Raw genomic sequence first — 57,671 nt, forward strand, 5'->3', positions numbered from 1 at the left:
GACCGCGAGGCTAGCATACAAACTGCAACCTTTGCTGGTTCTCGACCGAGGTGGCCAGCAGCATACTTGTCGAAAGGGGAATCCGCCCCCTAGTTGAGCGCCGTTGTCGGCCGCAGCGAGCCGACCTTGGCGCCGACGCGACTTTCGACTGCGGGATGGGCGAGTTGGGCGAGCTTTGCCGCGAGCGCTTCATCGCCGCGCAGCAGCTTTGCCAGCACCGCGGCGATCGTCACCTCGGCCGCCCTGCCGGCGCCGTCATCGCATTTCAAGGCGATGCCGAGGCCAAGTTCGGGCAATGCCGCGCAATAGACGCCTTCGGCGCCGGTCTTGACGAAGATGCGGCCCGGTGCTGCCTGCATCAGCGCGACATCGGCCTTGCCGGTGCCGGCGACCAGAAACGGCTCGGCCATGCAGGCCGAAAGCAGCCGCTTCGCCGCCTTGGCGCGTTCAGGCGAAAAGCCCCTGCCCGTCGCCATGCGGGCAAAGCCCCGTGCGAAGTTCTTCAACGGCACGGCATAGGTGGGGATTGAGCAGCCGTCCGTGCCGCAATGGTCGACGTCATGCGCGGCCCCCGTCACGGACTGCATGGCGTCGCGCACCATCTCCTGCAGCGCATGGCCGGCCTTGACGTAGCCGCCATGGGCAATGCCGGCGTAGACGCAGGTGCAAAGGAAGCCGGAATGCTTGCCGGAGCAGTTGTTGTGCAGAGCGTTCGGCACGCCACCGGCGCGGGCGAGCGCGATGGTTGCGTCATGGCTCGAGGGCCAATGCGCGCCGCATTCCAGCGCGTTTCTGTCGAGGCCTGCCTTGGCGAGCATCGCCGCAGCTAGTTCGACATGGGCGGGCTCGCCCGAATGCGAGGCGCAGGCCAGCGCCAGTTCGCGGTTGCCGAAACCATAGGCGTCGGCAGCACCCGATTCGACCAGCGGCAATGCCTGGATTGCTTTCACCGCGGAGCGTGGGAACACCGGGCGCTCCGTATCGCCGATCTCCCAGACGGGCTTGCCGTCGGCGTCGAAGACCGACACCGCGCCGCGGTGCGCGCTTTCGACCACCGCGCCGCGCGTGACTTCGACCAGAACCGGATTCGTCATGCTGCCTCCCGCACGCGCGCCCATGGGGCGCGCCGCTTCAATGCGGGCCGCTTCTACCTGATCCGGTCGAGGATGGAAACGTAGTTGGCGACCGCCGCGCCGCCCATGTTGAAGATGCCGCCGAGTTTTGCGCCCGGCACCTGGATGCCGCCGGCTTCACCGACAAGCTGCATGGCGGTGAGCACATGCATCGAGACGCCGGTCGCGCCGATCGGATGGCCCTTGGCCTTCAATCCGCCGGAAGGATTGACAGGCAGGCGGCCGCCCTTGGCCGTCGTGCCGTCCAGCGCCAGCTTGGCGCCCTCGCCGGGCTTGGCCAGGCCCATCGCCTCATATTCGATCAATTCGGCAATGGTGAAGCAGTCATGCGTCTCGACGAAGGAGAGGTCGTCAAGCGTCACGCCGGCCTTCTTGAGCGCCTGCTCCCAGGCCCGCTCGCAGCCCTCGAAGGAAAGGATGTCGCGCTTCGACATCGGCAGGAAATCCTGGACGTGTTCGTTGGCCCGGAAGGTCACGGCACGGCGCATCCTGAGCGCGGTCGCGGTGTCGGTGAGCACAAGTGCGGCCGCGCCGTCCGAGACCAGCGAGCAATCTGTGCGCTTCAACGGACCGGCGACGAACGGGTTCTTCTCGCTTTCCTGGCGGCAGAACTCATAGCCGAAATCCTTGCGCATCTGGGCGTAGGGATTGTCGACGCCGTTCTTGTGGTTCTTGGCGGCGATCATGGCCAGCGCATCGGACTGGTCGCCATAGCGCTGGAAATAGGCCTGCGCGATCTTGCCGAAGACACCGGCGAAACCGGCCGGCGTGTCGCTGTCCTCCGGCAGGTAAGAGGCCTTGAGCAGGTTCTTGCCGATCTCGGGGCCAGGCGTGGTCGTCATCTGCTCGGCGCCGACCACCAGCACGATACGCGCGGCGTTGGCATCGATGGCGCGGATGCCTTGCCTGACGGCGGCCGAACCGGTGGCGCAGGCATTCTCGACGCGCGTCGCCGGCTTGAAGCGCAGCCGGTCGTCGGCCTGCAGCACCAGGCTGGCAGTGAAATCCTGCGGCGAGAAGCCGGCGTTGAAATGGCCGAGCACGATCTCGTCTACGTCGTCCGGACCAATGCCGGCATGGTCGAGCGCCTCGACGGCGACCTTGGTGATCAGACCCTCCAGCGTCTCGCCTTCGAGCTTGCCGAAGCGCGAATGCGCCCAGCCGACGATGCATGCGGTCATAACAGCCTCCATTTGCCGCGAAGCCTAGCACGTATGATCGCGGCATGAGATTCAATATTGTTCAATAGTGAACCGTTTTCCAGTCCAAAGGATAGGCCAGAGCGACACGATCGGTTGATCGTGGTGCTGATTTTTTGTTGATTGATCCGTCAATAAAAAATAATCTCACTGCGGAAACCGGATTTCCCAGATGCCGAAAATCGGAATGGAGCCAGTGCGCCGCAAGGCGCTGATCGATGCGACGATCTCGGCGATCGGCGAGCACGGCTCGCTGGACGTGACGATGTCGGAGATCGCCGGCCGCGCCGGCGTGTCGTCGGCGCTCGCGCATCACTATTTCGGCGCCAAGGACGAGCTGCTGTTCGCCACGATGCGGCACATCCTGGCCGAGCTCAACACCGATACGAGGCACGCGTTCGGCCACACCGTCACGCCGCGCCAGCGCGTCTCGGCCGTCGTCGCCGTCAGTTTCTCCGACGACCAGTTCCAGCCTCAGATCATTGCCGCCTGGCTCGCCTTCTATGTCGAGGCGCAGAAATCGTCCAACCTGCGGCGGCTGCTGCGCATTTATGCGCGGCGGCTGCATTCGAACCTGATGAGCGGCCTGACCGGTATCCTGCCAAGGGCCGAGGCCGACCGCGTGGCCGAAGCGATCGCGGCGCTGATCGACGGGCTCTACATTCGGCGCGCGCTGAAGGACGGCGTGCCCGATGCGCGGACCGCGATCGCGCTCGTCGAGGACTATCTCGAAACCAAGCTCAATGGACGGAGCCTACCTTGACCACCCGGCGACCCAATTTCCTGATCGTCATGGTCGATCAGCTCAATGGCACGTTCTTCCCGGACGGTCCGGCAGATTTCCTGCAAGTGCCGCATCTGAAGGCGCTTGCCGCGCGCTCGGCGCGTTTTGCCAACAACTACACCGCTTCGCCGCTCTGCGCGCCTGGCCGCGCCTCCTTCATGAGCGGGCAATTGCCGTCGCGCACCGGGGTCTATGACAATGCGGCCGAATTCGTCTCGTCGATTCCGACCTTCGCCCATCACCTGCGCGCCGCCGGCTATTACACCTGCCTGTCGGGCAAGATGCATTTCGTCGGGCCGGACCAACTGCACGGTTTTGAGGAGCGGCTGACTACCGATATCTATCCGGCCGATTTCGGCTGGACGCCCGACTACCGCAGGCCCGGCGAGCGCATCGACTGGTGGTATCACAATCTGGGCTCAGTCACCGGCGCGGGTGTCGCCGAAACCACCAACCAGATGGAGTATGACGACGAGGTCGTGTTCCTGGCCACGCAGAGGCTCTATCAGCTGTCGCGGGAGCAGGACGGCGCGGACCGCCGGCCCTGGTGCCTTACCGTCTCGCTGTCGCACCCCCACGATCCCTATGTCGCGCGTAAGCAGTACTGGGATCTCTACGAGAATTGCCAGGCGCTGGACCCTGAGACCGGGTTCATCAGCCATGACGAGCAGGACCCGCACTCGCAGCGGCTCTACCGCGCCAGCGACTACCCTTTTTTCGACATCACGCCCGAGCAGGTGCGCCGTTCCCGGCGCGGCTATTTCGCCAACATCTCCTACGTCGACGACAAGCTCGGCGAGCTTATGGACGTTCTCGCGCGCACCCGCATGCTCGACGACACGACCATCCTGTTCTGCTCGGATCACGGCGACATGCTGGGCGAGCGCGGCCTGTGGTTCAAGATGAGCTTCTTCGAGGGTTCGGTACGGGTGCCGCTGATGATCGCCGGCAAAGGCGTGCCGGCCGGCCTCATCGAAGCGCCGGTTTCCAATCTCGACGTGACCCCGACGCTTTGCGACCTGGCCGGCATCGACATCGCGGCAATCGCGCCCTGGACGGACGGCCAGTCGCTGGTGCCGCTTCTCGACGGCAAGCAGCGCATCGCGCCGGTGCTGATCGAGTACGCGGCCGAGGGCTCCTACGCGCCGCTGGCCGCGATCCGCGACGGCAAATACAAGTTCGTCCATTGCGAGCTCGATCCGCCGCAATTGTTCGATCTCGAAGCCGATCCGCTCGAGCGTAGCAACCTTGCCGACGATCCGGCGAACGCTGCGCTGGTCGCCACCTTCACGCAAAAGGCCCGGGCGCGCTGGGATATGGCCGCTTTCGACGCCGCGGTGCGCGAAAGCCAGGCGCGCCGCTGGGTCGTCTATCCGGCGTTGCGCAACGGCGCCTACTACCCGTGGGATTTCCAGCCGCTGCAGAAGGCATCGGAGCGCTACATGCGCAATCACATGAACCTCGACAATCTCGAGGAAAGCAAACGGTATCCGCGAGGCGAATGATGGCAGACGTTCTGGTTCCCTCCCTCGACCACCTGAAACAGGCCTATGCCGTCACCTCGGCGGCCACGCAAATGACGCCGCTGCTGGAATCTGCAGCCCTCGCCAGGGAGACCGGCGCGGCGCGCATCTTCGTCAAGCCGGAGTCACTGCAATGGGCTGGCTCCTTCAAGGTGCGCGGCGCCTATTGGCGGCTGAACCGGCTGTCGCCGGATGAAGCAAAAAAGGGGGTGGTCGCCTATTCCTCCGGCAATTTCGCGCAAGGACTGGCGGCGGCCGGCCAGGCGCTCGGCATTCCCGTCACCATCGTCATGCCGATCGACGCACCCGCCGCCAAGCGCGACGCGACCGCCGGCTATGGCGCGCGGGTGGTGCTGACGGATCATGGCGACCGCGCCCGTGAGGAGGTCGCCGCTGCCAAGGCGCGCGAGATCGCCGAAACCGAGCACCTCACCTTGCTCCATCCCTTCGACGATCCGGAGATCGTTGCCGGCCAGGCCGGCGCCGGACTGGAGGCGCTCGACCAACTTTCGGCGAAGAAAGCGCATGCCGACCTGGTGTTCTGTTCGGTCGGCGGCGGCGGGCTGATCGGCGGCGTCTCGCTGGCCTTCCACTATCTGTCTCCGAAGACCGAGATCATCGCGGTCGAGCCGGACGGTTTCAACGGGATGGGCTCATCGCTCGCGCATGGCGCGATCGAAACGATGCCGATCGGGCCGAAATCGATCTGCGACGGGCTGATGGCGCGCAAGCCTGGCGACGCGCCCTTCGCGGCGGTGAGTGCTGCCGGGGTGCGCGGCGTCACCGTCGACGACGCCTCGGTGCGGCGGGCGATGAAGATCGCCTTCGAGCAGATGAAGCTGGTGCTGGAGCCTTCGGGCGCCGCATCGCTCGCAGCACTGCGCGGCGGCAAGGTGGATGTGGCGGGCAAGACCGTCCTCGTGGTGGCTACCGGCGGCAATGTCTCGCTCGCCGATTTCATGGCGCATATGAACAATGCTTGAAGCGGATTTCGTCATCATCGGCTCCGGCTCCGCCGGCTCGGCCATGGCCTATAGGCTGTCGGAGGACGGCAAGCATTCGGTGATCGTCATCGAGTTCGGCGGCACCGATTTCGGGCCGCTGATCCAGATGCCGTCGGCGCTGTCGATCCCGCTCAACATGAGCCTCTACGACTGGGGGTTCGCCAGCGAGCCGGAACCGCATCTCGGCGGCCGCGTGCTGGCGACGCCGCGCGGCAAGGTGATTGGCGGCTCCTCCTCGATCAACGGCATGGTCTATGTGCGCGGCCATGCGCACGACTTCGACCACTGGGCCGAACAAGGTGCTGCCGGCTGGGGCTTCGCCGACGTGCTCCCCTATTTCAAGCGCATGGAGGATGCCAACGGCGGCGAGGACGGCTGGCGCGGACATGGTGGCCCGCTGCACGTGCAGCGCGGCACGCGCATGAACCCGCTTTACGGTGCCTTCGTCGAAGCAGGCCGCCAGGCTGGTTTCGAGCTGACCGACGATTACAACGGCGCCAAGCAGGAAGGCTTCGGGTCGATGGAGCAGACCATTTTCGGCGGCCGCCGCTGGTCGGCTGCGAACGCCTATCTTAAGCCGGCTCTCAAACGCAAGAATGTCAGCCTGCTCAAGGGTTTCGCCCGACGCGTGGTGATCGAGAATCAACGCGCTGTCGGCGTCGAGATCGAAGCTGACAAAAAGATTCAGGTCGTTAAGGCGCGGCGTGAGGTGATCGTCGCGGCATCGTCGATCAATTCACCGAAGATCCTGATGCTGTCCGGCATCGGCCCGGGCGCGCATCTCAAGGAAAACGGCATCCAGGTGGTCGCCGACCGGCCGGGCGTCGGCCGCAATCTGCAGGACCATCTGGAGCTCTACATCCAGCAGGAATCGACCAAGCCGATCACGCTGAACTCGGTGCTCAATCCGTTCTCCAAGGCATTGATCGGCGCGCAATGGCTGTTCTTCAAGACCGGCCTCGGCGCCACCAACCATTTCGAGGCGGCGGCCTTCGTGCGTTCGCAGGCCGGCGTCGACTATCCCGATATCCAGTACCACTTCATCCCAGCAGCGGTGCGCTATGACGGCAAGTCGGCCGCGAAGTCGCATGGCTTCCAGGCCCATGTCGGCCCGATGCGCTCGAAGTCGCGCGGTTCGGTGAGCCTGCGCTCGCCCGACCCGAAAGCCAAGCCGGTGATCCGCTTCAACTACATGTCGCATCCGGACGACTGGAGCGAGTTCCGCCATTGCATCCGGCTGACGCGCGAGATCTTTGGCCAGAAGGCCTTCGACGGGTTCCGCGGCAAGGAGATTTCGCCGGGCAGCCATGTGCAGTCGGATGATGAGCTCGACGCTTTCATCCGCGACCACGCCGAGAGCGCCTACCATCCCTGCGGCACCTGCAGGATGGGCCGCGCCGACGACCTGACCGCCGTCGTCGATCCGGAATGCCGGGTCATCGGCGTCGAGGGTCTGCGCGTTGCCGACTCCTCGATCTTCCCGCGGGTGACCAACGGCAATCTCAACGCGCCCTCGATCATGACCGGCGAGAAGGCATCCGACCACATCCTCGGCCGTACGCCGCTCGCGCCGTCCAACCAGGAACCGTGGATCAATCCGCGCTGGCAGGTGTCGGACAGATAGCGCATGATCGGGGCGGATCGCTCCGCCGCTCGAAGAGAACTGGAGAACCGCCCCATGCGCGCCCAGCCAACGGCATCGCACTACGTCAACGGCCGCTACATCGAGGACGAAGGCGGCGCGCCGCTTCCGGTGATCTATCCGGCGACAGGCGAGACGATCGCGACGCTGCATTCAGCGACGCCGAACGTGCTGGAGCTGGCAATCGAGGCCGCCCGCGCGGCGCAGCCGGCCTGGGCGCGGCTGAAGCCGGTCGAACGCGGCCGCATCCTGCGCCGTGCCGCCGACATTTTGCGCGCCCGAAACGCCGATCTGGCGCGGATCGAGACGCTCGACACCGGCAAGGCGATTCAGGAGACGCTGGTGGCCGACGCGCCTTCGGCGGCCGATTGCCTCGAATATTTCGCCGGCGCGGTCGCCGCCTTCAACGGCGAGATGATCGATCTCGGCGGACCGTTCGCCTACACGCGGCGCGAGCCGCTCGGGGTGTGCGTCGGCATCGGCGCCTGGAACTATCCGATCCAGATCGCCGGCTGGAAGTCGGCGCCGGCTTTGGCCATGGGCAACGCCATGGTGTTCAAGCCGTCGGAGAACACCCCGCTGTCGGCGCTGGCGCTGGCCGAGATCTACAGCGAGGCCGGCCTGCCCGACGGGCTGTTCAGCGTCGTGCAGGGCTATGGCGACGTCGGCGCCGGTCTCGTCGGCCACGACGTCGTGGCAAAGGTCTCGCTGACCGGCTCGGTGCCGACCGGCCGCAAGGTGCTGTCGCTTGCCGGCTCGAAGATGAAGCACGCGACGATGGAGCTCGGCGGCAAGTCGCCGCTGATCGTCTTCGACGACGCCGACCTCGAGAACGCCATCGGCGGCGCCATGCTCGGCAACTTTTACTCCACCGGTCAGATCTGCTCCAACGGCACGCGCGTCTTCGTGCAGAACGGCGTCCATGACCGCTTCGTCGAGCGGCTGGTCGAGCGCACCAAGAAGATCCGGATCGGCGATCCGCTCGACCCGGAAACGCAGATGGGGCCGCTAGTGAACAAGGCGCAGCAGGACAAGGTGATGTCCTACATCGAAGCCGGCAAGCAGGACGGCGCGAACCTCGCCTGCGGCGGCAACGTGCCGTCGCTGCAAGGTTTCGAGGGCGGCTTCTTCATCGAGCCGACGGTGTTCACCAATGTCACCGACAGCATGCGCATCGCGCGGGAAGAGATTTTCGGGCCGGTGATGAGCGTCTTGAAATTCGACAGCGAGGACGAGGTGATCGAGCGCGCCAACGATACCGAATTCGGGCTCGCGGCCGGCGTGTTCACCCGCGACCTGCCGCGCGCGCACCGGGTGATCGCCGAGCTGCAGGCCGGCACCTGCTGGATCAACGCCTACAATCTCACCCCGGTGGAAATGCCCTTCGGCGGCGTCAAGCAGTCCGGCATCGGGCGGGAGAATTCGCTTGCCGCGCTGGCGCATTATTCGCAGCTGAAGGCGGTTTATGTCGAGACGGGGGACGTAGCGAGCCCTTATTGAGCCGGCGATTGGCGAAAGCCGAGGGACAGCCAATCTCCCCCCTTGCGGGGGAGATTGGCAGCTTCACCCCTTCCCCGCAGTCCCATCCAGATACTGCGTCAGCGCATAGACCAGGTGGTAGAAGATGCTGGCGGGCACCTCGGTCGCCAGTGAGCGACCGCGCTCGTCGATGCGGTCGATCCACAGGCCGAGCGGGGCGGGGTCGATGTGCCAGCGGAACAGGCGGCCGACGCGCGCCTCGATCTCGGGCTTGAGGTCCGGCCCGCCCGACCCGTCCAGCGCGATCGCCGCCTTGATCGCCTCGGCCTGCGGCCAGCCGCGCGAGACCGTGTCGAGCGGCAGGCCCTGGCGCGAGACCGCGCCATAGGCGAGGCCGGTGGCGCGGTTGAGGCCGTTGGCGATGGCCGAGGCATAAAGTTTGCGGGCGAAGGCGGTGAGTTCGCTCTGGCCGCTGCGAGCGGCGAAATCGACCAGCAGCGAGGCCCATTCAAAGTGGTGGCCAGGCTCGGTCCATGTCCCCTTCTCGCCCGCCGCCGGCTTCCAGCCCTCATCGAAATATTCGCCCAGTGTCCAGCTTTCGGCATCGAAGAAATGGCTGCGGAAGAGGTCGATGATGCGCGCGGCCCGGCGCAGATAGGCGCGCTCGCCGGTCGCCTTGTGCCAGGCGAGGAAAGCTTCGAGCAGATGCATATGCGGGTTGGAACGCCGTTCCTCCGCGCCGTCGGAGGTTTCCAGAAAGCCGGTCATGCGGCTGTCTTCGAGATGCGCATCGAGGAAGGCAAACGTCTCCTCGCCGAGCCGCAAGGCGGCGGGATGGCCCGACATGTGGGCGTGCGCCAGCGCCAGAAGCACGCAGGAATGGTCGTAGGCGTCCTCGACCGGATCGGCGACCGAGCCGTCGATGTTGAGCGTACGCACCCAGCCACCCCGCTCGGTGCGGCCCTGACCGGCCATGAAGTCGATGCCGTGCGCAATCAGCCTGTCCGCAGGCCCGTCCCAGCCGCGCTCCTTGGCAACCGCGAAGGCGTAGATCTGGCGCGCCTGCGTGCGCATGCGCTTGGGTTTCATCAGCGCCGAGGCATCGAAGCCGAGTGCCTCGTGGAAGCCGCCATAGTGCTGGTCAACGCCCGACGTCGACCATAGCGGCAATGTCTCGTCGAACAGCCAGTGACGCACGCGTCGCTGCCAGGCGCCGCTCTCGATGACGCGGTCGGGCGCCGGCGTGAACCTCGTCTCCAGCCGGCCGGATTTCTCCAGCTGCTCGACGATCTTCTTGACGTGCTGACTGTGGCTGACCGGCGCGACGAAAGTGGCATCGGCTGTCGAAACGATCGCGACGTCCTTCATGCCTATCGCCGAAAGCAGGCGGCCGTCGCCGCGGATATAGGAGTTCTCGCAATCGATGGCGACGACGTCGCCGACGATGACGTTGCCCTGCCCGTCGGAGGGGCCGACATCCAGCAGCGACTGCCAGGAGCCGAGATCGTTCCAGCGGAAGCCGGCTGGCACCATGGCGATGTCCTTCGCACGCTCCATGATGGCGTAGTCGATCGAGGTCGAGGGGATGGCCGAGTAAAGTTCCAGCGGCATGTAGAGACCGGAAAGATCGCTGGTCGCCGCCTTGTAGGCGGCTTCCGTCGCCTGCCAGATTTCCGGCGCGAAGGCAGCGAAGGCATCGCGCATGGCGCCGGCGCGAAACAGGAAGATGCCGGTGTTCCAGTAGAAACTGCCGGCCTCGAGATAGGACTGCGCGGTGGCGAGATCGGGTTTCTCGACGAAGCGCGAGACATCGAAGACGCCGTCCCTGTCGGCCCCGACGGCGATATAGCCATAGCCGGTCTCGGGCTGGGTAGGCTTGAGGCCGAACACCACGAGCCGGCCGGCATTTGCAGCGGCAGCGCCCGCCTCGATGCTTCGCCAGAACTGACCAGGCGTCGAGATCTCGTGGTCGGACGGCACCGCCAGCACCAGTTCGTCGCCATATTCGGAGAGCGTGCGCAGGCTGGCCAGCGCCACGGCGGCCGCGGTGTTGCGGCCCGTCGGCTCGAACAGCGGCCCGCCGCCGGCAAGATCGAGACCGGCAAGGTCGGCATGGACGCGCTCGGCGTGGCGTTCCGAGGCGATCAGGAAGATCGGCGTCTCGCCTTGGGACCGCGCCGCCAGCCGGCGCAAGGTCTTGGCCAGCATCGAGCCATCGCCCGAGAAGTCGTGGAACTGCTTGGGATTGTCCTCGCGCGACAGCGGCCACAGCCGCGAACCGACGCCGCCACTCATGACGAAACTGACGATGCGCTGGCTCATGAACGACCCTGTCAAAATCCGGCTCCGATGGGTTGGACTTACGACAAAAGCCTTTAAGTCCCCCTTTAGCCGACAGCCAAATCCTATGCCATTCAGGCAAGCTTCGCGAAAGAAAGGAAATGCGACAGAAGGACTGCCATTGCCGCTTGCAGGATCGGAAAGCGGCAGCTATAAGCCCGCGGTCTGGTCACGGAGTGTAGCGCAGCCTGGTAGCGCACCTCGTTCGGGACGAGGGGGTCGCAGGTTCAAATCCTGCCACTCCGACCAGAAAAAACAAGCACTTGGCTTTTCCCGAAATTGCTACCCGCCTGAAATCAGGATTGCCGTCAATCGTCGCCGTAACTCGCGGGCAGATGGCGCTGTAGTTCCATCGCGTCGTGAAGAACGCGGCCAATTCCGATGGTGAGGGGCGTCATCCGGTAGAGCAGGAAATGGCGTAGTCGCAGGACAATGCCATGTTCGGTCCGCGCGCGGTCCCGACTGTAGCGCAGGTGATAGCTGCGGATCTTGTTTCCCAACTCCGCACGAGCGATGCTGCCTACCCGTTCGGGGTCGGCAGCAATGTCGCGCAGGGCCGCGATCAACAGCCGTTCGTAGCGGGCGCGCGCGATCTCGCCGAAATTGAGTTCCGTGTAGGCGAGTATCCGGATGATGTCTTCCTTCGCGGCCGCGGAAAGCCGGTACAGGCCCATGGCCTTACAAGCCGGTTTTCTTCGCGCGTGCGCTTGCCTGTTGTCCCAGGCCACTCATGTATTCTCCGAGGTCGTCTTCAGCAACATCCTCGAAACGACCTTGTTCGATGTCGTGAAAGCCGATGTTAGCGGCCTCCCTGAGCGCTGCGAGCTTTGCCGTCTCCCTTGCCTCGCGCTGCTCGACCAGCCGCAAGCCATCACGCAACACCTCGCTGGCGTTTTGATAGCGCCCGGTCTTCACCAATCGATCGATCACCTCTTCGAGATGTTCCGTCAGGACAACATTGCGTGTCGGCATGGCGATACCGCTCCAATTCAACAGGCATGATATAGGCACATGGCATATTATGCCAGTGGCTATACTCGGCCGGCCGGCGTCGTCGCTCGGGCGATGGGCCGAGCTGAGGAAACGGGAATCACGCAACAATACTCGACAACAGCTTCTCACTTTGACCTAATGGCGCCTGATTTCGGGATGCGCGGGACTGCAGGAGGGTGAACGAAGGTTGAGAGCATGAAGTTCACGCCGACGGCAGTTTTGCCGGCAATCACGATGCTGCTCTTCGCGGCAGCCTGCTCGTCGACCGTCGCGTCAATCAGCCCGGCGAAATACGACAAGATGACGTGCGCCGAGCTCAACAGCGCGCTTGGCGATACCGCCACCGACATCTCGCGAACCGCCATCAGCCGCGGCAAGGTCGCCAACACCAGCGTGCCGAGCTGGCTGCTTGGCGGCGAGCGCGTGAAGATGGCGGTGGCCAGTCGCGAAACCGCCCGCATCGAGCGGCTGCAGCAACAGCAACAGGCGATCGTCGCGACGCGGAAGCAAAAATGCCCCTCCGCGCAGTGAGCTGAGCCTTATCAGGCTTGCCCGGCCTCAGGCACTTATCCTGAACCGTGTCGTATCGATCGCGGCGTTCATCAGCGTCTGGGTGTAGGCTTCGCGCGGATTGTCGAAGATTTCTCGTGTCGGACCTTCCTCGACGATCTTTCCCTGCTTCATGACGATGATGTAGTCGGCCATCGCGCGCACCACCGCGAGGTCGTGGCTGATGAAGAGATAGGACAGTTCGTGGTCGGCCTGCAGCTTGCGCAGCAGCTCCACGATCTGCTTCTGAACCGACCGGTCCAGCGCCGAGGTCGGCTCGTCCAGCACCACCACTTTCGGCTTCAGGATCATGGCGCGGGCAATGGCGATGCGCTGGCGCTGGCCACCGGAGAACTCGTGCGGGTAGCGGTTGCGGGCGTTGGGGTCGAGGCCGACCTCGCGCAGCGCCTCGACGGCGCGCTGGTCACGCTGCTTGCCGGTCAGCGAGGGCTCGTGCACCAGCAGGCCTTCGGTGATCACCTGGCCGACCGTCATGCGCGGCGACAGCGAGCCAAAGGGATCCTGGAAGACGAGCTGCAATTCGCGCCGCAGCGGCCGCATCGCCTGGCGGTCCGCCTCCGAGATGTCGCGGTCGCCGAAGCGGATGACGCCATCGCTGGGGAGCAGCCTCAAGAGGGCGCGACCCAGAGTCGACTTGCCTGAGCCGGACTCGCCGACGATACCGATCGTCTGGTTGCGTTTCAGCCGGATCGAGATCCTGTCGACCGCGCGCAGCATCAGCGGCTCGCCGCCAAGGAAGCCGCCGCCGATCCTGAAGACGACCTCGACGTTGCGACCCTCGAGCAGCACCGGCGAGTTGGCGGGCGGCGCCGCCTTGGTGCCCGTCGGTTCGGCGGCGAGCAGCATCTTGGTGTAGGCGTGCTGCGGGTTGGCGAAGAGCGCTTCCGCGTCGCCCTCCTCCACCACCTCGCCCTGGCGCATGACATAGACGCGATCGGCGAAGCGGCGCACGATGCCGAGATCGTGGGTGATGAAGACGATCGCCATGCCGAGCTTGCGCTGCAGTTCGGCGAGCAGCATCAGGATCTGCGCCTGGATGGTGACGTCGAGCGCCGTTGTCGGCTCGTCGGCGATCAGGATATCGGGGTCGTTGGCCAACGCCATGGCGATCATGACGCGCTGGCGCTGGCCGCCCGACATCTCGTGCGGATAGGATTTCATCCGCCGCTCGGGGTCCGGGATATGCACCAGCCGCAAAAGCTTCAGCGCCTCTTCGCGCGCCGCCTGTCCATTCAGGCCGCGGTGCCGGCGAATTGGCTCGATGAGCTGGTTGCCGATGGTGTAGAGCGGGTCGAGCGAGGTCATCGGCTCCTGGAAGATCATGCTGATCTTGCGGCCGCGGACCTGGTTGAGCTCGCTCTTGGTCATCTCCAAAAGATTGCGGCCGCGATAGTCGACCTGGCCGGTGGCCTCGCCATTGGATGAGAGCAGGCTCATCGCCGCCATCATCGTCTGGCTCTTGCCGGAACCGGATTCGCCGACGACGGCGACCGTTTCGCCGGCATTGACCTTGATGTTGATGCCCTTGACCGCCTCTACGGTGCCGTCGAGGGTCTGGAAGCGGACGCGCAGGTCCTTGACGCTGAGGATCGTTTCGGTGGCCATGTCGGCGATCCCCATCTTTATCGATCTTTCGGGTCGAGCGCGTCGCGCAAGCCGTCGCCGACGAAGTTCAAGGCGAACAGTGTCGAGACGAGGAAGAAGGCCGGAAACAGAAGCAGCCAGTTGGCGTAGCCGATGTTCTTGGCGCCGACCGAAATCAGCACGCCCCAGCTGGTCATCGGTTCCTGAACGCCAAGGCCGAGGAAGGAGAGGAAGCTCTCCAGGATGATGACCTGCGGCACCAGCAGCGTCATGTAGATGACCACAGGCCCGAGCAGGTTGGGAATGACATGGCGCAACAGGATGCCGCGCTGGCCGACGCCCATGGCTTCCGCCGCCTGGACATATTCCTGCCTGCGGATTGACAGCGCCTGGCCGCGCACGATGCGCGCCATGTCGAGCCACAACACCGCGCCGACCGCTAAAAACATCAGCACGAAGTTGCGGCCGAAGAACACCACCAGCATGATGACGAAGAAGATGAAGGGCAGCGAATAGAGCACGTCGACGATGCGCATCATCACCTCGTCGACCCGGCCGCCGGCAAAGCCCGCGGCCGCGCCGTAGATGACGCCGATGACGCCGGCGACGACGCCGGCAAGCAGGCCGATGGCCAAGGATATGCGCCCCGCCATCAGCGTGCGCGAGAGCAGGTCGCGGCCGGTATTGTCGGTGCCGAACAAGAAATACTGCTGCCTCACGGCCGAACTCATTGTCACTTCGAGGCCGTCGGGCGACTTGTTCTCGATCCTGGTGTCGTCGAAGGCGTCGGAGCGGTCGAGATAGCGGATGTTGCGGTCGTCGATCGGCTTGGTCGAGGTGACGGTGACGGTGACGCGGTTGCCGTCCTGGTGCCATTCCTTGATGTCGGCGCGCATGCGCTTGATGGCGTCGGTGAGCGCGCCCTGGATCATCTCAGGCTTCGGATAGGCCGAAAGGCTCGGCGGCATGCGCACATAGTCGCCATAGATGGTGGTGTATTCATGCGGCGCGACCCATGGGCCGAACACACTGATGACGGCGACAAATGCCAGATAGTAGAGGCTGAACATGGCGGCGCGGTTGCGCTTCAGCCGCGCCCAGGCATTGCCCCAGGCCGAGCGGCCGACGATCGGCTCCGGTACGGCGACGGCGAGATCAGTCATAACGCACCCTCGGATCGACCACCGCGTAAAGGAGATCGACGATCAGGTTGAAGACGATGGTGAAGAGCGCGATCACCACCACGGTACCCATGACCAGCGTGTAGTCGCGGTTGAGCGCGGCATCGACGAAATAGCGGCCGACCCCAGGAATGGAGAAGATCGTCTCGACGATGATCGAGCCGGTGAGCAGCGCCGCCGCCGCCGGGCCGGTGAAGGAGACGATCGGCAGGACGGCGCCGCGAAGCGCGTGCTTCACCACCACCGACCAGTCGGATAGGCCGAGCGCCCTGGCGGTGCGGATATGGTGCGAGCGCAGGCTTTCGATCATCGAGCCGCGCATCAGGCGGGCGACTATGGCGATCTGCGGCAAGGCGAGCGTCAGCACAGGGCCGACCTTGTTGATCAAGGCGCCGTCGCCCCAGCCGCCGATCGGCAAGAGTTTCCACGAAAGCCCGAAGACGAGCTGGATGACTGGCGCGATGACGAAGGTCGGAATGGTGCTGCCGGCCGTGGCCAAAGCAATCACCGAATAGTCGCCCAGCTTGTTCTGGTTGAGCGCCGCGATCGTACCGAGCACGCTGCCGAGCAAAAGCGCGAGGATAAGAGCCGATGTGCCGATCTGGATCGAGATCGGCAGGCCCTTGGCGAAGAGCTCGGTGACCGTGAAGTCGGGCAGATTGTAGCTAGGGCCGAAACTGCCGCGCAGAAGGTTGCCGAGATAGTGGACATATTGCAACCAGAGCGGATCGTCGAGGCCGAACTGGGCTTCAAGATTGGCCCTGATTTCGGGGCTCAAGCCTCGCTCCTGGTTGAACGGGCCACCCGGCGCGACACGGATCAGGAAGAACGCCACCGTCACGATGACGAACAGCGTGGGGATGGCGGTCAACAGCCGCCGGAAGACATAACGCAGCATCGGCGCCCCGCTTCAGCCAGGGCGACAGCTCTCCAAACGAAGACCCGTAACGCTGGCATCTCTGATACTCGCACCGGGGTGAATGAAAATCCAACCCGACTTTCGGCCCGGCACGACGACAGACCGCAGCCGCCGCTCCCAAAGAAGGGAGCGGCGGTGCGGCCAAGGTTTCTTGTCAGTCCTTGGAGATGAAGCGGGACGGATGGATGTCCATCACATTGTCGTCGAAGCCATGCAGCTTCGTCGAAACGATGTCGTGGTAGCTGTAGTAGAGAAGCGGGATCTCGCCGACGTCGTCGACGAGGATGCGCTCGGCCTCGGCGAGGTCCTTCATGCGATCCTCGGGCTTGCCGCCGGCTGCGGCCGCCTTGTCCATCGCGGCCTCATAGGCCGGGCTGTTGTAGCTCGAGTAGTTGTTGCCGCTCGCCTTGCGCGAGATGCCGAGGAAGGTCTCCGGATCCTTGTAGTCGGCGATCCAGGCGGCGCGGGCGACATCGTAGTTGCCCTTCTGCTCGAGGAAGCCGTAGTGGGTCTTGGTGTCGGTGTTGAGCAGCGTAATCTCGACACCAAGCGGCTTAAGCTGCTCCTGGATGGCGACCGCCGTGTTCTTATGGTTCTCCGAGGTGTTGTAGCGGATTTCCATCTTCAGCGGATGCTCTGGCGTGTAGCCGAGCTTCTCGAGGATCTTCTTGGCAGCATCCTCACGATCGATCTGCGGCATGTCGGCGTATTTGGCCAGTGCCGGCGTGTAGCCTTCGATGCCCGGAGGCACCATCGAATAGCCGGGCAGCATCGAGTTCTGCCAGACCTTCTCGGCGAGGAAGTCGCGATCGATCGCCATCGAGATGGCGTTGCGCAGCTCGACATTGTCCCACGGCGCCTTGTCCGTCTTGATCGCATAATAGTAGGTGCCGAGATATGGCCCGACACGGACCTGGTCACCGAATTTGGTTTTGAGATCGGCGAGCTGTTCGGTCGGCAGATCACCATAACTGTCGAGCTCGCCGGCCTCGAAGCGCTTCATCGCCGACGAGCGGTCCTCGGTCGGAATGTAGTTGACCACGTCGAGCTTGACGCTCGCGACATCCCAGAACTTCGGGTTCTTGACCAATTTCATGTGGTCGTTAGGAACCCACTCCGCCAGCGTATAGGCGCCGTTGGAGACCAGCTTGCCCGGCTTGATCCAGTCGGCGCCGAGCTTGTCTATCGAGGCCTTGCTGACCGGATAGGTTGCCTGGTGGGTCAGCATTTCGAGGAAGTAGGGCGTCGGCGCCTTGAGGGTGACTTCCAAGGTGTTGGCGTCGATCGCCTTCACGCCCATATCCTCGGCCTTGCCCTTCTTGGTGTTGAAGTCCTCGGCGCCCTTCACCGGATAGAGCATGGAAGCGTATTCGGCGGCGGTGGCCGGATCTTCCAGCCGATGGAACGAATAGACGAAATCGTCCGCCGTCACCGGGGTGCCATCCGACCAGAGGCCGTCCTTGCGCAGCTTGAAGGTATAGACAGTGCCGTCGTCGGACACCGTCCAGCTTTCGGCGGCGCCCGGAATGAGGTTCGTCTTCTGGTCATGCATGACGAGGCCCTGGAACAGGTCTCGTATAATATCGGCTTCGTAGACCGTGGACGTCTTGTGCGGATCGACCGTCTCCGCCTCGGCGGCGGAGCCGCGATTATACACGGTCTCGGCGAAGGCCGGCGCGTAGAAGGCGCCGGCGGCCAAGGTCATGGTTGTGGCGAATACCGTCGCCTTCAGCAGGTTTTTCAGCATGGAGTTCTCCCTTTGGACGCGGCCCCTCAACCACGCCTTGAGCGTTGACGCCCCGGAACCGTTCAACGGGTCCCTTTTGAGCGCGCCGCCGGTCCCTTCCGGCGGCTGGTGGCAGGAGACTAGACAGAGGACTATCTTATTTCAACTGCCAGCTGCTTGACGTTGAGTGAGCGGCTCCACGCTAAAACAGCGAAATCTAAAGCTTAATCATGCAGTTCAACTTGGTGCAGCTTTCGGTTGTTCCAGCCGTTTTCTGTTTTTGTAGGCAGGTCTTGGCATTCTCCGGACCATGCTGAAGAACCGAAAATCGCGCGCCTCATGGTCTCGTTTCCGGGCTGACGCCGCAGGCACGTCGGCGATCGAATTCGCCATGCTTGCGCCGATTTTCATCCTGCTTTTGCTCGGCATGGTTGCATATGGAATCTATTTCGGCGCCAGCCACTCCGTGCAGCAGATCGCCGCCGATGCGGCGCGAACGGCCATTGCCGGTCTCAACCAGACCGAGCGGCAGGCATTGGTGACCGATTTCATCGCCCACGACGTCTCGGGCTACCCCTTCGTCGATCCCAACAAGCTGACCGTCAACGCGCAGGACAGTGTCGCCGATGGCAGCCAGTTCGTCGTCTCGGTCAGCTACGATGCGCGTAACCTGCCGATCTGGAACCTGTTTAAGACGCTGCCGCTGCCGGGCACGACGATCCAGAGTCAATCGACGATCCGCGTCGGAGGCATATGATGCCCGTCAAGGGGGGATTGATGGCGGCGACGCGACGGCTGCTCGCCGACCGGAGCGCGAATTTCGCCATCATGACGGCGCTGTGCACGCCGGTGGCGCTGGCGCTGACCGCCTTCGCAATCGACGAGGGCTCACTCTACAACGAACGCCGCGCCGTACAGTCGATCGTCGACCTTGCCGCCATCACCGCGGCCTCGAACATCACCAATGCCCAGCAGGCGGCGCTGACGACGCTTAGCGACAACGGCATCACCTCGGTCGCCGTGCAGCAACAGAGCGCGACCATCGCGCCAACCGGCACCAAAGCCGTCGTCCAGGTCGTGCCGGGGCGCTACACGGGCGACAGCAGCATTGCCGCCGGCAGCCGCTTCGAGGCGGGCAAGCTTCCCTACAATGCCGTCCAGGTGTCGTTGAAGAAGCAGGGCACGCTTTACTTCGCCGGCTCGATCATGTCGCCGCCCACCATCGGCACGACGGCGATCGCCAGCGCGCAACCGCAAGCGGCCTTTTCCGTCGGGTCGCGGCTCGCCAGCCTCAATGGCGGCATTCTCAACGCGCTTCTCGGCGGCCTTCTCGGCGGCAACATCTCGCTCAGCGTGATGGATTACAATTCGCTGGTCTCGGCCGATGTCGATGTTCTTTCGTTCACCGATGCGCTGGCGACCCAATTGCATCTGACCGGCGTCAGCTATTCGGACGTGCTCGCCTCGAAGGCAACGATCGGACAGATCGCCACCGCCATGGCCAATGTGCCGGGGCTCGATCGCACGGCCAAGATCGCCCTGCAGACCATGGCCTCCAGCGCCACCAAAACCATCAAGATTCCGCTCAGCACTCTCATCGACCTCGGCTCCGTCGGCGATCTCGGCATCGGGCAAAAGCCGGCCGGGCTTAACGTGACAGCCAGCGCGCTCAGCATGCTGACGGCCGCGGCGGCCCTGGCCAACGGCACGAACCAGGTCGCGGTCAATCTCGGCGCCACCATACCGGGGCTGGCATCGACGACGCTTGCCATCGCCATCGGCGAGCCCATGCAGAACTCGGCCTGGCTGGCGGTGGGGGAAGCAGGCACCGTGGTGCGCACGGCGCAGACGCGCATCAAGCTCAATGCCAGCGTCAAGCTGGGCAATTCCAATCTCGGGGGCGGCATCAGCCTGCTTGCAGTCAACCTACCGCTCAATGTCGAAGTCGCCTATGCCGAAGCCAAGCTGACCGATATCACCTGTCCGACCGGCCCCTCCAGCATCAAGGTCTCGATCGCCGCGCAGCCGGGCGTCGTCGCAGCCCATCTCGCCAAGAGCAGCGCCAGCGGCTTCGCCGATTTCAGCAAGCCGCAATCCTTCTCCGACGCCGAAATCGCGGATGTCAGCGTCAAGCTGCTGTTGATCAACCTCAGCCTTTTGCAGGTCAACGGACAGTCGGCATTCTCGGTCACCAACATGATGCCGACCAATCTGACCTTCAACGCCACCGACATCGCCAACAAGGCGATCAAGACGGTGTCGACGAAGAACCTGACGCAGTCGCTGACGACATCGCTGGTCAACAATCTGTCGCTTTCGATCAATGCGCTGGGGCTTGGCCTCGACGTGACCGCCCTGCTCGGCACGGTGAAGCCGGCGGTGACGACGCTGCTCAACGGTGTGACCGCGCCGGTCGACAACCTCGTCTACAACGTGCTTGGGGCACTTGGCGTCCATGTCGGCGAAGCCGATGTGCGCGTGACCGGCGCGACTTGCGGGCGCTCGGTGCTGGTCCAGTAACCGCCGTCAGAGCGGTTCAGCTTTCCTGAGAAAAGCTGAACCGCTCTGACCTCTGTTTCTGCGCAATTCCGGACGGAAAACCGCTACACACTTTTCCTGGAATTGCTTTAGGCAATCCGCGCGAGGAAACAACCGAGCGGCGGCAATTCGAGCGCTCCCTCCCGGAAAGAGCCATACGCATCGACGACAAGGTCGATCGCTTCGATCTGCCCGAACTCCGCCGGCAGCGTCCAGCCGGCCGGTTCGCCGGCGAAGTTGAAGACGCAGAGCAATCTCTCTCCACTGCCCGCGCGGACAAAGGCGAGCAGATCGCCTTCGGCATCAAGGAACCCGATCGAACCACCGGCCAGCGCCGGATGGCGCTTGCGCAGCGCCAGGATCGAGCGATAGGCGGAAAGGACGGAACCATCCTGGCCATCCTGCATGTCGACCGCACGGGCGCGATGCGCTTGCGGCACCGGCAACCAGGGCTTGCCGGTGGAGAAGCCGGCATTTTCGGCCTCCGCCTGCCAAACCATCGGAGTGCGACAGCCGTCCCTGCCCTTCACGCCCGGCCAGAAGCGGATACCGACCGGATCGCGCAGATCCTCATAGGCGAGCTCAGCCTCCTCGAGCCCTAGTTCCTCGCCCTGGTAGAGACAGATCGAGCCGCGCAGGCAAGCGAGCAGCGCTATGGAAAATTTCGCCACGGTGTCCGGGTTTCCGCCGGGCTGGGTCCAGCGGCTGACATGGCGCACGACATCATGGTTGGAGAAGGCCCAGCAGACCCAGCCGTCGGCGACGGCGTTCTCGAAAGCCTCGACGCAGCCGCGCACATGGGCGGCTGAAAATTGCGGGCCGAGCAGGTCGAATGTGTAGCACATCTGCAGTTTGTCGCCGCCGGACACATAGGCGGCGAGCGTCTGCAGGGAACGTTCCTCGTCACCCACCTCGCCGACCGCGGCGCGGTCCGGGTACTCGTCGAGCAGGGTGCGGAAGCGTTTCAGGAAATCGAGGTTTTCGGGACGCGTCTTGTCGAAAAGATGCTCCTGGAAAGCATAGGTGCTGGTCGAACCGTTGGTGCCGGCGACGCTGGACGCCAAAGGCGGGTTGTCGCGCAGCCAGCGGTCATGGACATAGTAGTTGACGGTATCCAGCCTGAAACCGTCGACACCGCGCTCCAGCCAGAAGCGCACGGTGTCCAAGAGCGCGTCCTGAACGTCCGGATTGTGGAAGTTCAAATCCGGCTGCGCGGCGAGGAAATTGTGCATGTAATATTGCCGGCGCGTGGCGTCCCATTCCCAGGACGGGCCGCCAAAGACGGAGAGCCAGTTGTTGGGCGCATTGCCGTCCGGCCTGGCGTCGGCCCAGACATACCAATCGGCCTTGGCATTGTCGCGGCTGCTCCGGCTTTCGACGAACCATTCATGCTTGTCGGAAGAATGCGAAATCACCTGGTCGATGATGAGTTTCAGGCCGAGCCGATGCGCCTCGGCCACCAGCGCGTCGAAATCCTCCAGCGTGCCGAACATCGGATCGACGTCGCGATAGTCCGACACGTCGTAGCCCATGTCGGCCATCGGCGACTTGAAGAAGGGCGACAGCCAGACCGCGTCGACGCCGAGCGAAGCGATATGGCCGAGCCGCTCGGCGATGCCCCTCAAATCGCCGCTGCCGTCGCCGCTCGTGTCCTGGAAGGAGCGCGGATAGACCTGGTAGATGACGCAGCCGCGCCACCATTCGGCCCTTTGCCCGGAATTGTCGCCAGCCATCACGAACCTTTCCTGGCGCGAGCGTTCGCCCGCTGCTCAACCATGAAACTCACGCTGCGGCCGGGCAGCGGCCGCGCCAGGTCGACCTGCTGCGTCTCGATTGCCGGACGCCATTCAAACCCTTCCCGCGCCGGCAAGGTGAAGACACATTGGCGGCGGTCGCCATTGACGACCACTGCCAGGCGCCCGCCCTCGCTATCGCCGAGCAGCATGACGAGGCGATGTCGTCCGGCGTCGTTCCAGTCGGACTCGCCGAGCGGCGCGCCGGTCTCGGTCAGCCAGGCGACGTCCGGGATTTCCGATCCGTCGGCGGGGTCGCCCGTCAGGAAGCGTGTATCCGCCAGCGTTGGAAAGGCGCGACGCAGCGTGGCCAGCGACGATGCGTATTGCTCCAGCGCCTGGTCGCGGCCGGCCCAGTCGAGCCAGGTGATGGCGTTGTCCTGCGCATAGGCATTGTTGTTGCCGTTCTGCGTGCGGCCGAACTCGTCGCCGGCGGTCAGCATGATGGTGCCGCGCGAGGCAAAGAGCGTCGCCAGCAACGCGCACTGGTCGCTGAAGCGGGTGCTGGCAATCGTGGCGTCGTCCGTCTCGCCCTCGGCGCCGTTGTTCCAGGACAAATTGTCATTGTGGCCGTCGCGGTTCTGCTCGCCATTGGCCTCGTTGTGCTTGCGCTCATAGCCGACGATGTCGGCCAGCGTCATGCCGTCATGCGCGGCGATGAAATTGACGCTGCGGCTCGTTGGCTGGCCCTCCCTGCCAAAGACATCGGAGGAACCGGCAAGCCGGGTGGCCAAAGCGCCGATCGCGCCGGTATCGCCGCGCCAGAAACGCCTGACATCGTCGCGGTAGCGGTCGTTCCACTCCAGATATGGCGAGCGAAAATTGCCGAGCTGGTAACCGTTCGGGCCGATATCCCAAGGCTCGGCGATCAGCACGCGGCCGGCGAGCACGGGATCGCCGGCGACGGCCTGAAGCAGCGGCGCCTCCGGATCGAATGCGCCATCGATCCGCCCGAGCACCGGCGCCAGATCGAAGCGAAAGCCGTCGACGCCGGCGAAGCGGACGAAGTGACGGAGCGTGTCGAGCACCATCTCGCGCATCACCGGATGGTCGCAGGCGACCGTGTTGCCGGTGCCGGTGTCGTTCACCAGCCTGCCGTCCGGCTGATGCCGGTAATAGGCTATCGCATCGAGCCCGCGCAGCGACAGCGTCGGCCCGAGCCGGTCGCTTTCGCCGGTGTGGTTGAAGACCAGGTCGAGGATGGTGCCGATGCCCGCCTTGCGCAGCGCGGCGACGGTATCGCGCAGCTCCTCTAGGCCGCCCGGCGCCAGACGCGGATCGAGCGCCATGAAGGTCACGGGGTTGTAGCCCCAGGCGTTTGTCAGCCCCAGCGGCGGCAGGTGACGCTCGTCGATCGATGCGGTGACCGGCATCAATTCGACGGCCGAGACACCGAGACGCTTCAGGTGTTCGATGACGGCCGGATGGGCAAGCGCCGCAACGGTGCCGCGCTGCGCCTCCGGGACATCCTGATGCAGCTTGGTGAAGGCGCGGACATTGAGCTCGTAGATCAGCCCGCCCGGCCGGAACAGCGGCGGCTTAGCCGGCAAGGGTTTGGGCAGGGACCGCCCAATCGTCTTCGGCATTAGCGAGGACGTGTCGGCGCCTTCATTGCGTTTGGCGGCAAGCCGCCAGTGATACTGGTACGGCCGGTCGATCTCTGTCGCGTAGGGATCGGTGAGAAGCTTGTTCGGGTCGAACCACAGACCTCGCTCCGGCGCATAGTCGCCATCGGCGCGAAAGCCGTAGCGGGCGCCTGGTGCAAGGCCGGAGACGAAGAGCGCGTGCACGCCCCCGCCTTCCGGCTGAAGGTCCAGCCGGTCGATTTCGCGGTCGCCGCTGTCGTCGAAGAGCGAGAGCCAGAGACGCCGAGCCGAAGAGGACCAGACGGCGAAGCGGATGCCCTGAGGGGTGATGGTGGCGCCGAGCTGGGTCATGGACGCGCCTCCCCTTCTCCCCCTGCGGGAGAAGGTGGATCGGCGCGCAGCGCCGAGACGGATGAGGGGTGTTGGACGGAGTGAGGCGCTGGTGTTCTGGGCGCCGGTCTGCGCCAAGCTGGAGCACCCCTCATCCGTCCGAGCTTCGCTCGGCCACGGCCCGGGGGCGAGCCACGTGTCTCGCCCCGTCCTTCGGACCCCACAAGGGGAGAAGGGGGAGCCTTGTCCACCACCCTCAAGTAATCACGCTCGGCTTGTTGCGGCCGGTGTGGCTCTTGATGCCGGCGATGTCGTCGGCGGCGGCGATCAGGTCGGCGAGGGCCTCCTGGGTGTCGAGATCGTGCCGCGCCTTGTCCGGCTCGTAGCGCTCGATATAGACGCGCAGCGTAGCGCCGGACGTGCCGGTGCCGGAGAGGCGCAGGACGACGCGCGAGCCGCCTTCGAACAGGATCCTGATGCCCTGGTTCTTGCTCACCGAGCCGTCGACCGGGTCGTGATAGGCGAAATCATCTGCCTTGGCGATCTTGAGGCCGCGAACGCTGGTGCCGGGCAGCGAGCCGAGCTTGGCGCGCAATTCGTCGACCAATGCGTTGGCGCGATCGCTCTCGACTTCTTCGTAATCGTGGCGCGAATAGTAGTTGCGGCCGTAGGTCGCCCAGTGCTCGGTGACGATCTGCTTGCAGCTCTCGCCGCGCGCGGCGAGGATGTTGAGCCACAAAAGCACGGCCCACAGCCCGTCCTTCTCGCGCACATGGTTGGAGCCGGTGCCGGCGCTCTCCTCGCCGCAGATGGTCGCCATGCCGGCGTCGAGCAGATTGCCGAAGAACTTCCAGCCGGTCGGCGTCTCGTAGATTCCGATGCCGAGCTTTTCGGCGACGCGGTCTGCCGCGCCGCTGGTCGGCATCGAGCGCGCAATGCCTTTCAAGCCCTCCTTGTAGCCCGGCGCCAGGCGGGCATTGGCGGCCAGCATCGCCACCGAGTCCGACGGGGTGACGAAGATGCCCTTGCCGATGATCAAATTGCGGTCGCCGTCGCCGTCGGAGGCCGCGCCGAAGTCCGGCGCGTCAGGTCCCATCATCTCATCGTAAAGATGCTTTGCGTGCACCAGGTTCGGATCGGGATGATGGCCGCCGAAATCGGGCAACGGCTTGAAGTTGCGGCAGGTGCCGTCCGGCGCGCCGAGCCGGTGCTCGAAAATCTCCTTGGCGTAAGGGCCGGTCACCGCGTGCATGGCATCGAAGCGCAGGCGGAAGCCCGATTTGAACAGCTTCCTCAGCGCATCGAAGTCGAACAGGCTTTCCATCAGCTCGGCGTAATCCTTGACCGAGTCGAACACCTCGACCGTAATGCCGCCGGCTTGGACCGTGCCGATCCTGTCGATATCGACGGTGCCGATGTCGGCGATCTTGAAGTTCTTGATCTCCTTCGACTTGGCGAAGATCGCGTCGGTGATCTTTTCCGGTGCGGGACCGCCGTTGCCGGCATTGTACTTGATGCCGAAATCCTCATGCGGGCCGCCCGGATTATGGCTGGCCGAGAGGATGATGCCGCCAAAGGTCTTGTATTTGCGGATGATGTTGGAGGCGGCCGGCGTCGACAGGATGCCGCCCTGCCCCACCATCACCTTGCCGAAGCCGTTGCCGGCGGCAATGGCGATCACCTTCTGGATGACCTCGCGGTTGTAGAAGCGGCCGTCGCCGCCGATCACCAGCGTCGCGCCCTGAAAACCGTCCAGCGCATCGAAGATCGACTGGATGAAGTTCTCGGCATAGTGCTCCTGCTGGAACACAGGCACCTTCTTGCGCAGGCCGGAGGTGCCGGGCTTCTGGTCGGTATAGGGTTTGGTGGGGACGGTTCTGATCATGCCTCAGGCAGCCCTTTTCGAAAGCAGCAAGCGATAGAGTTCGACATATTTTTCGGCGCTCTTGTCCCAGGAGACATCGGCTTTCATGCCCTGGCGCTGGATCGAGGCCCAGGTTGCGGGCTTGGCGTGCAGCTCGACCAGCCTCTGGATGGCATACAGCATCGCGCCGCCATTGTTGGGTGCGAACTGGAAGCCGGTGGCGACACCAGCCGAGACCGCCGCCTCGTTGGCGTCGATGATGGTGTCGGCCAAACCGCCGGTCCTGGCGACGACCGGCACGCAGCCATAGCGCAGGCCATAGAGCTGGGTGAGGCCGCAAGGTTCGAAGCGCGACGGGATGACGATGGCATCGCAGCCACCCTGCATGATGTGCGAAAGCTCCTCATCGTAGCCGACGACGACGCCGACGCGGCCGCGATGACGGGCGGCGGCGGCAAGCAGCGTGCCCTCGAGACCGGCGTCGCCCGAGCCCAGGATCGCCAGCCGCGCGCCGGCGGCGACGATGCCGTCGACGACCGCGGCGAGGATATCCATGCCCTTCTGCCAGGTCAGCCGGCTGACGACGCAGACGATCGGGCTGCCGTCCGCCTCGAGGCCGAAGCGCTCCTCGACCGCCTTGCGGTTCTTGGCGCGCGCTGCAAGCGTGTCGGCGGAATAATTGGCTACAAGATGCTTGTCCGTCCCGGGGTTCCAGATGTCGACATCGATGCCGTTGACGATGCCGTAGAGATCGGTGGCGCGCATGTTGATCAGCCCGTCGAGACCCATGCCGAATTCCGGCGCGCGGATTTCCTGCGCATAGGTCGGGCTCACCGTCGTGATCGCCCAGGCGGCCTGCAGGCCGGCCTTGAGAAAGCCGACGCCGCCATAATATTCGACGCCGTCGAGCTGCATGGCCACGGCCGGCAGGCCGAGCTCGCCGAAGATGCCGGCGCCGAACTGGCCCTGGAAGGCAAGGTTGTGCACGGTGATCAGCGACGGCACGCCGATGGCCTTGCCGTAGCGCATGTAGGCAAGCGTCATCGCCGACTGCCAGTCATGGGCATGCACGATATCGGGCTGGTAGCCGGAGATGGCGCCGCCGGCGATGTCGCCGCCGGCCCGGCTGAGCGCCGCGAATCGCCGCCAATTGTCGGGCCAGTCGGCGCCGGAAGCGGTGCCGTAAGGGCCGCCCTGGCGATCGAAGAGATGCGGCGCGTCGAGCACGAAAAGATCGAGGTCGCCGATCTTGACGGCATGGATCGAAGCCTTGCCGCCCTGCAGCAGCGGATATTGGTAGACGGCCTTCTTCTTGGCGAAGGCCGCCATCACCACGGGATAGCCGGGAACCAGCGTGCGCATCGCCACGCCCTTGCCGGCAAGCGCGATCGGCAGGGCGCCGGTCACGTCGGCAAGCCCGCCGGTCTTGATCAGCGGGAAGATTTCGGGCGTGACCGACAGAACCTGCATGCGCTCCACATTCCGATCTCAAAGTGACAGGTCAAAGTGACAACTTGTTGATCAACCCAGGCAGGCTGCTGGTCAACCCGAGCGGGTTGACAGCTTATCAGGTTGACAGCTTGTTGATCGACCCTACGGGGTCGACAGCTGATCAACCTTATCAGGTTGACAGCTTGTTGATCATGTCCTGCGTGATCAGGCAGATGCCCTTTTCCGAAACGCGGAAGCGCTTGGCGTCGAGCGCGGGATCCTCGCCGACCACCAGCCCTTCCGGGATATGCACGCCGTGGTCGATGACGACGCGCGTGAGGCGCGCGTTGCGGCCGACCTGGACGTCGGGCAGCATGACCACTTCCTCGAGCTTGGAATAGGAATTGATGCGGGCGCCGGTGAAGATCAGGCTGCGGCGCAGCGAAGCGCCGGAGACGATGCAGTCGCCCGACACCAGCGAGGAGATCGCCTCGCCGCGGCGGCCGTCCTCGTCATGCACGAACTTTGCCGGCGGCTTCAATTCGGCATAGGTCCAGATCGGCCAGTCGCGGTCGTAGAGATCGAGCTCGGGCGTGATGTCGGTGAGGTCGATATTGGCTTCCCAATAGGCGTCCACCGTTCCGACGTCGCGCCAGTAAGGCTCGGACTCGTGCGAGGAGCGCACGCAGGACTTGGCGAAGCGATGCGCGATCGCCTTACCGTGCTGGACGATATAGGGGATGATGTCCTTGCCGAAGTCGCGGCTGGAGCCAGGCTCGGCGGCGTCGCGGCGCAGCTGCTCCATGAGGAACTTGGTCTTGAAGACATAGATGCCCATCGATGCCAAAGCGAACTCCGGCTTGTCGGGGATACCCGGCGGATCGGCCGGCTTTTCGACGAAGGCGATGATGTTGTCCTTCTTGTCGACATGCATGACACCGAAGCCGGTCGCCTCCATGCGCGGCACTTCCAGGCAGCCGACGGTGACGTCGGCCCCGGCATCGACGTGCTGGCGCAGCATCAGCTCGTAGTCCATCTTGTAGATGTGGTCGCCGGCGAGGATGACCATGTATTCGGGTCCGTAAGCCTCGATGATGTCGATGTTCTGGTAGACGGCGTCCGCCGTGCCCTCATACCACTGCGTTTCCGAAACGCGCTGCGATGCAGGCAGGATGTCGAAGCTTTCGTTTCGCTCCGGCCGCAGGAAGTTCCAGCCGCGCTGCAGGTGGCGGATCAGCGAATGCGCCTTGTACTGGGTGGCGACGCCGAGGCGGCGGATGCCGGAGTTGAGCGCATTGGAGAGCGCGAAATCGATGATGCGCGTCTTGCCGCCGAAATAGACGGCGGGCTTGGCGCGCCGGTCGGTCAGCTCCTTGAGGCGGCTGCCGCGGCCGCCGGCCAGCACATAGGCCATGGCATCGCGTGCCAACGGCTGGGTTCTTTTGATCTCTGCCATTTTACCCTCCCAAATAAGCTGCCCAGGCCGTTGCAAGAGCGAGACGAGACATCACTTGCTTCAGTCCGCGACGAATTCCAGCATGGTCGTCGACAGCGGCGGCAGAAGCATCGTCGCCGATACGCCGCCCCCTTCCCCGCTCGCTTCGACCGTGCCGCCATTGCCCATGCCGGAGCCGCCATAGACCGTGGCGTCCGTATTGATGATTTCGCGCCACTTGCCCGCCTTCGGCAGCGGCACGCGATAGTTCTCGCGCGGCACCGGCGTGAAATTGGAGATGACGGCGATCGGATTGCCGTCCGGCGCGCTGCGCAGCCAGGCGAAGACCGAGTTGTCGCGGTCGTCGACGATCAGCCAGGAGAAGCCCTCCGGCTCGCAGTCGCGCGCATGCAGCGCCGGGCGCGAGCGGTAGAGGTAGTTCAAGTCGCGCACCGTCTGCCAGACGCCGCGATGCGGCGCGAATTCGAGCAGGTTCCAGTCGAGCGCGCGTTCCTCGCTCCATTCCCGGCGCTGGGCGAATTCCTGGCCCATGAACAGGAGCTTCTTGCCCGGATAGCCCCACATGAAGGCGTAGTAGGCGCGCAGCGTCGCGAATTTCTGCCAGTCGTCGCCGGCCATCTTGTCGAGCAGCGTGCCTTTGCCGTGCACGACCTCGTCATGCGAGAGCGGCAGCACGAAATTCTCGGAGAAAGCGTAGGTCAGGCCGAAGGTGATATCGTTGTGGTGGTGCTTGCGGAAGATCGGCTCCTTGGAGAAATACTCCAGCGTGTCGTGCATGAAGCCCATGTTCCACTTGAAGCCGAAGCCGAGCCCGCCTTCATGCACCGGCTGCGAGACCTTCGGCCATGAGGTCGATTCCTCGGCGATCGTCATCACTCCGGGATGGTGGCCGTAAAGCTCCTTGTTCATCTTCTGCAGGAAGGCGACCGCCTCGAGGTTCTCGCGCCCGCCCTTCTCGTTGGGGATCCACTCGCCCGCCTTGCGCGAATAATCGAGGTAGAGCATCGAGGCGACCGCATCGACGCGCAAGCCGTCGACATGGTATTTCTCGGCCCAGAACAGCGCGTTGTTGACGAGGAACGACACCACCTCGCGGCGGCCGAAATTATAGATCGCGGTGTTCCAGTCGGGATGAAACCCCTGGCGCGGATCGGCATGTTCGTAAAGCGCGGTGCCGTCGAAATGGACAAGCCCGTGCTCGTCGACCGGGAAATGCGCCGGCACCCAGTCGAGGATGACGCCGACGCCGGCGCGATGCGCGCCGTCGACGAAACGGGCGAACCCGTCGGGGTCGCCGAAGCGGGCGCTCGGCGCGTAAAGGCCGGTGGTCTGGTAGCCCCAGGACGGATCGTAAGGATGCTCCGAGATCGGCAGGAACTCGATATGGGTGAAGCCGGTGTCGACCGCGTATGGGATCAGCCGCGCGGCGAGCTCGTCCCAGGAGAGAAAGGTGCCGTCGTCGCGACGCTGCCAGGAACCGGCATGGACCTCGTAGATCGAGATCGCCTCGCGCCTGGGATCGGCCTTTCGCCAGAAGCCGCGATGCGCCTCGTCACCCCATTGATGCGCAATCGGCGGCGCCGTCACCGAGGCGGTCGCCGGGCGCAGCTCCGACTCGAAGGCGAACGGATCGGCCTTGAGCGGCAGGCGCACGCCGTCGGGTCCGATGATCTCGAATTTGTAGGGCCGGCCGGCGCCGATACCGGGGATGAACAATTCCCAGATGCCGGTGTCGCGGCGGTCGCGCATGGTGTGACGGCGGCCGTCCCAGTCGTTGAAGGCGCCGACCACGGAGACGCGCTTGGCGTTGGGCGCCCAGACGGCGAAATGCACGCCGGTCGCGCCTTCATGATCGATGATATGGGCGCCGAGCTTGTCGAAGAGCCGCAAATGGGAGCCCTCGGCGATGTAATAATCGTCCAGCGGACCGAGCACCGGACCGAAGGAATAGGGATCGGTCAGCCACCAGTCGCCGCCGGCATTTTTGGCGTGATAGCGCAGCGGCTGGCGCTTGCGGATCGAGACCTTGCCCTCGAAGAAGCCGGCGTCGTCGCGGCGGGAAAGCTCACCGGCTTCCTTGCCGGTCAACGTGTAAGCGGTGACGAATTCGGCGTTGGGAACGAAGCAGCGGGCCACGAAACCTTTGCCGGCTTCATGCACGCCCAGGACCGCGAAAGGATCGCCATGCGTTCCGGCGACAATCGCCTGGACATCGCCGGCTGGCGCCAGTCCGTCCGGCCCGCTTGTCGCAGCGGTCGCGCGCGGCTTCCTCATCAAGCGGTCGCCCTCCCCGGGCACCTTTGTTTTGGGTGCACCCGCCCAGCACAGTTGGACAGAATACACCTGGGCCACATTGTTCGTAGCTTCATGCAATCATATCAGACGGGTACGTTCCAGATTTCTTTCGCATATTGGCGGATTGTGCGATCGGACGAGAACCAGCCGACGCGGGCGACGTTGCGGATGGCGCGCGCGTTCCACTCGGGGCTGTCGCGCCACACGTCATCGACCTCGCGCTGGCAGGCGGCGTAGGAATCGAAATCCGCTGCCACCATGAACCAGTCGCTCTGGTAGAGGCCGTTCATCAGGTCGCGATAGCGGTCCGGATCGTCGGGCGAGAAGACGCCGGAGGAGATCGCCGACACCGCCTGTGCCAGTTCAGGAGAACCTTCGATAATCTCACGCGGATTGTAACCATTGTTGCGCCGCTCGGCGACCTCGGCGGTGGTGAGGCCGAAGATGAAGATGTTGTCGTCGCCGACATGTTCCTTGATCTCGACATTGGCGCCGTCGAGCGTGCCGATGGTCAGCGCGCCATTCATCGCGAACTTCATGTTGCCGGTGCCCGACGCCTCCATGCCGGCGGTCGAGATCTGCTCGGAGAGGTCGGCTGCCGGCATCAGCACTTCGGCCAGGCTGACATTGTAGTTCGGCACGAACACCACCTTGAGCAGGCCGCGCACCGACGGATCGCCGTTGATGACTTTTGCCACGTCATTGGCGAGTTTGATGATCAGCTTGGCGTTGTGGTAGCTGGGCGCCGCCTTGCCGCCGAAGAATTTCACGCGCGGCATCCAGTCCCGCTCGGGATGCGAGCGGATCTGGTCGTAGAGCGCGATCGCCTCCAGGATGTTGAGCAGCTGGCGCTTGTATTCGTGGATGCGCTTGACCTGGATGTCGAACAGCGCCGACGGATCGAGCCGGATGCCGAGCCGGTCGGCGACGAGATTGGCGAGCCTTGCCTTGTTCTGGCGCTTCACGGCGGCGAATTTTTCGCGGAAAGCGGCATCGTCGGCGAGAGGATCGAGCCCCTTGATCGCTTCGATGTCGTCCATGAAGCGATCGCCGATCGCCTCGCGGGCAAGGGCGGTCAGGCCCGGATTGCACTGGATCAGCCAGCGCCTGGGTGTGATGCCATTGGTCTTGTTGTTGATGCGATCGGGATAGAGCTTGTGGAGATCGGCGAACACCGTCTCCTTCATCAGTTGGGTGTGCAGGGCCGAAACGCCGTTGATCGAATGCGAGCCGACGAAGGCCAGATTGCCCATGCGCACGCGGCGGTCGCCGTTTTCCTGGATCAGCGAGATCCGGGCGATCTGCTCGCCGGAGAACTGATTGGTGGCACGGGCCTCGAGCAGCACCTGCGCATTGATGGCGTAGACGATCTGCATGTGGCGCGGCAGCAGGCGCTCGAACAGCGGCACCGGCCAGCTTTCAAGCGCCTCAGGCAACAGCGTGTGGTTGGTGTAGCCGAAGGTGCGCTTGGTGATGTCCCAGGCTAGGTCGAAATCCATGCCGTGGACGTCCATCAGGAGCCGCAGCAGCTCCGGCACGGCGACAGCGGGATGGGTGTCGTTGAGGTGGATCGCCGCCTTGTCGGGCAGCGATTTTAAATCGCCATACTGGCTCAAATGCCGCTGGACGATGTCCTGCAACGAGGCGGTGGAGAAGAAATATTCCTGCCTGAGCCGGAGTTCCTGCCCGGCCATGTGGGAATCGGCCGGATAGAGCACGCGCGACAGCGCGTCGGCCTTGTTGCTTTCGGCCAGCGCGCCGATGTGGTCGCCGGCGTTGAACCTGTCGAGCAGGATCGGGTCGATCGGCATGCCGGACCAGAGCCTGAGCGTATTGACGCGCCTGGCGCGCCAGCCGGCGACCGGCGTGTCGTAGGCAACGGCGAGCACATGCTCGGTCGGCTTCCAGACATGGCGTTCGAGCCGGCCTTCCTTTGAGGTGATCGATTCCACCGAGCCGCCGAAGCCAACCTCGAAGGAGCGCTCGCGGCGCTCGAACTCCCAGGGGTTGCCGTGGTCGAGCCAGGTCTCCGGCAGCTCGACTTGCCAGCCGCCCTGGATTTCCTGGCGGAACATGCCGTTGGCGTAGCGGATGCCGTAGCCATGGGCCGGGATATCGACGGTCGCCATGCTTTCCATGAAGCAGGCAGCGAGACGGCCGAGGCCGCCATTGCCGAGTGCCGCGTCCGGTTCGAGGCCGGCGATCAGGTCGAGGTCGACGCCGAGCGAGGAGAGCGCCTCACGCATGTTCTCCATCAGGCCGAGATTGGAGAAGGCGTCCCGCATCAGGCGCCCGATCAGGAATTCGAGCGAAAGGTAATAGACACGCTTTTCCTTCTGGTCATAGGCTTCCTTGGTCGCCTGCATCCATTGATCGACGATGCGGTCGCGCACGACCTTGATCGAGGCCGTCAGCCAGTCATAGGGCGTGGCGACGGTGGTGTCCTTGCCGACCCGGTATTTGAGCGACATCAAGACCTCTTCGGCGAGGGTCTTGGGATCCGGATTGTCGAGAACAGGGACTTCGATCGTCATGGCGGATGTCATTTCGCCTCTCGTTCAATTTGCCTGATCATAGCGGCTTTCACCGTTCCTCCCAGCCCACCTTAGTGCATTGCAGCATAGGTTCAATCGATTTAAATTACCGCGCTTCGCTTACCCGCGACAATGCGGCGCGATCAAGCCGCCAGAACCTCCGGCGGAGCCTTGGCTCCGGTCATGAAGGCGACGGCGTCGGACATCGTATATTGCTTCGGATCGATGACGGCGAGGCGACGGCCCAGGCGATGGATGTGGATGCGGTCGGCCACCTCGAAGACATGCGGCATGTTGTGCGAGATGAGCACGATCGGCAGGCCGCGTTTCTTGACGTCGAGCATCAGTTCCAGCACGCGGCGGCTTTCCTTGACGCCGAGGGCCGCGGTCGGCTCGTCCATGATGACCACGCGGCTGCCGAAGGCGGCGGCGCGGGCTACAGCAACACCCTGGCGTTGGCCGCCCGACAGCGTTTCGACCGACTGGTTGATGTTCTGGATGGTCATCAGCCCGAGCTCGGACAATTTCTCGCGGGCGATGCGCGCCATGGCCGAGCGGTCGAGCCTTCTCAGCCACTGGCCGGCAAAGCCGGGTTTGCGCAGCTCGCGGCCGAGGAACATGTTGTCGGCGATCGACAGCGCCGGCGACAGTGCCAGGTTCTGGTAGACGGTCTCGATACCGGCGAGGCGCGCCTCGATCGGCGAGCGGAAATGTACCGGGCTGCCGTTGAGCTCGATCGTGCCGGAGTCCGGGATGACCGCGCCGCAGAGCGCCTTGACCAGGGTCGACTTGCCGGCGCCATTGTCGCCGATGACGGCGAGGATTTCGCCCGGCATCAGGTCGAAATCGGCATTGTCGAGCGCGACCACCCGGCCGTAACGCTTGTTGAGGGCTTTTGCCTGGAGAATTGGCTGCGTGCTCATGCCGAAATCTTCCTGATCCACTGGTCGATGGTGACGGCGAGGATGATGAGGATGCCGACGGTGAATTCCTGCCAGAGCGAATCGACGCCGGCGAGCGCCAGGCCATTGCGGAAGACGCCGACGATCAGCGCCCCGAACAGGGTGCCGACGATCGAGCCGCGGCCGCCGAACAGCGAGGTGCCGCCGATCACCACGGCGGTGATGGCATCGAGATTGGCGGTCTGGTTGCCGAGCGGGCTTGCCGCGCCGATGCGGCCGATAAGCGCCCAGGCGGCGATGGCGCAGATGAAACCGGCAAGGGTGTAGACGGCAATGAACACGCCGCGTGTGTTGATACCGGCAAGGCGTGCAGCCTCATTGTCGTCACCGGTGGCGTAGACATGGCGGCCGAAGGCCGTGCGGTTCAGCACGTACCAGATAATGATGGCTGTCAGGATCATGGCGATGGCGCCGTAGGTCAGCACCGCTCCGCCGCCGAGCCTTATCGTGTGTCCCAGCCATTGCAGCAGCGGCCCCGCCGCCTCGATGTCCTGGGCGCGCACGGTCTCGGAATGCGAGACGTAGATGACCATCGCGCCGTAGACGCTCCAGGTGCCGAGCGTGACGATGAAGGGCGGCAGCTTGATCACCGCCACCAGAACGCCGTTGATCAGGCCGCAGACAAGACCGGTCAGCAGGCCCAGCACAAAACTCAATTCGACAGGCACGCCGTAGGTGACGGTCAGCCTGCCCATGACAATGGACGACAGAACCATCATCGCACCGACCGAAAGGTCGATGCCGGCGGTCAGGATGACCAGGGTCTGGGCGATGCCCAGAAAGGCGATGATGGTGACCTGCTGCAGCACAAGCGAAAGATTGAACGGCGCAAAGAACCGTCCGCCTGCGGCAACCGAAAAAATCAGAATGCCGATGACCAGGACGATGAACGGGATGGCCGTAGGATATTCATGCAGGAAGCGCTGGACGCTCTTCAGGGCCGAGCCCCTGTCTTCGTCGAAGCTCGCCACGGACTGGCTGTGGCCGTGAAGGCCGCGCTCGGCTGACACCGAGCCGGTTGCGTCGTCGCTCATCTTCATCCCCTCCCAAGGGTTCCCGTGCTTCGGGAAAGGGCGGCCGGAGCCGCCCTTTCGGTGAGTTTAGTCCGTTATTGCGGGTATTAGGAAGGCATCAGCCCCAGCAAAGTTCCGCGCCCTTCTTGCTGTCGATCGACTCGACACCATTGACGGGCTTGTCGGTGATCAGCGTGGCGCCGGTGTCGAAGAACTCCTTGCCGGGGGTCGGCTTCGGCTTCTCGCCGGTCTTGGCGAACTTCTCGATCGCTTCCATGGCCATCGCCGCCATCTTCAGCGGATATTGCTGCGAGGTCGCGCCGATGACGCCGGCCGCGACGTTCTTGACGCCCGGGCAGCCGCCGTCGATCGAAACCACCAGCACCGAGCCGTCATCCTTGCCGGCCGCCTTGAGCGCCTGGTAGCCGCCGGCCGCCGCCGGCTCGTTGATCGTGTACATCACGCTCACGTCCGGGCACTTCTGCAGCAGCGTTTCCATGGCGGTGCGGCCGCCATCCTCGGCGCCGCCGGTCATCTCGTGGCCGCAGATGCGCGCGTCGTCCTCGTCGCCGTATTTCTTCGGATCCTTGGTGTCGATGCCGAAGCCCTTCATGAAGCCCTGGTCGCGCAGATAGTCGACCGTCGGCTGGTTGGTGGCAAGATCGAGGAAGGCGATCTTGGCGCTCGCGGCCTTGTCGCCCAGCGTGCCCTTTGCCCACTGCCCGATCAGTTCGCCGGCCTTGAAATTGTCGGTGGCGAAAGTCGCGTCGGCGGCGTCGATCGGATCGAGCGGCGTATCGAGCACGATGACCAGCAAGCCGGCGTCGCGGGCCTTCTTGATGGTCGGCACGATGGCGCTGGAATCGCTCGGCACAATGGCGAAGCCCTTGGCGCCGGCCGAGATCAGGTTCTCGATGGCCGCGACCTGGCTGTCATTGTCGCCGTCGAATTTGCCGGCAAAGGTCTGCAGCGTGAGGCCGAGTTCCTTGGCCTTGGCCTGCGCGCCTTCGCGCATCTTGACGAAGAAGGGGTTGCCCTCGGTCTTGGTAATGAGGCCGACGATGTCGGCCGCGTGCGAGGCCGTGGCCATCGCGCCGTAAAAGGCAAGGCCGGCAACGGCTGCCTTCAGAATATTCCATTTACCCATGATTTCCTCCCAGTGAACCACTCCGGCGCCGGCCAACCGGCGCCTGCGGAGCGCTCACCGAAGTTCTCCCAGTGTGAGCGCGATGTCAAAGAACACCAGTCCGCAACGGCTGTCAATAATTAAATCACTCTTATTTATTATTGACACCCTTGCGCTGTTCACTCATTCTGAACGAAAAGCTTCGAGGGGAAACAGACGGGAGGAACAGGGTGGAGACCGGCATTGCGAGGCACGGTTCGCCCGAGGCTGTGGAGAGCCGGCTGCATCGCGGCACCAACCAGAGCGGCATGCGCGACCACAATGAGCGGCTCGTGCTGTCACTGGTGCGCCAGCATGGCAGTCTGGCCAAATCCGACATTGCGCGCATGACCGGGCTTTCGGCCCAGACCGTGTCGGTCATCATGCGCGAGCTCGAGCAAGACAAGCTGCTCGTGCGCCAGGCGCCGCAGCGTGGCAAGATCGGCCAGCCCTCGATCCCGATGGCGCTGAACCCGGAAGGCGCCTTTTTCATCGGCCTCAAGATCGGCAGGCGCTCGGCCGAGCTCGTGCTGATCGACTTCCTCGGCAATGTGCGCGCCATGCTGCAACATTCCTACCGCTATCCCGCACCGCGCGAGACCGTCGAGTTCGTCACCGCCGGCATCAAGACGATGCGCAGCGAGCTGACGCCGTCGCAGGACAAGCGCATTGCCGGGCTCGGCATCGCCATGCCGTTCGAACTGTGGAACTGGGCCGACACGGCCGGCGCGCCGCGCGAGATCATGGACGAATGGCGCCATCGCGACATCCGCGCCGACATCCAGGCGCAGTGCGAGTTCCCCGTCTACCTGCAGAACGACGCGACTTCGGCCTGCGGCGCCGAGCTGGTCTTCGGCCAGGCGGGCGCGGCGCGCGACTTCGTCTATTTCTACATCGGCGCCTTTGCCGGCGGCGGAATCGTACTCAACGGCCGTCTCTACAGCGGACCGAAGGGAAACGCCGGCGCGCTCGGATCGATGCCGGTGCCGGGTCCGGACGGCAAGCCGGCGCAGCTTATCGACGTCGCCTCGATCGCGATGCTGGAAAAAGCGATTTCCGCCAAGGGCATCGACGGCTCCTATCTGTGGACCTCGCCGCAGGAATGGGGCGAGATCGGCGCCGAGCTCGACGCGTGGATCGCCAGCGCCTCGCGGGCGCTTGCCTATGCCATCGTCGCGGCCTCGTCCGTCATCGATTTCGAAGCGGCGGTGATTGACGGCTGGATGCCGCCCGACATTCGACGCCGGCTTGTCGAGGCAATCAGGCAGGCCATCGCCGGCATCGACGCCGAAGGGCTGAAGCTGCCCTTCGTGCGCGAGGGCACCGTCGGGATCCATGCCCGGGCGCTGGGCGGCGCGAGCCTGCCGCTTTCCGAGCGCTTCCTGATCGGACCGAACACGTCCTGGGGCGCGTGACCATGCTGATCGGCATCCCGTCGTTGCTCGGCCCCCAGTTCCTGGCGACGCTGCGGGCAATGGGCCATGGCGACGAGATCGCGATCGTCGACGGCAATTATCCGGCCGAGGAACAGGCGCGGCGGCTGATCCGCGCGGACGGCCACCATGTCATTGCCGTCCTCGACGCCGTGCTCAGCGTGCTGCCGGTGGATGAGGCGGTGCCGGAGGCTCTGTTTCGTGCCTCGGTGAAGGGCGACCCAGCGCTGGCCGATCCTGTGCACCGTGAGATGGAAGCGGTCTGCGCCAAGCGCGCGCCGGGCCACAAGGTGGTTGCGCTGGCCGGGTCCGACTTCTATGCACGCGTCAAGGCCGCGCATGCGATCGTGGCGACCAGCGAACCCCGGCTCTTTGCCAACATCATCATCCGCAAGGGCGTGATCCATCCGCCGGAGACCGAGACGACATGATCCTTTGCTGTGGCGAAGCCCTGATCGACATGCTGCCGCGCACCACGACGGAAGGCGAAGCGGCCTTCGCGCCGTATGTCGGCGGCGCGCTGTTCAATTCGGCGATCGCGCTCGGCCGACTGGGCGGACCGGCCGGCTTTTTTTCTGGCCTGTCCTCGGACCTGTTTGGCGGCCAGCTTCGCGAGGCGCTCGGGGCGAACAAAGTCAGCTCTACCTACGCACATACGTCGTCAAAGCCCACAACGCTCGCCTTCGTGCGGTTGAACAACGGCCAGGCGACCTACACCTTCTATGACGAGAATACCGCCGGGCGCATGCTCGCCATCGAGGACCTGCCGAATCTGGGTGCCGAAATCGAGGCGATGCTGTTCGGCGCCATCAGCCTGATCTCAGAACCGGCGGGATCGGCCTACGAGGAATTCATGCGGCGCGAGCACGGGAGCCGGGTGATGATGCTCGACCCCAACATCCGACCGAATTTCATCCCGGACAAGGCCAGGCATCTGAGGCGCATCCGCGAGATGATGGCGATGGCCGATATTGTCAAACTGTCGGACGAGGACCTCAAATGGTTCGACGAAGCTGGCTCGCATGAGGACGTGGTGCACAACTGGCTGGATCGCGGGCCCAAGCTGATCGTCGTCACCCATGGCAGCGAAGGCGCCGTCGGCTACAGCAAGGCGCACAAGGTCACGGTCGTGCCGCGGAAGGTCAAGGTGATCGATACCGTTGGCGCCGGCGACACGTTCAATGCCGGCATCCTCGCCTCGCTGCACGAGCAGGGCCTGCTCACCAAGGCGGCCATCGGCAACCTGCCTGAGGACGCGATCCGCAAGGCGCTGGAGCTCGGCGCCAAGGCGGCGGCCGTGACGGTTTCGCGGGCCGGCGCCAACCCGCCCTGGCGGCACGAAATCGCCTGATCCGGCATCGGGATGGGCGTGAAAGCGCTCTCCTCCACCGATCACTTTATGTTTCCCAACTACGGAATGGTGCAATAAGAGACGTCGGAATCGCCTCGCAAGGCTCGAATTTCCAGCTTTTTCAGGCATTGCGCCGGCAAAACCGGTAACAGGCTGCGACACATAGGCAATTTGCCTCGGACCCGGCCGGCTTTCTCAGCCGCGCCAAGTCTGTTACCAGCGGACCGGTTTTATTGGAGCGACGTGCGTCCGCAGGCCGCACAGCAGCTCCAAGACTTTGTGAAACCCATTCGAGGCCGACATGCAGTTCATCGATCTTGGCGCGCAGCGCGAACGCATCCGCGACCGGCTGAAGGCCGCGATCGACCACGTCGTCGAGGACGGGCGCTATATCCTGGGACCGCAGGTCACCGAATTCGAAAACAAACTCGCGGCCTATATCGGCGTCAAGCATGTCGTCGCCTGCGCCAACGGCACCGATGCGCTGCTTCTGCCGCTATTTGCTGCCGGCATCGGCCCGGGCGACGCGGTGTTCGTGCCGAGCTTCACCTTTGCCGCGACGGCCGAAGTGGTGGCGCTGGCCAAGGCCGAGCCGGTCTTCGTCGACGTCGACCGCGACACCTACAACATCGACATCGCCAGCCTCGAAGCGGCGATCGAGATGATCAAGAAGGAAGGCCGGCTGAAGCCGAAGGCGATCATCCCGGTCGACCTGTTCGGGCTTGCCGCCGACTACGGTGCGATCATGGCGATCGCCAGGCGCGAGAACCTTATGGTGATCGAGGACGCCGCGCAGTCGATGGGCGGCTCCGCCGAAGCCAAAATGTGCGGCGCCTTCGGCCATGTCGGCTCGACCAGCTTCTATCCGGCAAAGCCGCTCGGCTGCTACGGCGACGGCGGTGCGATGTTCACCAACGACGGCGCGCTTGCCGACAAGCTCAGATCCTTCGCCTTCCACGGCAAGGGCGAGACGCAGTACGACAATGTCCGCGTCGGCATCAATTCGCGCCTCGACACGCTGCAGGCGGCGATCCTGATCGAGAAGCTCGCCATCCTCGAGGACGAGATGGTGGCGCGCCAGGCGGTCGCGGACCGCTATGCCAAGGGGCTTGGCGACATCGTCAAGGCGTCGCGCAATCTCGGCCATGGCCGCTCGGCGTGGGCACAATACGCGATCGAGACGCCGAAGCGCGACGGTCTGAAGGCCCATCTTGGCGAAAAAGGCATTCCGTCGGTGATCTACTACGTGAAGCCACTGCACGAGCAGGTCGCCTACCAGGATTATCCGTGCACGCCGACCGGCCTCGCCGTTTCGGAAGACCTGCCGAAGCAGATCCTCTGCCTGCCGATGCACGCCTATCTCAGCGAAGCCGACCAGGACCGCATCATCGAGACGATCCGGAACTATATCGGCTCGAACTCGGCGCATGTAGCGGCGGCGTAAGCCTGAAAGGTCAGCGCCAGGCACCCCCCTCTGTCCTGCCGGACATCTCCCCCTCAAGGGGGGAGATCAGATGTCACGCCGGCTTTCGTCAACCTTCAACGGTGAAAGCGGAAGCGGATCGCCGAAGCTGCCAATCTCCCCCCTTGAGGGGAGATGTCCGGCAGGACAGAGGGGGCGCTGTCCCGCCAGCATCTCAATAGTTCTCTTACGCAAACGCCCCTAAACCGCCACCCTCCCCGTCGCAATGAAATGCGGGTTGGCGAAATCGCTGTCGTTGGCCTGGTTGCGCTTGCCATAAACCAAAGGCTTGCCGTCCAGCGTGCGGGTCATGCCGCCGGCGGCGCGCAGCACCGCATCGCCCGCCGCCGTGTCCCATTCCATGGTGCGGCCGAAACGCGGATAGACATCGGCTTCCGCCGCGGCGAGCAGGCAGAATTTCAGCGACGAGCCGACCGAGACGATCTCGGCGGCGCCGAGGTTGCGAATGAAGGCGTCGGTTTCCGGCGTGTTGTGCGAGCGGCTGGCGACGACGGCGAGCGGCGTGACCCCGGCCCGCACGCCGATCGGCCGACGGCCGGCAATGCGATAGTCGGCGTCGATCTCCAGTGCCTCGGCCTTGCCAGGCCGACCAGTGAAAAAGCGTCCGATGCAAGGCGCGTAGACGACGCCGACTTCCGGCACGCCATGGCGGACCAGCGCAATGTTGACGGTGAAATCGGTGCGGCGGTTGACGAATTCCTTGGTGCCGTCGAGCGGGTCGACCAGGAAGAAGGCGCCGTCGAGATCGGGCGTGGCGACGCCCGCCGCAACCTCTTCCTCTGCCACGCAAGGGATATCCGGATAGGCGGTGCGAAGGCCGGCGAGGATGATCTTCTCGCTTTCGCGGTCGGCTTCCGTCACCGGCGAGGAGTCGGCTTTGCTGTCGACGGCGCAGCCCTCATGGAAGACGCGCATCACCTCGCGCCCGGCATCGAGCGCCAGTCGCTCGAACACGCCGAGTATGGCCTCGTCGTCAGATACCGCCGCCATTGTCGTACTGGTCCTCGGCAATGTCGCGCTCATTCAGCCAATGCTCCAGGGCTTCAGCCATCTCTTCCGGCTTCTTGCCGAGCGTCTTCAGATGGATTTCCGGATTCTGCGGCGCCTCATAAGGCGAATCGACGCCGGTGAAATTCTTGATCTCGCCGCTCAGCGCGCGCGCATAAAGGCCTTTCGGGTCGCGACGGGCGCATTCCTCGAACGGCGTGTCGACGAACACCTCGATGAACTCGCCCTCGGCCATCAGCTCGCGCGCCACGCGCCGCTCGGCGGCGAAGGGCGAGATGAAGGAGACGATGACGATCAGGCCGGCATCGGCCATCAGCTTGGCCACTTCGGCGACCCGGCGGATGTTTTCGACGCGGTCGGCATCGGTGAAGCCGAGATCACGGTTGAGGCCGTGGCGGACATTGTCGCCGTCGAGGATGTAGGTGTGACGGCCGGACGCGAACAGCTTCTTCTCGAAGAGGTTCGCGATGGTCGACTTGCCGGAGCCGGAGAGCCCGGTGAACCAGAACACGGCCGGGCGCTGGTTCTTCAGGTCGGAGCGGCCGCGCTTGCCGACGTCGAGCGACTGCCAGTGGATGTTTTCCGCACGGCGCAGCGAATGCAGGATCATGCCAGCGCCGACGGTGGCGTTGGTGATGCGGTCGATCAGGATGAAAGCGCCGGTGGTGCGGTTCTCGGCGAAAGGATCGAAAGCGATCGGTGCCCTGGTCGAGATGTTGCAGACGCCGACCCCATTCATGTCGAGCGACTTCGCGGCCTCATGCGCGAAATCGTTGACGTTGACCCGGTATTTCAGATCAGTGACGGTAGCGCTGACCTGGTCGGTTTCGGTGCGCAGGATGTAAGAGCGGCCGGGCAGCAGCGCCTGCTCATCGAACCAGACGATATTGGCGGCGAACTGGTCGGCGACCTGCGGCCGCGCCGCCGGCGACACCAGCATGTTGCCGCGCGACACCTCGACCTCGTCCTCGAGAACCAGTGTGATCGCCTGGCCGGCGACGGCCTGCTCCAGGTCGCCGCCCTGCGCGACGATGCGTTTGACGCGCGACGCCTTGCCGGACTTGGCGACGACGACTTCGTCGCCCTGCGCGACCCTGCCCGAGGCGATGGTGCCGGCAAAGCCGCGGAAGTCGAGGTTCGGCCGGTTCACATATTGCACCGGGAAGCGGAACGGCAGCTCGACCGCGGCCTCGTCGACCGACACGGTTTCGAGATGCTCGATCAGCGACGGTCCGGAATACCAGGGCGTGCGCTCCGAGCGGCTGGTGACGTTGTCGCCGAAGCGCGCCGACATCGGGATCGGGACGACGCTCAAGAAGCCTAGCGCCTGCGCGAACGCGCCGTAGTCGGCGACGATCTGGTCGAACACGATCTTGTCGAAGCCGACGAGGTCGATCTTGTTGACGGCGAGCACGATGTGCCGGATGCCGAGCAGCGAGGCGATGATCGAATGGCGCCGGGTCTGGCGCAGCACGCCCTGGCGCGCGTCGATCAGCACGATGGCGAGGTCCGCGGTCGAGGCCCCGGTCGCCATGTTGCGGGTGTACTGCTCATGGCCGGGCGTGTCGGCGACGATGAACTTGCGCTTCGGCGTGGCGAAGAAGCGGTAGGCGACATCGATGGTGATGCCCTGCTCGCGCTCCGCCTCCAGCCCGTCGACCAGCAGCGCGAAGTCGATGTCGTCGCCGGTGGTGCCGTGCTTGCGCGAGTCCTTCTCGAGCGCGGCGAGCTGGTCCTCGAAAATCTGCTTGGTGTCGGAGAGCAGGCGGCCGATCAGCGTCGACTTGCCGTCGTCGACAGAGCCGCAAGTGAGGAAGCGCAGCAGCGACTTCTTCTCCTGCGCGGCCAGATAATCGCGAACGCCGTCGGTGGGGGCGAGGCTCTTGGCCAAGATGTGGCGCATGGTCAGAAATACCCCTCGCGCTTCTTCTTTTCCATCGAGCCCGCCTCGTCGCGGTCGATCAGGCGCCCCTGCCGTTCGGAGGTGCGCGCGGTCAGCATCTCGCCGACGATGGCTTCGAGCGTGTCGGCTTCGGATTCGATGGCGCCCGTCAGCGGATAACAGCCAAGCGTGCGGAAACGCACCAGCCGATCCTGCACGATTTCGCCGGGGCGCAGTTTCATGCGCTCGTCGTCTTTGAGTATGAGCATGCCGTCGCGTTCGACGACCGGCCGTTCCTTGGCGAGATAGAGCGGCACGATCGGGATGTTCTCCTGCAGGATGTACTGCCAGATATCGAGCTCGGTCCAGTTCGACAGCGGAAAGACACGGATCGATTCGCCCGACGCGATGCGGGTGTTGAAGATCTTCCACATCTCGGGCCGCTGGTTCTTCGGATCCCAGACATGCTGGGCATTGCGGAAAGAGAATATACGTTCCTTGGCGCGCGACTTCTCCTCGTCGCGGCGGGCGCCGCCGAAAGCGGCGTCGAAGCCGTATTTGTCGAGCGCCTGGCGCAGCGCCACGGTCTTCATCACATGGGTGTGGGTATTGGAGCCATGGTCGAAGGGATTGATGCCGTCGCGCACGCCATCCTCGTTGACATGGACGAGCAGGTCGAAGCCGAGCTTCTGCGCCATCTGGTCACGAAATGTGATCATCTCGCGGAACTTCCAGGTGGTGTCGACATGCAGGAACGGGAACGGCGGCTTGGCGGGGTAGAATGCCTTCATCGCCAGATGCATCAGCACCGAGGAATCCTTGCCGACCGAATAAAGCATCACCGGCTTGGAAAAAGACGCCGCGACCTCGCGGAAGATGTGGATGGATTCGGCCTCGAGCCGCTGCAGATGCGTGAGCGCGATATTCATGGACTGTCGAGCGTTCTCTCGTGCCGTCGGGCGGAAATCTTGCGTCGCAGGCGCAATCTTATGCCGCCCGGGCGCAAATTTCACTTTGGACAAACTGTTTCGTGCGGGCGTTCTAACAGATCGGCGCTGGCGATAACAATGCAAGACGCGCACGGCTCGGGGGGATTAAGGAACGAATTTTCCAAGCGAGGGCGGCAAAGCGGAAAATCCTGCCAGGGCGGTCCAAACGCGGAAGCAGGGAAAAGCCGCGGCTTTCCGGCCAGTCCCCATCTGTCCCCGCTCTTTGCCCGGGTCGAGGATTTTTGTCGGAACATCGGCGGCCGCCCTTTCGCAGAACGGCGCCAGCCGCTATACGGGCTCGGGGAACGGGCAAGGCGCGGCAAACGGAGTCCGTCTAGGCAGCCATCGGCTGCCATCACGGATCCGGGCGCAACCTGGAAATTGCGAAGCAAGCATTTGAACCCGTTCACAACGCTCCGGCGCCGTCTCACGCCCGCACAGATCAATTTCTATTTCTCGATCGTCTGCTTCTTTTCGCCGCCGGTGCTTGGATCGTTGGTCAGCATCGCTTTCAATGCCGGTGGCGTGTGGTCCGCGATGCTGCTCGCCACGAAACGGCGGCGCTTCAACATCGACGGGCCGATGCTGGCCTTGACGGTGGCGATCTATGCCTATTGCGCGGCCATGATCCTCGCTTCGATCGTCAACGGCACGCTGGCGGCCGATCTGCGGCTGTTCCTGCCGCTGATCACCTTGCTGCTCTTCCCCATCTCCTATTCGACATGGAGCATCACCGAGAAGGCCACGCTGGCGCGCATCGCCATTCTGGCGAGCACCGCGGCCTGCTTCGGCGCGCTGGCGATCGCCGTCGTCCAGTATTATGGGCTCGGCACGAGGGCCGAGGGCGGCGCCGGAAATGCGATCGTCTTCGCGACCGTTACCTGCCTTGCCGCCATGCTATGCTTGGCCGGCGCCCTGTCAGGCATCGAGAAGCGTTGGAAGCTGTTGGTCCTGGCGGCGATGGCCGGAGCCATGGCGATCGTCTATTCGGCGTCGCGCATGATCTGGGTGGCCGTGCCGATTGCCGGCATCGTCGTCCTTCTCGTCAATCGCCGCCGGTTCACCAACGCCAGCGTGGCGCGCTTCGTGGTGATCGGCGTTGCGGTCGCCCTGGTGATTGCAGCGATCGGCTCACGCGTCATCCTGGATCGAACCGACTTCCTGGTCAGCGACTGGGATGCGCTGAACGCCAATGGCGACCATTCGACGGCGCTCGGCCTGCGCGTGGCGATGTGGGAAATGGGCGTCAGCGCGTTTCGCGAGATGCCTATTTTCGGTCATGGCATCTCGGCCAGCCGGGCGCTGATGAAGCAGGGGTTTCAGGACCAGTTCGGCCTGCACCAGGGTTTCAGCCATTTCCACAATGGCTTCCTGACAGCGCTGGTCGAGGCCGGTCTGCTGGGAGCGCTTGCCCTGGCCTCGATCTTCGTCGTTGCCGCCTGGAACGCGGCAAGGGCGCTGCGCCTCAGTGCCGATCCGGTGGAGCGGTTCGGCGCGACGATGGTCCTCGTCGCGGTCATTACCTATCTCACCGGCGGGATGACCGGCATCCTCATCGGCCACGATATCCTCGACGCGACGCTGATGGTGTTCCTGATTTCGGGAACCTATCTTGCGTCCGGGCGAACGATAGCACCGACCGGGAAGAGCGCGCCCGCCATGGCGCCGGGTGTAAGCCCGCAACCATGAAGGTCCTGGTCACCGGCGCAACAGGCTTCGTCGGACGCCGGATCGTGGGCCGGTTGCGCGAGGACGGATTTGACATACGCATCGCGTCGCGCCTGCCGCAACGGCTGGCGGGCGCGGACGATGCCGCCGCGCTGCCGGGCGCCGATGCGCCGGAAGACGCCTTTCTGGCGCTGATGCGCGATGTGACGCATGTCGTCCACTGCGCGGCGCTCAACAATGATCGCAGCGCCGGCGAGGTCGGTTTCCGGGCCGTAAATGCGGCACTGACCGGACGGCTCGCGCAGGCAGCGGCCGCGCGCACCGGCGAGCGCTTCGTCTATCTCTCCTCGATCCGCGCCGTCGCGGGTGCGGGCTTCAACGGCACTGTCGACGACGCCACGCCCGCTGACCCGCAATGCGCCTATGGGCGCTCCAAGCGTGAAGGCGAGATCGCAATGCTGGAGGCTTTTGCAAGGGCTGGACGCGACGGCGCGACGGCGCTGCGGCTGCCGCCGGTCTATGGCGAAGGCATGAAGGGAAATCTGCGCGGGCTGATGCGGCTCGCAGACACCGGCTTGCCGTTGCCCGCAGCCGCCTTGACGGCGGTTCGTTCGCTGATATCGGTCGACGCTGTGGCCGGCGCCGTGGCGCATCTCCTGACCCGCCCCGTGCCGCCGCGTCCAACCTACATTTTGGGCGATGCTTGCCCGGTTGCGATGTCTGAAATCGTCACCGCATTCCGGCGCGGATATGCCCGGCCGGCCAGGCTTGTCCCCATGCCGGTATGGCCGTTCCGGCTGCTGGCTACGCTGCTCGGCCGGCAGGCTTCGTGGCAGGCTTTGATGGCGACACAGATCTGTGACCCGTCGCTGCTGGCCTCGGAGGGCTGGATGCCGGAAAACGGCACGCTCGGCCGGCTCGAGGAACTGGCACGACAGGCCGGTCAAGCGCGGTAGAACGTGCCCAGCAATATCTTGAGGTCCAGGCCGATGGAGGCCGCTTTGATGTAGGCCGCATCGGTCTCGGCGCAGAGTTTCGGATCCGACATGTCGATCCCCTTGATTTGCGCCAGCCCGGTGATGCCCGGCAGCACGGCGAGCACGCCCAGTTCCTTGCGCCGCTCGATCAGTTCCGTCTGCGTCGGCAGGCATGGACGCGGCCCCACAAGGCTCATCTCGCCCTTGAGCACGTTCCAGAGCTGCGGCAATTCGTCGATCTTGGTTGCGCGCAGCACCTTGCCGACCGCGGTCACCGAACCGGCCGGCGCCTCGTGAGTAGGCAAGGACGGCGTTTCCCGGCGCATCGTGCGCAATTTGCGGCAGGCAAAAAGCGCGCCGTCCCGGCCGACGCGGATTTGCGAGAAGATGGCGGGGCCGGGCGACGTCGCCCGGACCGCCAGCATGGCGACAAGTACAATCGGCGACGTCGCCGCCAACATCACCGCCGCGACACTGAGATCAAGGGCCCGCTTTGCCGTCACGGTCCAGATCCGATGACGCAAGCGGAACAAGAGCGGCGCATCCTGCCGATATTCGGGTACGCTCTTCTGGCGATTGCGCATGGGCAAGACAGGCTAAGCCGTTTGCCCTGCCGCTGCTTTCGGCACATTGGGCTCCGGAATGTTCCGGTCCTGGTACAGGCCTGCCAGCACCGCGAGCGCCGCTGCCTTGTCCTGATCGCGGATGGCTGCCTGCAGCGCGGTCAGCCCCGCCTGGATTTTCGGCCAACCCACGACCTCGCTCCTGAGGCCGAATATCTTGGCGATGTCGAGCTTGACGACCTCTTCGTTCTCGCCATGCAGCGTCTCGTGCAGCTTCTCGCCGGGCCTGATGCCGGTGAAACGGATCGGAATATCGGTGTAGGGGCTTTTGCCGGCCATGCGAATCATCGTTTCCGCGACTTCGAGGATCGGCACGGGCTTGCCCATGTCGAGCATGTAGATGGCGTAGTCGTCCCTGCCCTGGCGCTGCTCGGCATCGGCGGCCGACATGATGACGAGATCGACGGCCTCGGCCACGGTCATGAAATAGCGAGTCATGCGCCGGTCGGTGATGGTGACCGGCCCGCCGGCCTCGATCTGCGCCTGGAAGATGGTCGCCACCGAGCCGTTGGAGCCGAAGACATTGCCGAAGCGCACGGCGATGAATTTGGTACCTGGATGGCGACCCGTGGCATCATGGCCGTTCAGCCGGCCGCCATTCGACGCGGACGGTTGCGCGGCGTGCGTCTCATGCAGCGAGGCGACGATCTGCTCGGCCGCCCGCTTGGTGATGCCGAGCACCGATGTCGGATCCACCGCCTTGTCGCTGGAGATGAGCAGGAACTGCGGGACGCCACATTTGGCGGCGACTTCGGCGCAAGCAAGCGTGCCGAAAACGTTGGTCTCGATCGCCGCCTCCCAGTTCTCTTCCAGGATCGGCACATGTTTCAGCGCGGCGGCATGGAAAATGATCGCGGGCTCGAACTCCCTGACAAGGCGCATCATCTGGCGCCGGTCGGTAACATCGACGATGCGGCTGGACAGCCGGTCACGCTCGCTTTCCTCGACCATCTGATCGAGCTGGAAAATGCCGAACTCGGAATTGTCGGCCACCAGCACCGCCTCGGCCCCTAGCTCCAGCGAGCGCTTGACAAGCACGCGGCCGATGGAGCCGGCGCCGCCCGTCACCAGCACGCGCTTACCTTCGACGAAGGCGCCGATGCGCTCGATGTCGGTGGCAACGGCCGAACGGCGCATGATCGTTTCCATCTCGACCGTATCGAGAACCAGCTTGCCGCCCTGCCCCAGTTCGGAAAGTCCGGAAAACTGAACGACGGTGATGCCGCTGTGACGGGCAACACGCACCAGCTCGGCATAGTCCTCGATCTCGCGCTCGGCGCCCTTGCCGAAGATGACGAAGTCGAGATTTTCCGTTCCCCCGACATATTCTTCCAGAACATCGACCAGGCGCGGGCGGACCGCCACAACGGGAACGCCCTGGATCTGCGTGCCGAGCGGAGCATCGCTTTCGGTCGCCATGATGCCGGCGATGGCATACTCCGCCGGCACGGCCGCGCGGGTGAAGCGGACGATCACGTCAGCCTCGCTCAGCCGGCCGATAAAGAGCGCCTGTCGGATCGGTGCGCCACCAGGGGCACGGCGCAGGATGCGCCAGCTCGCGCCATCGCGAAGGAAGCGGTAGTAAAGTCTCGGCGCCGAAATAATAGTGAAGGAGACGAGGAAAAAGACAATGAACTGGCGTTCGTTGAGGCCGGAGACGGGCTGCAAAAACGAGCGGAAAGCGAGCGAGGTCAAATAGAGGACCACCGTCAGTATTCCGCAGCCCTTCAGGATGTTGAAGAAATCGGGCGTGGAAGCAAAGCGCCACACGGTGTTGTAGAGGCCGCAATATCTGAACAGCAGATGGGCGACAAGTACGATGACCGCCCAGCAGGCGAGCCCGCCATAGGACAGCGCGTCAAACGAAAGCCGCGACTGCGACAGGATCAGACTCAGCGCCACAGCGACCAGGACCATGACGAGATCCTGGATCATGATGATGGCGCGCCGCATCTTCGGTCGGAGTCCCGATACGGCTTCTACATAGGACGTCATAGGGTGGCACTGAACTCCAGGTGCGGGAACACAGCCACCCGAACAGCACCGGATCAACAGCGTCCGCCGCCACTCTAGATTGCAAGTCCCTGACCCCCATACCCCGTATCGCAATAGCGCGGAGTCGGGCGCATCGCCAGAGGTTTTTTGTCCATATTGCGTCGTAGAGCTGACGAAGCGACCAGACGCAGCCATCTGCGGGCCCCGCGTCTACCTTGAAACCGCCGTTCCCGACGCCTCTCCTGGCGGATTCATCGCCTTGAGCTGTCTTTTCACGGTGTCAGATTGCTGTGAGTCTATCCCTTCACGACGCCTGTGGCACGAGCCCTCCATTGAGGTCCCTAAACCGCACTGTCGGCAATGATACGAGCTACGACAGCTCCGCTCGACTCCCGCCAATCCGGCGCGCTCCAACCGAACGCTGCCGCGAATTTCGCGTTCGACAGCCGCGAATTGGACGGCCGCCGTGCCTTTGTCGGATAATCGGCTGTGGCGATATCGCGTATGTGGGCATGCGGACCGCCAAGCGCCCGGCTCATATCCAGGATGTGGCGGGCAAAGCCGCTCCAGTTGATCTCGCCGGTACCGGCCAGGTGATAGACACCGAAGGTGGTGTCCTTTTCCCGATCGAGGATAACCGCCGCCTGCAGGATCGCGTCGGCAATGTCGAGCGCCGATGTCGGATTGCCCCACTGATCGGCGACGACCGCAATCTCGTCACGGTCGCCAGCGAGCCTCAGCATCGTCTTGACGAAATTCTTGCCGAACGGGCTGTAGACCCAGGCAGTGCGCAGGATGAGATGGCGCGGATTGGCCGCCGCGACGGCCTGTTCGCCAGCGAGCTTGGAGGCGCCATAGACACCGAGCGGCGCCGTTGTGTCCGTTTCCACATAGGCGCCGTCCTTGGTGCCGTCGAAGACATAGTCGGTCGACAGATGGATGACGGGAACGCCGAGCTTCCTTGCCGCCTCGGCGACCTTGCCGACGCCCACGGCGTTGACGGCGAAGGCCATATCCTTCTCGTCCTCGGCCTGGTCGACGGCGGTGTAAGCGGCGGCCGAAACGATAATATCCGGTCTTGCCGCCTCCAGCGCCGAAAATACTGTGTCGGGCCGCGCAAGGTCCAGCGCCGGTCGACCTACGGCAACGACTTCGACGTCACCACGGGCCGCCTCGACAAGGCTGGCGGCCACCTGCCCGTCTCGCCCGGTGACGGCGAGCCTCACGCGGTTTCCTTCCTGCCTTCAGCCTGGCCATGGCCCAACCGCTCGCCGGCGTAGCGCTGTTCGCGGATCGGGCCCCACCACCATTTGTTGTCGAGATACCAGTCGACAGTCCTGGCCAGGCCGCTGTCGAAATTCTCGCGCGGGCTCCAGCCGAGATCTCGCGCGATCTTGGAGGCGTCGATCGCATAGCGGCGGTCATGGCCGGGGCGGTCGGTGACGAAGGTGATCAGATCGCGGTAGCTTGCGCCGCCGGCGCGCGGGCGCCTGAGGTCGAGCAGGTCGCAGATCGTCTCGACGACGGAGAGATTGGTACGCTCGGAATTGCCGCCGACATTGTAGCTCTCACCCGGCTGCCCCTTGGTGGCGACCAGTTCAAGGGCCCGCGCGTGATCCTCGACGAACAGCCAGTCGCGCACATTGGCGCCGGCGCCGTAAACGGGCAGCGGCTTCTCGTCGAGCGCGTTGAGGATGACCAGCGGGATCAGCTTTTCCGGGAAGTGATAGGGGCCGTAATTGTTCGAGCAGTTGGACAGCACCACCGGCAGGCCGTAGGTCTCGTGCCAGGCCCGCACCAGATGGTCGGAGGCGGCCTTCGACGCCGAATAGGGCGAGGACGGCGCATAAGGCGTTTCCTCGACGAACATGCCGCCGTCGAAAGGAAGGTCGCCGAACACTTCGTCGGTCGAGATATGATGGAAGCGGAAGCGGCCTCGGCGAGCCTCCGGCAGCCCGCGCCAGTATTCCAGCGCCGCATTGAGGATGCGGTAGGTGCCGACGATGTTGGTCTCGATGAAGGCGCCGGGGCCGTCGATCGAACGGTCGACATGGCTTTCGGCGGCGAGGTTCATGACGATGTCGATGTCGTCACGGCGCAATATGTCGAGCATCGTGCGCTCGTCGCAGATATCGGCCTGCTGGAAACGGTAATTGTGGGCGTTCTCGATCGGCCGCAGCGACGCGAGGTTACCCGCATAGGTGAGCTTGTCGAGATTGGTGACGCGATAGGCCGGGTTGGCGCACAGGTGCCGGCAGACCGCAGAGCCAATGAAGCCGGCGCCGCCAGTGACCAGGAAATTCAGCTTGCCCTCTTGCCTCACGCGAAAACCTCCGCACTGCTGAGCAGTGGCGCGTTGCGATCCTTATCCGAGAGCTGGAAGCCGCCGGCAAGCGACGGCCACGCAATACCAATGGCGGGGTCGTCGAAACGGATCGACCGGTCATGCTCCGGCGAATAGGTATCGGTGACCTTATACAGAATCTCGGTGTCCGGCACGAGCGTGACGAAGCCGTGCGCGTATCCCTTCGGCACCAGGATCTGGTTTCCCTTCTCGGCCGAGACCTCCAGCGCCGACCATTTTGCAAAGGTCGGCGAAGAACGGCGGATATCGACGACGACATCGAGGACACTGCCCCGCACGACGCGCAGCAGCTTGTCCTGGGCGCGCGGCGGCAGCTGGTAGTGCAGCCCGCGCAACACGCCAGCCGCAGCGGAATAGGAATGGTTGTCCTGGACGAAGACGAGATCGATGCCAGCTTCGGCGAAGCGTTCGGCATTCCAGGTCTCGCTGAAAAAGCCGCGCGCGTCGCCGTGCCGCTTCGGCACGATCTCCAGCACGCCGTCGAGGCCGAGCGGCCTGACCTCAAGCACCTTGATCCTCCATCAGATCGGCGACCCGCCTGCGCAGATAGGCGGCATATTCATTCTTGCCGAGCCGCGCCGCGCGTTCCAGAACCTTGTCGGCGCCGAGCCAGCCCTGCTCGAAAGCGATTTCCTCGGGGCAAGCGACCTTGATGCCCTGGCGATGTTCGATGGTGCGCACAAAGAATGACGCTTCATGCAGGCTGTCATGTGTGCCGGTATCGAGCCAGGCATAGCCGCGGCCAAGCCGGTGGACCTGCAGCTCCCCGCGTTCCAGATAGGCATTGTTGACCGCCGTGATCTCGAGCTCGCCGCGCGCTGACGGCCGGATCGTGGAGGCGATGTCGACGACCCTGTTGTCGTAGAAATAGAGCCCGGTGACGGCCCAGTTGGATTTTGGCTTGAGCGGCTTTTCCTCGATCGTCAGCGCCTTGCCAGTCGCCTTGTCGAACGAGACCACGCCGTAGCGTTCCGGGTCCTCGACATGGTAGGCGAAGACCGAGGCTCCGCTCTCGCGCGAGGCCGCCATCCGGCAGAGCTTGGACAGCCCATCACCGAAATAGATGTTGTCGCCGAGGATCATCGAAACATTGTCCTTGCCGATGAAATCGCGGCCGATGATGAAAGCTTCGGCGAGGCCATTGGGTTGCGGTTGCTCGGCATAGGAAAGCTCAAGCCCGAATTCCGAGCCGTCGCCGAGCAGAGCCTGAAAGACCGGCAAGTCACGCGGCGTTGAGATGACCATGATCTGGCGTATTCCCGAGAGCATCAGCACACTCAGCGGGTAATAGATCATCGGCTTGTCGTAGATTGGCAGGATTTGCTTGGAAACCGCTATTGTAAGCGGATAGAGGCGCGTTCCGCTCCCGCCGGCCAGGATTATTCCCTTCAACAGGCTCTCCGTCGAGCTGCCGGGGGCATGCCCGGCTGTCGAGCCGCCCGCGGTAGAGTTTCGTGTATCAGCTCGTTCGTTTATGCCGCACCATGTACTAATATCGGATTTAATGCCTTCGTTATAGTCGCTTGCGATCCACAATCGGCAAGTGTGGGCGGGGCGGTCATCGATCAGACGCGCCACGCAAGCCAGACACGAAAAAGCAGACGAGGTTCAGCCGGCCAGCTTTTTTTGTCGTTCGCGATCAGCCGCGCTTGAGCAGCGCCCACACGGCCGGCACAAGGCTGGCGGCCAAAGCCACCTTGATCAGGTCGCCGACGATGAAGGGCAGGACGCCGAATTGCCAGGACTTTTCCGGTCCGATGAGCATCGCCAGCCAGGCAAAGCCCATGGCCATCATGATCACCTCGGCGGTCAGCATGGCGCCAAACAGCTTGAACGGATTGCGGTCCCAGCCGCGATCGGCAGCCCAGCCGGCGATTGCCGCCATGACCACGAAGCCGGCGAGGTAGCCACCAGTAGAGCCCAGCATATAAGCGATGCCGAGGCCCTTTTCCGGCGTGCCCTGGAAGACTGGCCAACCAAAAGCGCCCTCGGCGAGGTAGAGGACGAGCGTCGCGACCGCCAGCCGCAGGCCGAACGCCGAGGCGATCAACAGCACGGCGAGCGTCTGCAGTGAAAGGTCGACCGGGCCGAGCACCACTTTCGTCTTGGCTGAAAGGGTGAGCAGCAGGGTTCCGGCGAGCGCCAGGAAGAGCTGCGTGGCGAGCCGCGCGGCGCCCCGATCCGGCAGGGTGAGAGAAACAAGCGGACGCATCGTGGTTGCAGTTGCCATGGTCTTCCCCATTCTGGCTGATTTGCCGGGTGGCTGATTTTCTGGCTTAAAGCGCATCGCGCAGAAACGGATTCAGGCGACGCGCTTTAAAAATTTGTCTTGATTCATGTCGTTCTCCCAGAACCGCTGCGCACTTTTGGGCGAATTTTCCTATATTGGCTTCCGTGTCGGGCGGCAATCATTTTGCCGCGTTGCAACGGAGTCCGGCATGGCGCTTGAATTCGACACCAGCTTCGATCCGGCTTACGGCCGGGCGATCACGGTTGCGCCGGATGTGCTGCGCATCACCGCCAGAAACCCCGGCCCATTCACCTTCCACGGCACCAACAGCTATGTCGTCGGCCACGATACGCTGGCGGTGATCGATCCAGGGCCGGAAGACGACGCCCATCTCGAAACGCTGCTCGCGGCGATCGCTGGCCGCCCGGTCAGCCACATCTTCGTCAGCCATACCCATCGCGACCATTCGCCTTTGGCGGCGCGGCTGAAGGAGCACACCGGCGCGCCAACGCTTGCCGAAGGCCCGCATCGCCCGGCTCGCGCCTTGCGCATCGGCGAGGTCAATCCGCTCGACGCCAGCGCCGACCTGGCTTTCGTTCCCGATGTCGCGCTGACCGACAATGCGCTGACCCATGGCGACGGCTGGGCAATCCGCACCGTGCTTACGCCCGGCCACACCGCCAATCACGCCGCGTTTGCCCTCGAGGGAACCGGCACCCTGTTTTCAGCCGACCATGTCATGGCGTGGTCGACCTCGATCGTCGCGCCGCCGGACGGCGCCATGGCCGATTATATGCGCTCCCTCGACAAGCTTTTGGCGCGCGACGATCATTTGCTGTTGCCCGGCCATGGCGGACCCGTGACCGCGCCAGGCAGGTTCATGCGCGGCCTGAAGACGCATCGCAAGATGCGTGAAAGGGCGATCCTGGAGCGCATCCGCGCCGGCGACCGCACGATCACGGAAATGGTCGCCGCGATCTATCGCGATACCGATCCGCGGCTGCACGGCGCCGCCGGCCTGTCGGTGCTTGCCCATCTCGAGGATCTCGTCGCCCGCGGCCTGGCCGCAACCAACGGCGAGCCTGCAATCGACGGCGTTTTCGTGCCTGCCGGCTAATGCATGTCGCCCGGAAGTGTGCAGCGGTTCTGGGACAACGACATGCATCAAAACAAAGACTTTAAAGCGCGTCGCCTGAATCCGTTTCTGCGCGACGCGCTTTAGTCTATTCGGCCGGCGCCGCGCCGACCTGCCCGGCGACCTGCTGGTCGAGCTCGCCAAGGAAATCCGTGATGCGGGCTGCATTGTCGCCCAAGTCGTAGCGGCCGTAGCGCGAGGCCGAGCGCATGTCGACGATGACCTGCTCGCCATCATCGGTAACGCGAATGGCGACGTCGGCCGGCAGTCCGAGCACAAAGCCCTTGGCCAGCGCATTGATCGTCGCCTCGCTCTGCCCGTTGATATCGGGATAAGGCGCCGTCAACTGCCAGTCGCGGCGATCGAGAACGGTTTCGACAGCGTCGACGACGGTTTCGAAAGGCAAATTGTAGCTGCGCCCGCTGACCAGCGGATAGGCATCGGCCTGCAGGCGCTGTTCGCCCGGCGTCGGCGGCGGCAACTCGTTCATGTCGCCGGTGCGGTCGCTGGTATCCAGCGCCGGCGGATCGTCGAGATCGGTCGAAATGTCGCGCAGCGGCGGATAGATCGTCGCCCAGTAGACGGCAACGCCGTAGGGTGCGAGCACCAGAAGCGCCAGCAGCGCGCCGATGCTGAGATCGCGGCCGCCGCGATCGCCAAAACTCCAGACCCGCGACAGGCCGAGGCCCGCCAGAAACAGGGCGAGCGCGGCAAGCAGCGCGACGACCGCGAGCACCCACAGGAAAGGCGGTGTCTCGACGAGATCGAGCCGGTAAGCGGCTACGACTGTGAGCAAAAGGACGAGCGAGAATGCCCCGATCCGCCGCGACCAGCCGGCCGCCCGTGACGTCTGCCGTTCAGGAATAGATGCCATTGTTTGCCGTATCGTCCCAACCCGGGCCGAGAGTTAACTGTTTTTAGCGCGGGCTTGAAGCCGAAAGATTGAACATTTTTCGTCAATCGGTCGGCAGGCGATAATCCTTGAACTGGTCGCGCAAACTGGTCTTCTGGATCTTGCCGGTGGCGGTGTGCGGAATTTCGCCGACGAAGGCGACGTCGTCGGGCATCCACCATTTCGCAACCTTGCCGCTCATGAAGGTCAAGATGTCGCCCTTGCTCGGCTCTCTGCCGGGCTTGCGCACGACGACGAGCAAGGGCCGCTCGCCCCATTTGGAATGCGGGATGCCGATCGCCGCCGCCTCCGCCACGTCCGGGTGGCCGACGGCGAGATTCTCCAGATCGATGGTCGATATCCACTCGCCGCCGGACTTGATGACATCCTTGGCGCGATCGGTGATCTGCATGTAGCCGTTGGCGTCGATATGGGCGACATCGCCGGTGTCGAACCAGCCATCGGCATCGAACTGCTCGGCGCCGGCGCCGCCATAATAGGCGCGGGCCACCGCCGGGCCGCGCACCTTGAGGTGCCCGAAGGTCTTGCCGTCCCAGGGCAGCGCGTTGTCGTCGTCGGTCACTTTCATTTCGACG

The 57,671-nt window shown here is 64.2% G+C and carries 46 protein-coding genes and 1 tRNA gene (1 of these 47 cut by a window edge); 16 read left to right on the plus strand and 31 right to left on the minus strand.

Annotated elements, in window-relative coordinates; translation table 11 throughout:
* Positions 1-89: 89 nt before the first annotated feature.
* Positions 90-1,094, minus strand: coding sequence for an asparaginase (locus tag AC0L2L_RS12295; protein WP_473578642.1), 1,005 nt, complete (start codon positions 1,092-1,094; stop codon positions 90-92).
* Between the two features lie 53 nt (positions 1,095-1,147).
* Positions 1,148-2,314, minus strand: a complete 1,167-nt coding sequence (locus tag AC0L2L_RS12300) for an acetyl-CoA acetyltransferase (RefSeq protein ID WP_473578643.1) — start codon at positions 2,312-2,314, stop codon at positions 1,148-1,150.
* A 190-nt stretch (positions 2,315-2,504) separates the two neighbouring features.
* On the opposite strand from AC0L2L_RS12300, the gene betI reads away from it, so the two are divergent.
* The 5 genes from betI to betB are packed head-to-tail and all read left to right on the plus strand — an operon-like array spanning position 2,505 to position 8,785.
* Entirely contained in the window at positions 2,505-3,095 is a 591-nt protein-coding gene (betI, locus tag AC0L2L_RS12305) for a transcriptional regulator BetI (RefSeq protein WP_473578645.1), read from the plus strand.
* Positions 3,092-4,621, plus strand: a complete 1,530-nt coding sequence (gene betC / locus AC0L2L_RS12310) for a choline-sulfatase (protein ID WP_473578647.1) — start codon at positions 3,092-3,094, stop codon at positions 4,619-4,621. The genes betI and betC overlap by 4 nt, the downstream gene beginning before the upstream one ends.
* Positions 4,618-5,622 carry a threonine/serine dehydratase gene (locus AC0L2L_RS12315; protein ID WP_473578649.1) on the plus strand — a complete coding sequence of 335 codons (1,005 nt, stop codon included), beginning with the start codon at positions 4,618-4,620 and terminating at the stop codon, positions 5,620-5,622. Before betC ends, AC0L2L_RS12315 begins: the two co-directional genes overlap by 4 nt.
* Entirely contained in the window at positions 5,615-7,267 is a 1,653-nt protein-coding gene (betA, locus tag AC0L2L_RS12320) for a choline dehydrogenase (protein WP_473578651.1), read from the plus strand. Before AC0L2L_RS12315 ends, betA begins: the two co-directional genes overlap by 8 nt.
* Before the next feature lie 54 nt (positions 7,268-7,321).
* Positions 7,322-8,785 (plus strand): betaine-aldehyde dehydrogenase, encoded by a 1,464-nt coding sequence (gene betB / locus AC0L2L_RS12325; RefSeq protein WP_473578653.1) that lies wholly within the window; start codon positions 7,322-7,324, stop codon positions 8,783-8,785.
* A 63-nt stretch (positions 8,786-8,848) separates the two neighbouring features.
* Here the strand turns inward: betB and AC0L2L_RS12330 are convergent, their stop codons facing one another.
* Positions 8,849-11,086, minus strand: coding sequence for an AGE family epimerase/isomerase (locus tag AC0L2L_RS12330; protein WP_473578654.1), 2,238 nt, complete (start codon positions 11,084-11,086; stop codon positions 8,849-8,851).
* A gap of 190 nt (positions 11,087-11,276) precedes the next feature.
* Between AC0L2L_RS12330 and AC0L2L_RS12335 the strand changes: the two genes are divergently transcribed.
* Positions 11,277-11,353, plus strand: a tRNA-Pro gene (locus AC0L2L_RS12335).
* A 59-nt stretch (positions 11,354-11,412) separates the two neighbouring features.
* Here the strand turns inward: AC0L2L_RS12335 and AC0L2L_RS12340 are convergent.
* Together AC0L2L_RS12340 and AC0L2L_RS12345 are read right to left on the minus strand one after the other, a co-directional pair.
* Positions 11,413-11,832 (minus strand): type II toxin-antitoxin system RelE/ParE family toxin, encoded by a 420-nt coding sequence (locus tag AC0L2L_RS12340; protein WP_473578656.1) that lies wholly within the window; start codon positions 11,830-11,832, stop codon positions 11,413-11,415.
* Positions 11,783-12,076 carry a type II toxin-antitoxin system ParD family antitoxin gene (locus AC0L2L_RS12345; protein ID WP_473578658.1) on the minus strand — a complete coding sequence of 98 codons (294 nt, stop codon included), beginning with the start codon at positions 12,074-12,076 and terminating at the stop codon, positions 11,783-11,785. Before AC0L2L_RS12345 ends, AC0L2L_RS12340 begins: the two co-directional genes overlap by 50 nt.
* Positions 12,077-12,292: 216 nt before the next feature.
* Here AC0L2L_RS12345 and AC0L2L_RS12350 point away from each other — a divergent pair, with 216 nt between their 5' ends.
* The gene (locus AC0L2L_RS12350) at positions 12,293-12,628 is read left to right on the plus strand and encodes a hypothetical protein (RefSeq protein ID WP_473578660.1); all 336 of its coding nucleotides are present in this window, start codon (positions 12,293-12,295) and stop codon (positions 12,626-12,628) included.
* A 27-nt stretch (positions 12,629-12,655) separates the two neighbouring features.
* Here AC0L2L_RS12350 and AC0L2L_RS12355 read toward each other — a convergent pair whose 3' ends face one another.
* From AC0L2L_RS12355 to AC0L2L_RS12370, 4 genes are all read right to left on the minus strand, one after another.
* Positions 12,656-14,272: an ABC transporter ATP-binding protein gene (locus tag AC0L2L_RS12355; RefSeq protein WP_473578662.1), complete on the minus strand. Its 1,617-nt coding sequence runs from the start codon at positions 14,270-14,272 to the stop codon at positions 12,656-12,658.
* A 17-nt stretch (positions 14,273-14,289) separates the two neighbouring features.
* On the minus strand, positions 14,290-15,414 hold the full coding sequence (locus AC0L2L_RS12360; protein WP_473578664.1) for an ABC transporter permease: 1,125 nt from the start codon (positions 15,412-15,414) through the stop codon (positions 14,290-14,292).
* Positions 15,407-16,330, minus strand: coding sequence for an ABC transporter permease subunit (locus AC0L2L_RS12365; protein ID WP_473578666.1), 924 nt, complete (start codon positions 16,328-16,330; stop codon positions 15,407-15,409). The genes AC0L2L_RS12360 and AC0L2L_RS12365 overlap by 8 nt, the downstream gene beginning before the upstream one ends.
* A gap of 175 nt (positions 16,331-16,505) precedes the next feature.
* Positions 16,506-18,098, minus strand: coding sequence for a peptide ABC transporter substrate-binding protein (locus AC0L2L_RS12370; RefSeq protein WP_473578667.1), 1,593 nt, complete (start codon positions 18,096-18,098; stop codon positions 16,506-16,508).
* 370 nt (positions 18,099-18,468) lie between these two features.
* Between AC0L2L_RS12370 and AC0L2L_RS12375 the strand changes: the two genes are divergently transcribed.
* Together AC0L2L_RS12375 and AC0L2L_RS12380 are read left to right on the plus strand one after the other, a co-directional pair.
* Entirely contained in the window at positions 18,469-18,834 is a 366-nt protein-coding gene (locus tag AC0L2L_RS12375; protein ID WP_473578669.1) for a TadE family protein, read from the plus strand.
* A 20-nt stretch (positions 18,835-18,854) separates the two neighbouring features.
* Complete coding sequence (locus AC0L2L_RS12380; protein WP_473578671.1) at positions 18,855-20,597, plus strand: TadG family pilus assembly protein; 1,743 nt, start codon at positions 18,855-18,857, stop codon at positions 20,595-20,597.
* 107 nt (positions 20,598-20,704) lie between these two features.
* On the opposite strand, the gene bglA is transcribed toward AC0L2L_RS12380, so the two are convergent.
* From bglA to AC0L2L_RS12430, 10 genes are all read right to left on the minus strand, one after another.
* A complete protein-coding gene (gene bglA, locus AC0L2L_RS12385) occupies positions 20,705-22,348 on the minus strand; it encodes a beta-galactosidase BglA (RefSeq protein WP_473578674.1) in 1,644 nt (547 codons plus the stop codon).
* A complete protein-coding gene (gene glgX / locus AC0L2L_RS12390; RefSeq protein ID WP_473578676.1) occupies positions 22,348-24,345 on the minus strand; it encodes a glycogen debranching protein GlgX in 1,998 nt (665 codons plus the stop codon). Before glgX ends, bglA begins: the two co-directional genes overlap by 1 nt.
* Before the next feature lie 235 nt (positions 24,346-24,580).
* A complete protein-coding gene (locus AC0L2L_RS12395) occupies positions 24,581-26,209 on the minus strand; it encodes an alpha-D-glucose phosphate-specific phosphoglucomutase (protein ID WP_473578678.1) in 1,629 nt (542 codons plus the stop codon).
* 3 nt (positions 26,210-26,212) lie between these two features.
* Complete coding sequence (glgA, locus tag AC0L2L_RS12400; RefSeq protein WP_473578679.1) at positions 26,213-27,658, minus strand: glycogen synthase GlgA; 1,446 nt, start codon at positions 27,656-27,658, stop codon at positions 26,213-26,215.
* Between the two features lie 151 nt (positions 27,659-27,809).
* Entirely contained in the window at positions 27,810-29,075 is a 1,266-nt protein-coding gene (glgC, locus tag AC0L2L_RS12405) for a glucose-1-phosphate adenylyltransferase (protein ID WP_473578680.1), read from the minus strand.
* Between the two features lie 60 nt (positions 29,076-29,135).
* Positions 29,136-31,349 (minus strand): 1,4-alpha-glucan branching protein GlgB, encoded by a 2,214-nt coding sequence (gene glgB, locus AC0L2L_RS12410; RefSeq protein ID WP_473578681.1) that lies wholly within the window; start codon positions 31,347-31,349, stop codon positions 29,136-29,138.
* A gap of 104 nt (positions 31,350-31,453) precedes the next feature.
* Positions 31,454-33,916, minus strand: a complete 2,463-nt coding sequence (locus AC0L2L_RS12415; RefSeq protein ID WP_473578683.1) for a glycogen/starch/alpha-glucan phosphorylase — start codon at positions 33,914-33,916, stop codon at positions 31,454-31,456.
* A gap of 131 nt (positions 33,917-34,047) precedes the next feature.
* Complete coding sequence (locus AC0L2L_RS12420) at positions 34,048-34,827, minus strand: ATP-binding cassette domain-containing protein (RefSeq protein WP_473578684.1); 780 nt, start codon at positions 34,825-34,827, stop codon at positions 34,048-34,050.
* On the minus strand, positions 34,824-35,900 hold the full coding sequence (locus AC0L2L_RS12425; RefSeq protein ID WP_473578686.1) for an ABC transporter permease: 1,077 nt from the start codon (positions 35,898-35,900) through the stop codon (positions 34,824-34,826). The genes AC0L2L_RS12420 and AC0L2L_RS12425 overlap by 4 nt, the downstream gene beginning before the upstream one ends.
* Before the next feature lie 97 nt (positions 35,901-35,997).
* Entirely contained in the window at positions 35,998-37,026 is a 1,029-nt protein-coding gene (locus AC0L2L_RS12430) for a substrate-binding domain-containing protein (RefSeq protein ID WP_473578687.1), read from the minus strand.
* Between the two features lie 209 nt (positions 37,027-37,235).
* Between AC0L2L_RS12430 and AC0L2L_RS12435 the strand changes: the two genes are divergently transcribed.
* The 4 genes from AC0L2L_RS12435 (at position 37,236) to AC0L2L_RS12450 (ending at position 41,272) form a co-directional block, all read left to right on the plus strand.
* On the plus strand, positions 37,236-38,459 hold the full coding sequence (locus tag AC0L2L_RS12435; protein ID WP_473578689.1) for an ROK family transcriptional regulator: 1,224 nt from the start codon (positions 37,236-37,238) through the stop codon (positions 38,457-38,459).
* 2 nt (positions 38,460-38,461) lie between these two features.
* Positions 38,462-38,908, plus strand: coding sequence for an RbsD/FucU family protein (locus AC0L2L_RS12440; RefSeq protein WP_473578691.1), 447 nt, complete (start codon positions 38,462-38,464; stop codon positions 38,906-38,908).
* On the plus strand, positions 38,905-39,828 hold the full coding sequence (locus AC0L2L_RS12445) for a carbohydrate kinase family protein (RefSeq protein WP_473578693.1): 924 nt from the start codon (positions 38,905-38,907) through the stop codon (positions 39,826-39,828). Before AC0L2L_RS12440 ends, AC0L2L_RS12445 begins: the two co-directional genes overlap by 4 nt.
* A 301-nt stretch (positions 39,829-40,129) precedes the next feature.
* Complete coding sequence (locus AC0L2L_RS12450) at positions 40,130-41,272, plus strand: DegT/DnrJ/EryC1/StrS family aminotransferase (protein ID WP_473578694.1); 1,143 nt, start codon at positions 40,130-40,132, stop codon at positions 41,270-41,272.
* 219 nt (positions 41,273-41,491) lie between these two features.
* Here the strand turns inward: AC0L2L_RS12450 and cysQ are convergent, their stop codons facing one another.
* The 3 genes from cysQ to cysD are packed head-to-tail and all read right to left on the minus strand — an operon-like array spanning position 41,492 to position 45,130.
* Entirely contained in the window at positions 41,492-42,301 is an 810-nt protein-coding gene (cysQ, locus tag AC0L2L_RS12455) for a 3'(2'),5'-bisphosphate nucleotidase CysQ (RefSeq protein ID WP_473578696.1), read from the minus strand.
* Positions 42,285-44,222 carry a sulfate adenylyltransferase subunit CysN gene (gene cysN / locus AC0L2L_RS12460; protein WP_473578697.1) on the minus strand — a complete coding sequence of 646 codons (1,938 nt, stop codon included), beginning with the start codon at positions 44,220-44,222 and terminating at the stop codon, positions 42,285-42,287. Before cysN ends, cysQ begins: the two co-directional genes overlap by 17 nt.
* Before the next feature lie 2 nt (positions 44,223-44,224).
* Positions 44,225-45,130, minus strand: a complete 906-nt coding sequence (gene cysD / locus AC0L2L_RS12465; RefSeq protein WP_473578699.1) for a sulfate adenylyltransferase subunit CysD — start codon at positions 45,128-45,130, stop codon at positions 44,225-44,227.
* A 456-nt stretch (positions 45,131-45,586) separates the two neighbouring features.
* On the opposite strand from cysD, the gene AC0L2L_RS12470 reads away from it, so the two are divergent.
* Both AC0L2L_RS12470 and AC0L2L_RS12475 read left to right on the plus strand, forming a co-directional pair.
* Positions 45,587-46,879 (plus strand): O-antigen ligase family protein, encoded by a 1,293-nt coding sequence (locus AC0L2L_RS12470; protein ID WP_473578701.1) that lies wholly within the window; start codon positions 45,587-45,589, stop codon positions 46,877-46,879.
* A complete protein-coding gene (locus tag AC0L2L_RS12475; RefSeq protein ID WP_473578703.1) occupies positions 46,876-47,814 on the plus strand; it encodes an NAD-dependent epimerase/dehydratase family protein in 939 nt (312 codons plus the stop codon). Before AC0L2L_RS12470 ends, AC0L2L_RS12475 begins: the two co-directional genes overlap by 4 nt.
* On the opposite strand, the gene AC0L2L_RS12480 is transcribed toward AC0L2L_RS12475, so the two are convergent.
* The 7 genes from AC0L2L_RS12480 to AC0L2L_RS12510 all read right to left on the minus strand — a co-directional run bounded on the left by AC0L2L_RS12480 (position 47,802) and on the right by AC0L2L_RS12510 (position 55,048).
* Positions 47,802-48,296: a sugar transferase gene (locus tag AC0L2L_RS12480; protein WP_473578881.1), complete on the minus strand. Its 495-nt coding sequence runs from the start codon at positions 48,294-48,296 to the stop codon at positions 47,802-47,804. The genes AC0L2L_RS12475 and AC0L2L_RS12480 overlap by 13 nt on opposite strands.
* A 135-nt stretch (positions 48,297-48,431) precedes the next feature.
* A complete protein-coding gene (locus AC0L2L_RS12485; RefSeq protein WP_473578706.1) occupies positions 48,432-50,453 on the minus strand; it encodes a UDP-N-acetylglucosamine 4,6-dehydratase in 2,022 nt (673 codons plus the stop codon).
* Between the two features lie 341 nt (positions 50,454-50,794).
* The gene (gene rfbD / locus AC0L2L_RS12490) at positions 50,795-51,679 is read right to left on the minus strand and encodes a dTDP-4-dehydrorhamnose reductase (RefSeq protein WP_473578708.1); all 885 of its coding nucleotides are present in this window, start codon (positions 51,677-51,679) and stop codon (positions 50,795-50,797) included.
* Complete coding sequence (rfbB, locus tag AC0L2L_RS12495; RefSeq protein WP_473578883.1) at positions 51,676-52,758, minus strand: dTDP-glucose 4,6-dehydratase; 1,083 nt, start codon at positions 52,756-52,758, stop codon at positions 51,676-51,678. The genes rfbD and rfbB overlap by 4 nt, the downstream gene beginning before the upstream one ends.
* 14 nt (positions 52,759-52,772) lie before the next feature.
* Positions 52,773-53,327 (minus strand): dTDP-4-dehydrorhamnose 3,5-epimerase, encoded by a 555-nt coding sequence (gene rfbC, locus AC0L2L_RS12500; protein WP_027164711.1) that lies wholly within the window; start codon positions 53,325-53,327, stop codon positions 52,773-52,775.
* On the minus strand, positions 53,320-54,210 hold the full coding sequence (rfbA, locus tag AC0L2L_RS12505) for a glucose-1-phosphate thymidylyltransferase RfbA (protein ID WP_027164710.1): 891 nt from the start codon (positions 54,208-54,210) through the stop codon (positions 53,320-53,322). Before rfbA ends, rfbC begins: the two co-directional genes overlap by 8 nt.
* Positions 54,211-54,457: 247 nt before the next feature.
* Positions 54,458-55,048 carry a biotin transporter BioY gene (locus AC0L2L_RS12510; protein ID WP_473578711.1) on the minus strand — a complete coding sequence of 197 codons (591 nt, stop codon included), beginning with the start codon at positions 55,046-55,048 and terminating at the stop codon, positions 54,458-54,460.
* 208 nt (positions 55,049-55,256) lie between these two features.
* Here AC0L2L_RS12510 and AC0L2L_RS12515 point away from each other — a divergent pair, with 208 nt between their 5' ends.
* Complete coding sequence (locus AC0L2L_RS12515) at positions 55,257-56,165, plus strand: MBL fold metallo-hydrolase (RefSeq protein ID WP_473578713.1); 909 nt, start codon at positions 55,257-55,259, stop codon at positions 56,163-56,165.
* A gap of 106 nt (positions 56,166-56,271) precedes the next feature.
* Here AC0L2L_RS12515 and AC0L2L_RS12520 read toward each other — a convergent pair whose 3' ends face one another.
* Together AC0L2L_RS12520 and AC0L2L_RS12525 are read right to left on the minus strand one after the other, a co-directional pair.
* The gene (locus AC0L2L_RS12520) at positions 56,272-57,057 is read right to left on the minus strand and encodes a DUF1499 domain-containing protein (protein WP_473578715.1); all 786 of its coding nucleotides are present in this window, start codon (positions 57,055-57,057) and stop codon (positions 56,272-56,274) included.
* Between the two features lie 82 nt (positions 57,058-57,139).
* A protein-coding gene (locus AC0L2L_RS12525; protein WP_473578717.1) for a fatty-acid--CoA ligase crosses the window boundary here: on the minus strand, positions 57,140-57,671 show its 3' portion. 1,094 nt of this gene lie beyond the right edge of the window; the window shows 532 of its 1,626 coding nt (coding positions 1,095-1,626); its start codon lies off the right edge, out of view; its stop codon occupies positions 57,140-57,142.

This window comes from Mesorhizobium sp. WSM4832, assembly GCF_055811115.1.

What these genes read in the sequence shown, in the direction of transcription:
- AC0L2L_RS12295 (WP_473578642.1), bottom strand. Translation starts at nt 1,094, where the DNA reads ATGACGAATCCGGTTCTGGTCGAAGTCACGCGCGGCGCGGTGGTCGAA.
- AC0L2L_RS12300 (WP_473578643.1), bottom strand. Translation starts at nt 2,314, where the DNA reads ATGACCGCATGCATCGTCGGCTGGGCGCATTCGCGCTTCGGCAAGCTC.
- betI (WP_473578645.1), top strand. Translation starts at nt 2,505, where the DNA reads ATGCCGAAAATCGGAATGGAGCCAGTGCGCCGCAAGGCGCTGATCGAT.
- AC0L2L_RS12315 (WP_473578649.1), top strand. Translation starts at nt 4,618, where the DNA reads ATGATGGCAGACGTTCTGGTTCCCTCCCTCGACCACCTGAAACAGGCC.
- betA (WP_473578651.1), top strand. Translation starts at nt 5,615, where the DNA reads ATGCTTGAAGCGGATTTCGTCATCATCGGCTCCGGCTCCGCCGGCTCG.
- betB (WP_473578653.1), top strand. Translation starts at nt 7,322, where the DNA reads ATGCGCGCCCAGCCAACGGCATCGCACTACGTCAACGGCCGCTACATC.
- AC0L2L_RS12330 (WP_473578654.1), bottom strand. Translation starts at nt 11,086, where the DNA reads ATGAGCCAGCGCATCGTCAGTTTCGTCATGAGTGGCGGCGTCGGTTCG.
- AC0L2L_RS12345 (WP_473578658.1), bottom strand. Translation starts at nt 12,076, where the DNA reads ATGCCGACACGCAATGTTGTCCTGACGGAACATCTCGAAGAGGTGATC.
- AC0L2L_RS12350 (WP_473578660.1), top strand. Translation starts at nt 12,293, where the DNA reads ATGAAGTTCACGCCGACGGCAGTTTTGCCGGCAATCACGATGCTGCTC.
- AC0L2L_RS12355 (WP_473578662.1), bottom strand. Translation starts at nt 14,272, where the DNA reads ATGGCCACCGAAACGATCCTCAGCGTCAAGGACCTGCGCGTCCGCTTC.
- AC0L2L_RS12360 (WP_473578664.1), bottom strand. Translation starts at nt 15,414, where the DNA reads ATGACTGATCTCGCCGTCGCCGTACCGGAGCCGATCGTCGGCCGCTCG.
- AC0L2L_RS12365 (WP_473578666.1), bottom strand. Translation starts at nt 16,330, where the DNA reads ATGCTGCGTTATGTCTTCCGGCGGCTGTTGACCGCCATCCCCACGCTG.
- AC0L2L_RS12370 (WP_473578667.1), bottom strand. Translation starts at nt 18,098, where the DNA reads ATGCTGAAAAACCTGCTGAAGGCGACGGTATTCGCCACAACCATGACC.
- AC0L2L_RS12375 (WP_473578669.1), top strand. Translation starts at nt 18,469, where the DNA reads ATGCTTGCGCCGATTTTCATCCTGCTTTTGCTCGGCATGGTTGCATAT.
- AC0L2L_RS12380 (WP_473578671.1), top strand. Translation starts at nt 18,855, where the DNA reads ATGGCGGCGACGCGACGGCTGCTCGCCGACCGGAGCGCGAATTTCGCC.
- bglA (WP_473578674.1), bottom strand. Translation starts at nt 22,348, where the DNA reads ATGGCTGGCGACAATTCCGGGCAAAGGGCCGAATGGTGGCGCGGCTGC.
- glgX (WP_473578676.1), bottom strand. Translation starts at nt 24,345, where the DNA reads ATGACCCAGCTCGGCGCCACCATCACCCCTCAGGGCATCCGCTTCGCC.
- AC0L2L_RS12395 (WP_473578678.1), bottom strand. Translation starts at nt 26,209, where the DNA reads ATGATCAGAACCGTCCCCACCAAACCCTATACCGACCAGAAGCCCGGC.
- glgA (WP_473578679.1), bottom strand. Translation starts at nt 27,658, where the DNA reads ATGCAGGTTCTGTCGGTCACGCCCGAAATCTTCCCGCTGATCAAGACC.
- glgC (WP_473578680.1), bottom strand. Translation starts at nt 29,075, where the DNA reads ATGGCAGAGATCAAAAGAACCCAGCCGTTGGCACGCGATGCCATGGCC.
- glgB (WP_473578681.1), bottom strand. Translation starts at nt 31,349, where the DNA reads ATGAGGAAGCCGCGCGCGACCGCTGCGACAAGCGGGCCGGACGGACTG.
- AC0L2L_RS12415 (WP_473578683.1), bottom strand. Translation starts at nt 33,916, where the DNA reads ATGACATCCGCCATGACGATCGAAGTCCCTGTTCTCGACAATCCGGAT.
- AC0L2L_RS12420 (WP_473578684.1), bottom strand. Translation starts at nt 34,827, where the DNA reads ATGAGCACGCAGCCAATTCTCCAGGCAAAAGCCCTCAACAAGCGTTAC.
- AC0L2L_RS12425 (WP_473578686.1), bottom strand. Translation starts at nt 35,900, where the DNA reads ATGAGCGACGACGCAACCGGCTCGGTGTCAGCCGAGCGCGGCCTTCAC.
- AC0L2L_RS12430 (WP_473578687.1), bottom strand. Translation starts at nt 37,026, where the DNA reads ATGGGTAAATGGAATATTCTGAAGGCAGCCGTTGCCGGCCTTGCCTTT.
- AC0L2L_RS12440 (WP_473578691.1), top strand. Translation starts at nt 38,462, where the DNA reads ATGCTGATCGGCATCCCGTCGTTGCTCGGCCCCCAGTTCCTGGCGACG.
- AC0L2L_RS12445 (WP_473578693.1), top strand. Translation starts at nt 38,905, where the DNA reads ATGATCCTTTGCTGTGGCGAAGCCCTGATCGACATGCTGCCGCGCACC.
- AC0L2L_RS12450 (WP_473578694.1), top strand. Translation starts at nt 40,130, where the DNA reads ATGCAGTTCATCGATCTTGGCGCGCAGCGCGAACGCATCCGCGACCGG.
- cysQ (WP_473578696.1), bottom strand. Translation starts at nt 42,301, where the DNA reads ATGGCGGCGGTATCTGACGACGAGGCCATACTCGGCGTGTTCGAGCGA.
- cysN (WP_473578697.1), bottom strand. Translation starts at nt 44,222, where the DNA reads ATGCGCCACATCTTGGCCAAGAGCCTCGCCCCCACCGACGGCGTTCGC.
- cysD (WP_473578699.1), bottom strand. Translation starts at nt 45,130, where the DNA reads ATGAATATCGCGCTCACGCATCTGCAGCGGCTCGAGGCCGAATCCATC.
- AC0L2L_RS12475 (WP_473578703.1), top strand. Translation starts at nt 46,876, where the DNA reads ATGAAGGTCCTGGTCACCGGCGCAACAGGCTTCGTCGGACGCCGGATC.
- AC0L2L_RS12480 (WP_473578881.1), bottom strand. Translation starts at nt 48,296, where the DNA reads ATGTTGGCGGCGACGTCGCCGATTGTACTTGTCGCCATGCTGGCGGTC.
- AC0L2L_RS12485 (WP_473578706.1), bottom strand. Translation starts at nt 50,453, where the DNA reads ATGACGTCCTATGTAGAAGCCGTATCGGGACTCCGACCGAAGATGCGG.
- AC0L2L_RS12510 (WP_473578711.1), bottom strand. Translation starts at nt 55,048, where the DNA reads ATGGCAACTGCAACCACGATGCGTCCGCTTGTTTCTCTCACCCTGCCG.
- AC0L2L_RS12515 (WP_473578713.1), top strand. Translation starts at nt 55,257, where the DNA reads ATGGCGCTTGAATTCGACACCAGCTTCGATCCGGCTTACGGCCGGGCG.
- AC0L2L_RS12520 (WP_473578715.1), bottom strand. Translation starts at nt 57,057, where the DNA reads ATGGCATCTATTCCTGAACGGCAGACGTCACGGGCGGCCGGCTGGTCG.